Origin of the sequence: Campylobacter sp. IFREMER_LSEM_CL2127, from assembly GCF_025771745.1 — a bacterium.
Lineage (GTDB): Bacteria > Campylobacterota > Campylobacteria > Campylobacterales > Campylobacteraceae > Campylobacter_D.
Window position 1 is genome coordinate 171,848 of record NZ_JAKMQV010000002.1, and the last position, 57,671, is coordinate 229,518.

Annotated in this window: 53 protein-coding genes (2 of these 53 running past the window's edge); 41 read left to right on the top strand and 12 right to left on the bottom strand. The window is 30.1% G+C overall.

Features of this window, described 5'->3' with window-relative positions:
• From L8V77_RS02570 to L8V77_RS02595, 6 genes are all read left to right on the top strand, one after another.
• On the top strand, positions 1 to 721 hold the 3' portion of the coding sequence (locus tag L8V77_RS02570; RefSeq protein ID WP_263706564.1) for an SLC13 family permease. The gene continues 995 nt to the left of window position 1, outside the view; the window shows 721 of its 1,716 coding nt (coding positions 996-1,716); the start codon falls outside the window, past its left edge; the stop codon is at positions 719 to 721.
• Between the two features lie 7 nt (positions 722 to 728).
• Positions 729 to 1,310 (top strand): adenylyl-sulfate kinase, encoded by a 582-nt coding sequence (gene cysC, locus L8V77_RS02575; protein WP_263706565.1) that lies wholly within the window; start codon positions 729 to 731, stop codon positions 1,308 to 1,310.
• On the top strand, positions 1,311 to 2,768 hold the full coding sequence (locus L8V77_RS02580) for a hypothetical protein (protein ID WP_263706566.1): 1,458 nt from the start codon (positions 1,311 to 1,313) through the stop codon (positions 2,766 to 2,768).
• A gap of 83 nt (positions 2,769 to 2,851) precedes the next feature.
• Complete coding sequence (locus L8V77_RS02585) at positions 2,852 to 3,853, top strand: glycosyltransferase (RefSeq protein WP_263706657.1); 1,002 nt, start codon at positions 2,852 to 2,854, stop codon at positions 3,851 to 3,853.
• A complete protein-coding gene (locus L8V77_RS02590; protein ID WP_263706567.1) occupies positions 3,847 to 5,832 on the top strand; it encodes a capsular polysaccharide biosynthesis protein in 1,986 nt (661 codons plus the stop codon). The genes L8V77_RS02585 and L8V77_RS02590 overlap by 7 nt, the downstream gene beginning before the upstream one ends.
• Positions 5,829 to 7,007, top strand: coding sequence for a capsule biosynthesis protein (locus tag L8V77_RS02595; RefSeq protein ID WP_263706568.1), 1,179 nt, complete (start codon positions 5,829 to 5,831; stop codon positions 7,005 to 7,007). The genes L8V77_RS02590 and L8V77_RS02595 overlap by 4 nt, the downstream gene beginning before the upstream one ends.
• Here the strand turns inward: L8V77_RS02595 and L8V77_RS02600 are convergent.
• A complete protein-coding gene (locus L8V77_RS02600) occupies positions 7,004 to 8,512 on the bottom strand; it encodes an SGNH/GDSL hydrolase family protein (protein ID WP_263706569.1) in 1,509 nt (502 codons plus the stop codon). The two genes, L8V77_RS02595 and L8V77_RS02600, sit on opposite strands and share 4 nt — an antisense overlap.
• Positions 8,513 to 8,676: 164 nt before the next feature.
• Between L8V77_RS02600 and L8V77_RS02605 the strand changes: the two genes are divergently transcribed.
• Genes L8V77_RS02605 through L8V77_RS02615 form a run of 3 tightly spaced genes read left to right on the top strand, consistent with a single transcriptional unit; the run spans position 8,677 to position 11,540 of the window.
• Complete coding sequence (locus L8V77_RS02605) at positions 8,677 to 9,807, top strand: DUF829 domain-containing protein (protein WP_263706570.1); 1,131 nt, start codon at positions 8,677 to 8,679, stop codon at positions 9,805 to 9,807.
• A 9-nt stretch (positions 9,808 to 9,816) separates the two neighbouring features.
• Positions 9,817 to 11,190 carry a cytochrome P450 gene (locus L8V77_RS02610; protein ID WP_263706571.1) on the top strand — a complete coding sequence of 458 codons (1,374 nt, stop codon included), beginning with the start codon at positions 9,817 to 9,819 and terminating at the stop codon, positions 11,188 to 11,190.
• Positions 11,187 to 11,540, top strand: a complete 354-nt coding sequence (locus L8V77_RS02615; protein ID WP_039627957.1) for a membrane protein — start codon at positions 11,187 to 11,189, stop codon at positions 11,538 to 11,540. The genes L8V77_RS02610 and L8V77_RS02615 overlap by 4 nt, the downstream gene beginning before the upstream one ends.
• On the opposite strand, the gene nusA is transcribed toward L8V77_RS02615, so the two are convergent.
• Complete coding sequence (gene nusA, locus L8V77_RS02620; RefSeq protein ID WP_039617565.1) at positions 11,537 to 12,628, bottom strand: transcription termination factor NusA; 1,092 nt, start codon at positions 12,626 to 12,628, stop codon at positions 11,537 to 11,539. The genes L8V77_RS02615 and nusA overlap by 4 nt on opposite strands.
• Positions 12,629 to 12,751: 123 nt before the next feature.
• Here nusA and L8V77_RS02625 point away from each other — a divergent pair, with 123 nt between their 5' ends.
• From L8V77_RS02625 to L8V77_RS02650, 6 genes are read left to right on the top strand one after another with little or no spacing between them, the layout of a single operon-like run.
• Entirely contained in the window at positions 12,752 to 12,994 is a 243-nt protein-coding gene (locus L8V77_RS02625; protein ID WP_039617566.1) for an HP0268 family nuclease, read from the top strand.
• Positions 12,991 to 14,289 (top strand): tRNA (N6-isopentenyl adenosine(37)-C2)-methylthiotransferase MiaB, encoded by a 1,299-nt coding sequence (gene miaB / locus L8V77_RS02630; RefSeq protein WP_263706573.1) that lies wholly within the window; start codon positions 12,991 to 12,993, stop codon positions 14,287 to 14,289. The genes L8V77_RS02625 and miaB overlap by 4 nt, the downstream gene beginning before the upstream one ends.
• Positions 14,273 to 14,896: a lysophospholipid acyltransferase family protein gene (locus L8V77_RS02635; RefSeq protein ID WP_039617569.1), complete on the top strand. Its 624-nt coding sequence runs from the start codon at positions 14,273 to 14,275 to the stop codon at positions 14,894 to 14,896. The genes miaB and L8V77_RS02635 overlap by 17 nt, the downstream gene beginning before the upstream one ends.
• Before the next feature lie 5 nt (positions 14,897 to 14,901).
• Positions 14,902 to 15,867, top strand: coding sequence for a hypothetical protein (locus tag L8V77_RS02640; RefSeq protein WP_263706574.1), 966 nt, complete (start codon positions 14,902 to 14,904; stop codon positions 15,865 to 15,867).
• Positions 15,864 to 16,418, top strand: coding sequence for a hypothetical protein (locus L8V77_RS02645; protein WP_263706575.1), 555 nt, complete (start codon positions 15,864 to 15,866; stop codon positions 16,416 to 16,418). Before L8V77_RS02640 ends, L8V77_RS02645 begins: the two co-directional genes overlap by 4 nt.
• The gene (locus tag L8V77_RS02650) at positions 16,402 to 16,941 is read left to right on the top strand and encodes a hypothetical protein (RefSeq protein WP_263706576.1); all 540 of its coding nucleotides are present in this window, start codon (positions 16,402 to 16,404) and stop codon (positions 16,939 to 16,941) included. The genes L8V77_RS02645 and L8V77_RS02650 overlap by 17 nt, the downstream gene beginning before the upstream one ends.
• On the opposite strand, the gene L8V77_RS02655 is transcribed toward L8V77_RS02650, so the two are convergent.
• Complete coding sequence (locus L8V77_RS02655; protein ID WP_263706577.1) at positions 16,928 to 17,725, bottom strand: membrane lipoprotein lipid attachment site-containing protein; 798 nt, start codon at positions 17,723 to 17,725, stop codon at positions 16,928 to 16,930. The genes L8V77_RS02650 and L8V77_RS02655 overlap by 14 nt on opposite strands.
• A gap of 72 nt (positions 17,726 to 17,797) precedes the next feature.
• Between L8V77_RS02655 and lgt the strand changes: the two genes are divergently transcribed.
• From lgt to L8V77_RS02685, 6 genes are all read left to right on the top strand, one after another.
• Positions 17,798 to 18,613, top strand: coding sequence for a prolipoprotein diacylglyceryl transferase (gene lgt / locus L8V77_RS02660; RefSeq protein ID WP_263706578.1), 816 nt, complete (start codon positions 17,798 to 17,800; stop codon positions 18,611 to 18,613).
• A gap of 77 nt (positions 18,614 to 18,690) precedes the next feature.
• Positions 18,691 to 19,470, top strand: coding sequence for a fumarate reductase cytochrome b subunit (locus L8V77_RS02665; protein ID WP_012661076.1), 780 nt, complete (start codon positions 18,691 to 18,693; stop codon positions 19,468 to 19,470).
• On the top strand, positions 19,454 to 21,445 hold the full coding sequence (locus tag L8V77_RS02670; protein ID WP_066007209.1) for a fumarate reductase flavoprotein subunit: 1,992 nt from the start codon (positions 19,454 to 19,456) through the stop codon (positions 21,443 to 21,445). Before L8V77_RS02665 ends, L8V77_RS02670 begins: the two co-directional genes overlap by 17 nt.
• A complete protein-coding gene (locus L8V77_RS02675) occupies positions 21,438 to 22,163 on the top strand; it encodes a fumarate reductase iron-sulfur subunit (RefSeq protein WP_012661078.1) in 726 nt (241 codons plus the stop codon). The genes L8V77_RS02670 and L8V77_RS02675 overlap by 8 nt, the downstream gene beginning before the upstream one ends.
• Positions 22,141 to 24,366: a dynamin family protein gene (locus L8V77_RS02680; protein WP_263706579.1), complete on the top strand. Its 2,226-nt coding sequence runs from the start codon at positions 22,141 to 22,143 to the stop codon at positions 24,364 to 24,366. Before L8V77_RS02675 ends, L8V77_RS02680 begins: the two co-directional genes overlap by 23 nt.
• The gene (locus tag L8V77_RS02685; protein WP_263706580.1) at positions 24,356 to 26,173 is read left to right on the top strand and encodes a dynamin family protein; all 1,818 of its coding nucleotides are present in this window, start codon (positions 24,356 to 24,358) and stop codon (positions 26,171 to 26,173) included. Before L8V77_RS02680 ends, L8V77_RS02685 begins: the two co-directional genes overlap by 11 nt.
• On the opposite strand, the gene L8V77_RS02690 is transcribed toward L8V77_RS02685, so the two are convergent.
• From L8V77_RS02690 to L8V77_RS02705, 4 genes are all read right to left on the bottom strand, one after another.
• Positions 26,163 to 26,294, bottom strand: coding sequence for a hypothetical protein (locus L8V77_RS02690; RefSeq protein WP_263706581.1), 132 nt, complete (start codon positions 26,292 to 26,294; stop codon positions 26,163 to 26,165). The two genes, L8V77_RS02685 and L8V77_RS02690, sit on opposite strands and share 11 nt — an antisense overlap.
• Positions 26,287 to 27,009 (bottom strand): alcohol dehydrogenase catalytic domain-containing protein, encoded by a 723-nt coding sequence (locus L8V77_RS02695; protein WP_263706582.1) that lies wholly within the window; start codon positions 27,007 to 27,009, stop codon positions 26,287 to 26,289. Before L8V77_RS02695 ends, L8V77_RS02690 begins: the two co-directional genes overlap by 8 nt.
• A gap of 129 nt (positions 27,010 to 27,138) precedes the next feature.
• Positions 27,139 to 27,375, bottom strand: a complete 237-nt coding sequence (locus L8V77_RS02700) for a putative quinol monooxygenase (protein ID WP_263706583.1) — start codon at positions 27,373 to 27,375, stop codon at positions 27,139 to 27,141.
• On the bottom strand, positions 27,375 to 27,971 hold the full coding sequence (locus tag L8V77_RS02705; RefSeq protein ID WP_263706585.1) for an NAD(P)H-dependent oxidoreductase: 597 nt from the start codon (positions 27,969 to 27,971) through the stop codon (positions 27,375 to 27,377). The genes L8V77_RS02700 and L8V77_RS02705 overlap by 1 nt, the downstream gene beginning before the upstream one ends.
• A 93-nt stretch (positions 27,972 to 28,064) precedes the next feature.
• On the opposite strand from L8V77_RS02705, the gene rrpA reads away from it, so the two are divergent.
• Together rrpA and L8V77_RS02715 are read left to right on the top strand one after the other, a co-directional pair.
• A complete protein-coding gene (gene rrpA, locus L8V77_RS02710) occupies positions 28,065 to 28,394 on the top strand; it encodes a MarR family transcription factor RrpA (protein ID WP_087700365.1) in 330 nt (109 codons plus the stop codon).
• Positions 28,391 to 28,843, top strand: coding sequence for a lipocalin family protein (locus L8V77_RS02715; RefSeq protein WP_263706587.1), 453 nt, complete (start codon positions 28,391 to 28,393; stop codon positions 28,841 to 28,843). Before rrpA ends, L8V77_RS02715 begins: the two co-directional genes overlap by 4 nt.
• Here L8V77_RS02715 and L8V77_RS02720 read toward each other — a convergent pair.
• Complete coding sequence (locus L8V77_RS02720) at positions 28,840 to 29,922, bottom strand: NAD(P)-dependent alcohol dehydrogenase (RefSeq protein ID WP_263706588.1); 1,083 nt, start codon at positions 29,920 to 29,922, stop codon at positions 28,840 to 28,842. The genes L8V77_RS02715 and L8V77_RS02720 overlap by 4 nt on opposite strands.
• A gap of 153 nt (positions 29,923 to 30,075) precedes the next feature.
• Here L8V77_RS02720 and hsdR point away from each other — a divergent pair, with 153 nt between their 5' ends.
• From hsdR to L8V77_RS02755, 7 genes are all read left to right on the top strand, one after another.
• Positions 30,076 to 32,388: an EcoAI/FtnUII family type I restriction enzme subunit R gene (gene hsdR / locus L8V77_RS02725; protein WP_263706589.1), complete on the top strand. Its 2,313-nt coding sequence runs from the start codon at positions 30,076 to 30,078 to the stop codon at positions 32,386 to 32,388.
• 3 nt (positions 32,389 to 32,391) lie between these two features.
• Complete coding sequence (locus tag L8V77_RS02730) at positions 32,392 to 34,722, top strand: AAA family ATPase (RefSeq protein ID WP_070255942.1); 2,331 nt, start codon at positions 32,392 to 32,394, stop codon at positions 34,720 to 34,722.
• Complete coding sequence (locus L8V77_RS02735; RefSeq protein ID WP_250325465.1) at positions 34,712 to 35,983, top strand: restriction endonuclease subunit S; 1,272 nt, start codon at positions 34,712 to 34,714, stop codon at positions 35,981 to 35,983. Before L8V77_RS02730 ends, L8V77_RS02735 begins: the two co-directional genes overlap by 11 nt.
• Before the next feature lie 120 nt (positions 35,984 to 36,103).
• Positions 36,104 to 37,174 (top strand): Fic family protein, encoded by a 1,071-nt coding sequence (locus L8V77_RS02740; RefSeq protein WP_263706590.1) that lies wholly within the window; start codon positions 36,104 to 36,106, stop codon positions 37,172 to 37,174.
• Entirely contained in the window at positions 37,175 to 38,677 is a 1,503-nt protein-coding gene (locus tag L8V77_RS02745) for a type I restriction-modification system subunit M (RefSeq protein WP_263706591.1), read from the top strand.
• Positions 38,674 to 39,222: a hypothetical protein gene (locus L8V77_RS02750; RefSeq protein WP_263706594.1), complete on the top strand. Its 549-nt coding sequence runs from the start codon at positions 38,674 to 38,676 to the stop codon at positions 39,220 to 39,222. The genes L8V77_RS02745 and L8V77_RS02750 overlap by 4 nt, the downstream gene beginning before the upstream one ends.
• A gap of 398 nt (positions 39,223 to 39,620) precedes the next feature.
• Entirely contained in the window at positions 39,621 to 39,821 is a 201-nt protein-coding gene (locus L8V77_RS02755) for a hypothetical protein (protein WP_263706597.1), read from the top strand.
• 1 nt (position 39,822) lies between these two features.
• Here the strand turns inward: L8V77_RS02755 and L8V77_RS02760 are convergent, their stop codons facing one another.
• The 4 genes from L8V77_RS02760 to L8V77_RS02775 are packed head-to-tail and all read right to left on the bottom strand — an operon-like array spanning position 39,823 to position 43,231.
• Complete coding sequence (locus tag L8V77_RS02760; protein WP_263706599.1) at positions 39,823 to 41,004, bottom strand: molybdopterin molybdotransferase MoeA; 1,182 nt, start codon at positions 41,002 to 41,004, stop codon at positions 39,823 to 39,825.
• A gap of 1 nt (position 41,005) precedes the next feature.
• A complete protein-coding gene (locus tag L8V77_RS02765) occupies positions 41,006 to 41,452 on the bottom strand; it encodes a molybdopterin synthase catalytic subunit (RefSeq protein WP_263706601.1) in 447 nt (148 codons plus the stop codon).
• Between the two features lie 3 nt (positions 41,453 to 41,455).
• A complete protein-coding gene (locus L8V77_RS02770) occupies positions 41,456 to 41,677 on the bottom strand; it encodes a MoaD/ThiS family protein (RefSeq protein ID WP_263706603.1) in 222 nt (73 codons plus the stop codon).
• A 9-nt stretch (positions 41,678 to 41,686) separates the two neighbouring features.
• The gene (locus L8V77_RS02775; RefSeq protein WP_263706605.1) at positions 41,687 to 43,231 is read right to left on the bottom strand and encodes a multicopper oxidase family protein; all 1,545 of its coding nucleotides are present in this window, start codon (positions 43,229 to 43,231) and stop codon (positions 41,687 to 41,689) included.
• A 144-nt stretch (positions 43,232 to 43,375) separates the two neighbouring features.
• On the opposite strand from L8V77_RS02775, the gene nspC reads away from it, so the two are divergent.
• The 11 genes from nspC to putP all read left to right on the top strand — a co-directional run.
• Entirely contained in the window at positions 43,376 to 44,539 is a 1,164-nt protein-coding gene (gene nspC, locus L8V77_RS02780; RefSeq protein WP_263706607.1) for a carboxynorspermidine decarboxylase, read from the top strand.
• A 136-nt stretch (positions 44,540 to 44,675) separates the two neighbouring features.
• A complete protein-coding gene (locus L8V77_RS02785; protein ID WP_263663798.1) occupies positions 44,676 to 45,605 on the top strand; it encodes a formate dehydrogenase subunit gamma in 930 nt (309 codons plus the stop codon).
• A gap of 63 nt (positions 45,606 to 45,668) precedes the next feature.
• Complete coding sequence (locus L8V77_RS02790) at positions 45,669 to 46,349, top strand: molecular chaperone (protein WP_263702524.1); 681 nt, start codon at positions 45,669 to 45,671, stop codon at positions 46,347 to 46,349.
• A gap of 176 nt (positions 46,350 to 46,525) precedes the next feature.
• Complete coding sequence (locus L8V77_RS02795; protein ID WP_012661099.1) at positions 46,526 to 46,729, top strand: twin-arginine translocation signal domain-containing protein; 204 nt, start codon at positions 46,526 to 46,528, stop codon at positions 46,727 to 46,729.
• Between the two features lie 16 nt (positions 46,730 to 46,745).
• Complete coding sequence (locus L8V77_RS02800; RefSeq protein ID WP_263678542.1) at positions 46,746 to 49,568, top strand: formate dehydrogenase subunit alpha; 2,823 nt, start codon at positions 46,746 to 46,748, stop codon at positions 49,566 to 49,568.
• 10 nt (positions 49,569 to 49,578) lie between these two features.
• Positions 49,579 to 50,148 (top strand): formate dehydrogenase FDH3 subunit beta, encoded by a 570-nt coding sequence (gene fdh3B / locus L8V77_RS02805; protein ID WP_039662920.1) that lies wholly within the window; start codon positions 49,579 to 49,581, stop codon positions 50,146 to 50,148.
• A gap of 53 nt (positions 50,149 to 50,201) precedes the next feature.
• The gene (locus L8V77_RS02810) at positions 50,202 to 50,930 is read left to right on the top strand and encodes a winged helix-turn-helix domain-containing protein (protein ID WP_263663801.1); all 729 of its coding nucleotides are present in this window, start codon (positions 50,202 to 50,204) and stop codon (positions 50,928 to 50,930) included.
• 48 nt (positions 50,931 to 50,978) lie between these two features.
• Positions 50,979 to 51,557, top strand: coding sequence for a sulfurtransferase-like selenium metabolism protein YedF (yedF, locus tag L8V77_RS02815; protein WP_263682718.1), 579 nt, complete (start codon positions 50,979 to 50,981; stop codon positions 51,555 to 51,557).
• Positions 51,554 to 52,585 (top strand): selenide, water dikinase SelD, encoded by a 1,032-nt coding sequence (gene selD, locus L8V77_RS02820; RefSeq protein WP_263682720.1) that lies wholly within the window; start codon positions 51,554 to 51,556, stop codon positions 52,583 to 52,585. The genes yedF and selD overlap by 4 nt, the downstream gene beginning before the upstream one ends.
• Positions 52,586 to 52,725: 140 nt before the next feature.
• Positions 52,726 to 56,223 (top strand): bifunctional proline dehydrogenase/L-glutamate gamma-semialdehyde dehydrogenase, encoded by a 3,498-nt coding sequence (locus L8V77_RS02825; protein ID WP_263706610.1) that lies wholly within the window; start codon positions 52,726 to 52,728, stop codon positions 56,221 to 56,223.
• A 17-nt stretch (positions 56,224 to 56,240) separates the two neighbouring features.
• Positions 56,241 to 57,671 carry the 5' portion of a sodium/proline symporter PutP gene (gene putP / locus L8V77_RS02830; RefSeq protein ID WP_263678549.1) on the top strand. It continues 51 nt past the right edge of the window, so the window shows 1,431 of its 1,482 coding nt (coding positions 1-1,431); the start codon lies at positions 56,241 to 56,243; its stop codon lies off the right edge, out of view.

Consider the following 57,671-nt stretch of genomic DNA (forward strand, 5'->3'; position numbering starts at 1 on the left):
AATTGGCCAAAGTTTATTACAAGCTGGAGATAGGCTTATTTTAAGTGTAGGTAAGGACTTTCACTCAAGAGATAATATCAATAAAAACTTTTACATTATCTCAAATATTATGCAAAATCAAAAGTTAAGCAATATTCAAAGTTTTATAGTGATTTTTGCGTTTTTAGCCATCATTGCTTTATCTGCTTTGGAGTTAGTATCTTTGCTTAAAGCTCTGCTAGTGTTTTTAGCTTGCTTATTTATATTTAAAATCATAAGTTTTGATGAGATAAAAAGACGCTTTCCTTTGGAAATTTTTATCATAGTGGGATCTTCTTTAGCTATAACTAAAGTTTTAGTTGATAGTGGTTTAACTAAAGATTTGGCTGAGTTTATTATAGGAACTTTTGGGGTATATGGATTATATGGTAGTTTTGTGGGAATTTATCTTCTAACTTTGCTTTTAACTGAAATCATTACCAATAACGCTACCGCAGCTTTGGCTTTTCCTATCGCTTATAGTACTGCTTTAGCGCTTGAAGTTAATCCAACTCCGTTTATATTAGCGGTTGCTTATGGGGCAAGTTGTGCTTTTTTAATGCCACATGGTTATCAAACTCATTTGATGATAGGTTCAATTTGTGGGTATAAAACTACTGATTTTATAAAAATAGGATGGATAGTTTCTTTGATTTATTCAGCTATTGTTTTAACTATAACTCCGGTATTTTTTAGTTTTTAAGGAAAAAATGAGCAAAAATTTAACTTGGCATACAAGTAGCATTATAAAAACTCAAAGAGCTAAACTTAAAAATCAAAAACCATATGTTTTATGGTTTAGTGGGCTTAGTGGTAGTGGCAAATCTACTTTGGCTAATGCGGTTGAAAAAAAACTTTTTGAGCAAGGTTTTCATACTTATCTTTTAGATGGGGATAATGTACGTCATGGACTTAATAAAGATTTGGGTTTTGATGAGGTTTCAAGAGTAGAAAACATAAGGCGTATAGGAGAAGTATGTAAGCTTTTTGTAGATGCTGGTATGATAGTACTTTGCGCTTTTATATCGCCTTTTGAAAAAGATAGAAAGCTTATAAAAGATCTTTTAGATGATGATGAATATATAGAAATATTTGTCGATACACCTTTGGAAATTTGTGAAAAAAGAGATCCAAAAGGACTTTATAAAAAAGCAAGAATTGGAGAGATTAAAAATTTCACAGGTATAGATAGTCCTTATGAAAAACCTAAAAATCCACATGTACACATAACAAAAGAAGATCTTAATGAGAATGTGGATATGATTTTAAGATTTTTAGATAAGAGGGTGTAAATGACTGCTTATGTACATATAGGAACTCCAAAAACAGGAACAACTTCTATACAAGATTTTTTATATTTGAATCGAGAAAAACTAGAAATACAAAACACAATTTATGCAAATTCAATAGAATCTCATACTAGACATAATGTTCTTGTTAATTTTTGTTTTGAATTTAGAAATAATCCTAATTGGGAGAAAATTAGTTTTGAGAGAATTTTAAAATATCGTTCTAGATTAAAATTATTTTACGCCTTAAAAGAAGAAGTTCTTCAAGCTAAAAGAGACTTTATATTTTCTACTGAAGGAATTACTTGGCATTTTTATGATGTTAAATATATAAAAATTTTAAAGAAATTTTTTAAAGAATTGGGTTTTAATAGAATCATTTTAATCTTATATTTAAGAAGCACCAGTGATCTTTTAATATCTTTATCTACGCAATTAATAAAAACAAATTATAGTTCCATACCTTGTTTTATTAATCCTTGGGAGTATGATAGGCAATATATTTTTAATAATAAATGGTTATGCCAAAAGTATTCTGAAATTTTTGGTAAAGAAAATTTAATAGTAAAACTCTTTGATAAAAATGAATTTTTTCAAAGGGATTTGCTGAAAGATTTTATATACTCTATAGGCTTAAAATGGGATGATAATTTTGCAATACCTTTAAAACAGAATGAAAGTTTAGATTTAATAGGGGTTGAGCTTTGTAAAGCTTTAAATAATCAAAATAGTAATTATAATGAATTTATGGAATTATATAATAAATATTTTATTTCCAAATCTTCGTTTATAAAGTTCTGTCCGCCGAAAAAAATCATACAATCTTATCTTGATTATTTTGAAGAATCAAACGAATGGGTAAGAAAGGAATTCTTTCCTCACAAAGAAAGATTATTTCCAAAAAAAGACTTGAGTAATTATAAAGAAAATTATGAACTTAAAGAAATGAAACCAGAATACTGGGATAGAATAGCAGAATTTATAGCCGATGTTGTCAAGAATAAAAATAAAATTATTGAAGATAATACTAATGTTATTCAAAAGAAAGATAAAATCATAAAAGAAAAAGAACAAATTATTAATTCTAAATCAACTCAGCTTAATCAAATCCAATCAAAACTATCTTTTCAATTTAAACACGGCACAGCTAAAGCAAGAATTCAAAACCAACTCTCTTATAAACTAGGTCAAGCCATGATAGTAAATTCTAAATCTATATTAGGTTATATAAGAATGCCTTTTGTTTTATCTTATATAAAAGATAAACATAAACAAGAACAAAAAATTTACCAAGAAAAAATAAAAAAAGATCCTTCTTTAAAATTACCTCCTTTAGAATCTTATCTTGATTATCAAGAAGCCTTAAAACTTAAAAATCATCTTTCTTATAAACTAGGACAAGCTCTTATACAAGCTAATAAAACTTGGTATGGGGGGGGGGTATATCAAGTTGCTATTTGAAATTAGGAAGTTGAAAAGGAAGATTAAGAATTATAGTATATAATTTATATTAAAAAATATTTTAATGCTTATGTGTGAATAGTATGTTAAAAATTGCCTTAATTGCTGATGAATTAACCTATGCTTCTTTAAAAGTAGAGGATGGAGTAATTATAAAAAATATAACTCCGTTGAATTATAAGTTTATATTTTATTTTTGGAAGCCTGATTTTTTATTTGTTGAGTCGGCTTGGCATGGTTTTAAAAATAAATGGAAATATAAAATTGCTTCATATCCTGATTATCCAAAGAGAAATAACAAAAAATTACAAAAGCTTGTTAATTTTGCAAAAATGTTAAATATCCCTACGGTATTTTGGAATAAAGAAGATTATGTGCATTTTGATAGATTTATCAATAGTGCAAAATTGTTTGATTTTATATTTACTGTTGATGAAAATTGTATATCAAAATATAAATCTTATGTAGGAGAAAAATCTTATGTAGACGTTTTACCTTTTGCTGTTCAATCCAAATTCCATAATTTTACTGGATTTAATTTTATATCCACTAAGGCTAATTTTGTTGGAAGTTATTCAAAGCATATACATGAAAAAAGAAGATTTTATCAAGATATGATGTTTAAATTATCATCCAAGATAAATAACCTTGATGTTTATGATAGAAATTCAAATAGAAAATCTATAAATTATAGATATCCAAATTTTAAAGGTATGCAAATTTATCCTTCAGTTGAGTATGAAAAAACTGCAGAAATATATAAAAAATATCTAATTTCTTTAAATGTTAATACTATAGAAAATTCCCCTACCATGTTTTCAAGAAGACTTATAGAGATTATAGCTTGTGGAGGTGTAGCTATTACTAATCATACGCCAGCTGTTGAAAAATATTTCAAAGACTATTGCTATTCATTTCAAACCGAGGAAGAATTAAAAGATTTGCTATATAGGTTTAAAAAAGATGGTTTAAATGAAGATGATAAGATAAGGTTGAAAAAAGGAGCGGAATTTATCGCAAAAAATCATACGTGGAAGCAAAGATTAGAACAAATTATAGATACTATAGGTATAAAAAAATGCTAAATGGTTATTGTTTTTATATAAACAATTTTATTCAAATATTTTACAAAAAAAACTTCACAGGATGGGGAAGAAAACGTACTGGTAGATGGGCTTCTTTTTTATATAAAAAATTTAATGGTTCTTTGATTTTGCTAGAAGATGGTTTTTTGCGCTCTTTAAATTTAGGTGTAGAGAAAAGTCCGAGTTTTTCTATCGTCAAAGATGATGCGGGAATTTATTACGATGCGACTGCACCATCTAAACTTGAAAATATTTTAAATACTTATGAGTTTAGCTCTAAAGAGCTAAAGCAAGCAAAAAAAGCTATAGAGCTTATAAAAACAGAAAAACTTAGCAAGTATAATAATAATCTTTGCGTGCCAAAAGAGCTTTTTGACGTCAACGAAGAACGCGTATTAATCATCACTCAAGTAGCAAATGATGCTTCATTAAAATTTGGCTTAGCTGATAATTTCTCAACTCAAGATATCATAAATGATGCTATTAAAGAAAATCCAAATGCTAAAATATACATTAAAATTCATCCTGATGTATTAAGTGGTAAAAAGCAAAGTGATTTTAATGTACAAGATTTGCCAAGCAAATGTGTAGTTATAAAAGAAAATTATAATCCCATAGAATTGCTAAGTTATTTTAAAAAAGTTTATACCAAGACTTCTGGTATGGGCTTTGAAGCTTTGATGTTAGGGCGAGAATGTGTGTGTTATGGTATGCCATTTTATGCAAGCTGGGGTTTAACTCAAGATAAGTTAGAGTGTAAAAGAAGGCTTAAAAAAAGAACTTTGGAAGAGGTTTTTTATGCTACTTATATTTTATATAGTGAGTATTTTAATCCTTACTTAAATCAAAAAAGTGATATTTTTGATACTGTCCATACTCTAGCAAAATATAAAAAGATGGAACAAGCTAATTCAAATACTTTGTATTTTTTAGGTTTTTCTAAATGGAAAAGAGAATTTGTAAGACCTTTTTTTAAAGCTAAGAATAATAAAATCATTTTTTTAAACTCGCTTAATGAACTTTACAAAGCAAATTTAAATCCTGAGGATAAAATTTTCATTTGGGGTAAAAAATATGATAAAGCTTTACTAGCTAGAGATTTTAAAAATGCAATTTTCTTAGTAGAAGATGGCTTTTTGCGCTCTGTTTTTTTAGGTTCAGATCTTACACGTCCTTTTTCTTTGATAGTAGATAGTAAAGGCTTGTATGTTGATCCAAGCAAGCCAAGTGATTTAGAAGATATTTTGCAAAATCACATTTTTGATGAAAGTTTAAAACAAAGAGCTAAAAAACTCATCATCACCATCACGCAAAATAAATTTTCAAAGTATAATGGCTTAAAGCATGAAAAGCTAAAATTTAATACCAATAAAAAAATCATCTTAATCCCAGCTCAAGTAGAAGACGATGCTTCTATGATCTTAGGTGGTGCAGGCTTTGATACCTTAAAACTTTTACAAAGTGTAAGAGAGGCAAATGAAAACGCTTTTATAGTTTTTAAACCTCACCCTGATGTATTAAGTGGTAACCGTAAGGGTTTAAAAGATAAAAGCATTGTTTTAAAATATTGTGATGAGATCATAGAAAATGTTAGCATAGATAGCGCTATAAATGCTTGCGATGAAGTGCATACTATAACCTCTACAAGTGGTTTTGACGCTCTTTTGCGTGGTAAAAAAGTAGTAGTATATGGCAAGCCTTTTTATGCAGGCTGGGGTTTGACTGTAGATTTGCATGAAATTCCAAGACGTACAAGAGTGCTTAGTTTAGAAGAGCTTGTTGCGGGGGTTTTGATCCTTTATCCAAGATACATTCATCCAAAAAGTAAAAATTTATGTGAAGTTGAGCTTGCTTTAGATATAATGTTAAAAATGCAAAAAGATTATTTTTCTAAATTTTATTTGCGTTGGTTTATGGATATAAGAATTTATATATTAAGAAAAATAAGAAGATTGATAGAATTTATTTTGATTAGATGAATTTAAGTAAGAAGTTAAAAAATTTTTCTGGTAAAAATGTTTTATTACTCCAAGGACCTGTGGGTAGATTTTTTCGTAAAATTGCTACAAAAATTCCAAAAGCTAAGGTTTATAAAGTAAATTTTAATGGCGGAGATTTTTTCTTTTATCCTTTTAAAAGCATTAATTACACTAAAAGTTTAGCCGAGCTTGAAGACTTTTATAAAAAGCTTTTTGAAGAAAAACAAATTCAAGTTATCTTGATGTATAATGATTGTAGAAAAGTACATGAAATCGCCATTAGTGTTGCTAAACAAATGGGTATTGAAATATGGATTTTTGAAGAAGGTTATATAAGACCAAATTTCATTACTTTTGAAAAAGATGGAGTGAATGCAAACTCCACTTTGCCAAGAGAAAAAGAATTTTATCTAAGTCAGAAAAAATTTGACAAAGATTTTAAATTTAAAACTTTCTCAAATACTTTTAGAAATATGGCCTTTGCTTCGTTTTTATACTGGCTTTTTGCTTTTTTATTTTCTTGGTATTTTAATAATTCTTTACATCATAGAAGTTTAAAATTATTTGACTTTTTACCTTGGCTTTGCTCGGTATATAGAAAGAACAAATATAAAATCACAGAAAAAAGTTTAAATGAAAAAATTCTTTCCCTAAAACAAAAGTATTTTTTAGCTATTTTGCAAGTACATAATGATACTCAACTATCTCATCATTATAAAAAAACTACAGAAAAATTTATAGAAGAAGTGATCATCTCTTTTGCTAATCATGCTAAAGCAAAATCCTATCTAGTTTTTAAACATCATCCTATGGATCGTGGTTATAGAGACTACACTAGGCTTATAGAAGATTTGAGCTTAAAATACAATGTCGAGGGTAGAATTTTATATGTACATGACTTGCACTTACCTACGCTCTTAATCAATGCAAGAGGCACTATAGTCATAAATAGCACGGTAGGACTTTCTGCTTTATATCACAATAGCCCTTTAAAAGTTATGGGTAAAGCTTTTTATGATATAGAAGGTTTGACTTATCAAAAAAATTTGCATACTTTTTGGAAAGAATGTAGAGCATATAAGCCTGATGCTGTTTTGCACGCTAAATTTAGAAATTATGTGATATATAAAACCCAAGTCAATGGGAATTTTTTCAAAAATACTAGTTTAGATTAAAATTTCTTTTTATAGTTTTTTGCAATCTTTTTTAGTTTAAAAGGTAAGCTTAAATAGCCTATTTTAAAAGGGGTTCTTGAAGCTTGCAAAAGTGCATTACCTAAAAGATAAGGCAAGTGTGTTTTGGCTATTTGAGCATGTTTATAATCTGCATAAGCTTTTAGTGGCGGTAGATTTTTTTGATCTTTTTGATTTTTAAAATGCTCTTTTTTGACTTTTCTTAATTCAAAAGGTATTTTAAAGCAATCCAAATAACTTTTGCTATTTTTCATGATAGCTTCCCCAAGCTTATAGCTTAGTCTTTCTTTTATCCTTAAGTTAGCTCCATAAAGTTTATTGTTTTGATGGATGAATATCTCATATTCATTTTTTAAGCCTTTGTGATTTAAAAAACGCAAAAGATTATGATTTTGACTTTGTAGAAAAATTTGTGTGTTAAGTCTTTTTAGTTCATGGTATTCTAGCACTAATTCTTTATAAAATGCTATAGGTGGTATTAAAGAATCATGGGTATTTGTAAGATAATTTTTATATTCAATTTTTTTATCATTATCATTTTTCAAAAGTAAAATTCCTATTAAGTCTACATAATCAAGCCTCGGTGTTTTTTCATTTGCTATGCTTAAGCCCGAACTTTCCTCGCTTTGCTTGATAATTTGTGTATTAACATACAAAAAGGTTTGCTCATCACAAATTGCCTTTTCATTTTGTATATCTTGAAAAGTATTGATAAGTCCAAAATTTTTTACTAATTTAAAAGATGAGTTTTCAATGCTTATAGATGATATAGCATGGGTTGATAAATTGGCGTGATTCCAAGTGTGTATGCCTAAGATTTGATAATTTTTGAACTCTTTTGGAAAAATGATTTTTTCATTAGCTTTAATCTTTGCAGTTTTTTCACAAAAAAATGAGTTTTTATGCTCTATCTTGGTTAAATTTGAAGGTGTAAAGATATGATATTTTCTTTTTGAGCAAATGATATTTTCTTTAGATTTTTTAAAGCTGTGTAAATTTTTAATGATGTTTTTACCAAGCTCTTGCATAGCTAGTGGCATAGGGTGGAATTTATAGTTTTGATCAAAATCATAAAGATTATTTTTTTGGTAGTAAAGATCTACATCGATTAGATTAAAACCATAATGAGCACAATTTTTCCTATGAGCTTCATTGATAGCTTTTGATTTATCATTACAAGCTGGTATGGGGAGTATAAGCACTATAGTAATTTTGTTTGCTTTGTAAAGTTCTTCATAAAAATAATCAATATTTCTAAGTATAATATTTAAACTCATAGGGCTTAAATAATCATTGATATTTGATTCACTGATGAGAAAATCACTTTTATTTATAGTATTTTCATGGCGTATTAACTCATAAAGATTTTGTAAAGAAGTGCTAAGTCCTAAAGCGTAATTATGTAGTGTAATGTCTTTATTTTCAAGACTTATTCTAAGACCATTTTTAACTATACTATTGCTACCACCTAGTAAAATTACATTCATAAGTTCTTTCTTGATTTTATAATTTTTTATTTATTTTATAAAATATTTTTTAATGAATAATTTCAGAGTAAAAACACCTCATTTTACCTTTAAATAAGCATTTGACAAAGATAACAACTTTAGCTATATTTTTAAATTCATTTTTGAGTTTATTTGGGATTTTAATGGATAAATTGTGTCAAAAAAGAGATGTTTTTTATATAGCTGGTTATGATCCTAGAGGATATAGGCATTATTATGCTATGTTTAAAAAAAATTTAGCCGAGCAAAATATACTTTTAAATTATGATTATACTTTATCAAAAGCTCAAGTTAATGCATATGCTTTTTGGCAAATTCAAACCCCGCATACAAGTACTTCTTACACCTTTTTAAGCTGGAATGATATAGTCAAAAAAAATTGGTCAGAAGGTATAAAAGATGCTTTGAGTGATTGCTATAGTTTTTTTAGAATTTATACCATCACAGGGCTTTTTTTAAAATTTGGTAAAGAATCCCCGCACCAACTTATCACAGGTTATTATCCATTTTTTTATGTACTTTTGAGTTTGATTTTTACTTTATTTTGTGCCTTTGGAAGTTTGTTTTATTTGCAAAATTTTCATATTGTTTTGGGAATTTTGGTTTTTGTTTTATTGCTAGTATTTTTACCAAAAATGCTTTATAAATTAGGCAAGAAATTAGCTGTTTTTTGGATAGCTAGAATTTGTTCTTTTTGTGCAAACTGGGAGAAAAATTCTCAAGGTGAGCTTGAGTTAAGAATGGATGATTTTGCTAGGGTTATTTTTGAAAAACTAAAAGAAAATGCAAATGATAAAAACTACGAGCTCATCTTAAGTGCGCATAGTGTAGGAACGGTGCTTTGCATAAATGTTTTAGCAAAAGTACTTAGACAATGCGAAAAAGAAAATATATCTTTTGAAAATTTAAAGGTTTTAACTTTAGGTGAGTGTATACCTTTGGTAAGCTATCAAAAAAAATCTTTTGAGTTTAGAAAAGATTTAGAGTATTTAGGAAGTAAAAATTTAATTTGGTATGATTTTACTTCTATTATTGATGGGGCTTGTTTTGCACAAGTTGATTTCATACGCACAAGCGGGGTAAAGGCGCAATTTAGTCCAAAATACCTTTCGGCTAAATTTCATACCTTATATAAAAATAAAGATTATAAAAAAATCAAAAAAGACAAGTATAAAGCACATTTTTTATATTTATTTGCCACACAAATTCAAGGAGTATATAACTTTTTTGAATTTATCATAGGTAAAAATAAACTAGAAGAAAAAATCAAATAGGAGAAAAATATGGGTCAGTGTCCTTTTCATCCAAAGCCTTATAAAAATAAAGCTTCTACATTAACTACTTTTTTACTAAAAAGAAGATCATGGCTTGATGGACTTTATGAGCGAAGCTATAAGATGATGATGGGTAGAGTAAAAATGCCTGGATTTGATCTATATGTGGTAAATGATCCAAAAGAAGTTAGACGCATTATGGTAGATGAGGTTAGAGAATACCCAAAAAGCCAACTTTTACATGAGCTTTTAGAGCCACTTTTGGGCATAAGCATTTTTACAACTAACGACAGAGTATGGGAAAAGCAAAGAGAGCTTTTAAGACCTTCTTTTGAAATGACAAGGATTTCTAAGGTTTTTAATTTAATGAGTGAAGCAGCTTCAGATATGATGGCAAGATTTGCAAAGTATGAAGATAAAGCGATTATAGAAGTAGATGAAGCTATGACTTTTGTGACTGCAGATGTGATTTTTAGAACTATCATGTCATCAAAACTTGATGAGCAAAAAGGTAAACTTGTTTTGGATGCTTTTGTAACTGTGCAAGAAGAAACAGTTAAAACAGCTATGCGAAGAATGTTTCGCTTCCCAACTTGGCTTTCAAATCTTTTGGGCGAGAGAAAAAGACTTAAAGCAGGCGCTACTATACGCAAAGTTTTATCAGATATTATAAAGCCAAGATATGATAATGCTCTAAATGATCAAGGAAAATATGAAGATATTTTATCATCATTGCTTATGGTGGTCGATGCAGATACTAATGAGAGATTTTCTTTTAATGAAATTTTAGACCAAGTTGCCATGCTTTTCTTAGCAGGCCACGAAACCACTGCAAGCTCGCTAACTTGGACGCTATATATTTTAAGTATTTCTCCAAATGAGCAACAAAAAGCCTATGAAGAAATCATGCAAGTTGCAGGTGATGAGGAGTTTAAAATAGAGCATATTAGAGCGATGAAGTATGTTACAAATGTGTTTAAAGAAAGTTTAAGACTTTATCCGCCAGTTGGTTTTTTCGCTAGAGAAGCAAGAAATGATAACAAAATGAGAGATAAGCTTATCAAAAAAGGTTCAGGCGTAGTGGTAGCTCCATGGCTTATCCACAGACATGATAGTTTTTGGGAAAATCCACATGAGTTTGATCCAAGTCGCCATGAAGATAAAAGCAAGATTAAAAAAGACACTTATATGCCTTTTGGTATGGGAGAGCGTGTGTGTATAGGGCAGGGCTTTGCTATGCAAGAGGCTGTTTTGATTTTAGCTAATATTTTAAGGACTTATAAGTTAGAATTAGAAGAAAATTTCGTGCCTGATATAGTAGGAAGACTAACTATAAGATCAGCTAATGGTATGAATATAAGATTTATAAAAAGGCAAAAATGAAAGAAAAATTAGCAGGAACTATACTACTTTGTGCTATCGTTCCTTTGGCGGTGATTAGTTATCTTTTTATTGTTATAGTGGGTACTTTTGGTAATCCTGCTAGGGTTAGACAAGGTGTGAGAGCACTTGATCATTTTGTCAATGCTACTTTGTTTAATGGTTATGCTTGGGAGTCTTTATCATCTCATGCTTGGAGAGAACGCGATAAAAGATGGGCTAAAATAGTTATTAAAATCACAGATTTTTTTGATAAAAATCATTGCCAAAAGGCAAATAAAAGAGAACAACCTATAGTAGATTTAGTTTTAGAAAGAAAGCTTACCGAACAAACTGTCGGTAAGCAACTTTAATTTTCTCCAAATAAAGCTTTAAGATTTTTAAATGCTTCTTCTTGGTTATTAGTTTTATCTTCATTATTTACTTCATTAAGCTCTATCTCATATCCAAGAAGCATGCTAGCTAAGCGTATATTAATACCACTTTTTCCTATGGCTTTACTTTTTTGCTCACTATTTAGCGTTACAATAGCCTTTTTATCTTCAATACTAACTGAGTTTATAATGGCTGGAGCTAAGCTTCTAGTGATTAAAATTGCCATTTCATTAGAATACTCAATGCAGTCGATATTTTCATTTTTTAATTCTTTGCTTACAGCATTGATTCTAACTCCTTTTATGCCTACAGTTGCTCCTACTGCATCAACACTTGGGCTATTAGCTTGCAAGATGATTTTTGCTCTCTCGCCAGGAATTCTTGCACTTGCATAAATATTTATAAGACCATCTTTGATTTCAGGAACTTCAGCTTTTAATAAAGCTTCTAAAAATTTAGGGCTAGTTCTACTAAGCTCCATTCTCATACCTGATTTATCAATATACACATGTCTAATAACAGCTTTAATCACATCGCCTACTTTAAATTTTTCACCTTTGATACGATTTTTTCTAGGTAAATATGCACGAAACTCATCAATTTCTACATAAGTATTTTCTTCGCTATCCACTCTTACTACACTACCAAAAACCATGTGCCCTACCATTTTTTGGTATTTTTCATAGATTTTTTCTTCTAAGAGTTTTTGAATGTTATATTCTAATTCTTTATGTAAGATATTTACAGCAGTACGACCTAAATTTTCTAAAGAACATTCATAAGTTAGCTCATCGCCAATTTCTACGTCTTTAGCTTCAGCCCTTGCTTTACTTAAAGCGATAAAATGCTCATTTTCATTTTCTAATCTTTCATCATTATCAGCTACTACGATGATTTTTTGATAAAGTTGTAAATTTTTACCTGAATCAACAAAAAATTCATACTTATCACCATAAATTTTCTTAGCAGTATTAATAAGTGCTTTTTTAACTCTTTCTCTTACATCTTCTATTTGTAAATTTTTCTCATTAGCAATGGATTCAATTATATCTGTGATTTTTTCCATAATGACAATACAACCTTAATTTTGGATTTTAAAAGTTTGAAGAATAAAATTATATCTTTAATAAGTTTAATTAAAAGTAAAATTTGCTATAATTTCAGATTAAAAAAACTTGAGGATGATGATATGGATTTAAAAATAGCAAGAACCTCTGTTGATGAAAAGCCAAAAAGTATAAGTTTAGAAAGTATTGAAAAGGCTGTAGATAAAGAAGGTCAAAAATTTTTCTATTTTGATAAAGACAATGCACATAAGCAATTAATCGCTTTAGTAGAGCATTTTGAAAAAAAAGGAAAATGTGTTTATCATAGAACAATCAAATATGGTTTAGATGATACAGATTTTATGTATGAGGTACACATTCTTTGAGTAAAAAACTTTTTATACAAACTTTAGGTTGTGCTATGAATGTGCGTGATTCAGAGCATATGATAGCTGAACTTAAAGAAAAAGAAAATTATGAATTAACTCAAGATGCAAAAGAAGCAGATTTGATTTTAATCAATACTTGCTCAGTACGTGAAAAACCTGTGCATAAGCTTTTTTCAGAAGTTGGAAGTTTTGAAAAAATCAAAAAAAATGGTGCTAAAATAGGAGTTTGTGGTTGCACTGCTTCGCATTTGGGAGATGAGATTTTTAAGCGTGCTCCAAATGTGGATTTTGTTTTGGGTGCTAGAAATGTTTCTAAAATTACAAAGGCTGTAAATACACCAAAATTTTTAGGTAATGATATAGATTTTGATGAGAGTAATTATGCTTTTGCAGATTTTAGAAATAGCCTTTATAAGACTTATGTTAATATCTCCATAGGTTGCGATAAGCATTGTACTTATTGTATAGTACCTCACACAAGAGGAGATGAAATTTCTATACCTTTTGAGATTATTAAAAATGAAGCATTAAAAGCTGTTTCTAAAGGTGCTAAAGAAATTTTTTTACTAGGACAAAATGTTAATAATTATGGTAAAAGATTTTCTAATGCACATGAAAAGATTAATTTTTCAGATCTTTTGGAAAAGTTAAGTGAAATTGAAGGTTTAGAGCGTATCCGTTTTACAAGCCCACATCCATTGCATATGGATGATAGATTTTTAGAGGTTTTTTCTAAAAACCCTAAAGTTTGCAAGTCTATGCATATGCCTTTACAAAGTGGTTCGAGTGAAATTTTAAAGGCTATGAAACGCGGTTATACTAAAGAGTGGTATTTAGATAGAGCCTTGAAGCTTCGTTTTATGTGTAAAGATGTGAGTATTTCTACTGATGTGATTGTAGCTTTTCCAGGTGAGAGTGATAAAGACTTTGAAGATACTATGGATGTGCTTGAAAAAGTGCGTTTTGAGCAAATGTTTTCTTTTAAATACTCTAAAAGACCACTAACTAAAGCTGCAACTATGCCAAATCAAATTCCTGATGATATAGCTTCAAAACGCTTGAGTATTTTACAAGCAAGACACACAGAAATTTTAGATGAAATTGTTGCAAAGCAAAAAGATAAAGAATTTGAAGTTTTATTTGAAGAATTAAGAAGTGAAGGCTTTGTGGCAGGTAGAAGTGATAATAACTTTTTGATTCAAGTTAAAGGTAGTGAAGAGTTATTAGGACAAATGAAAAAAGTAAAAATCACCAATCCTAGGCGTATGGTGTTAAATGGCGAAATCCTTTAAGATTAATCTTTTAGCTTTTGGAATTTTTTTATTGCAATGGCTGATTTTTTTAACTTGTAGAAAGGTTTATTTAGGGCAAAAGCTTCCAAAAAGATCATGTGTGATACTTTTTTGGCATGGGCGTCTTGCTCTAATGCCTTTTGCTTATCGTAAAATGGGTATTAAAGGAAAAAAGGCTTATGTGATGATTTCACACCATAAAGATGGAGAAATCATTGCTAGAAATATTGCCTTTTTTGGTTTGGATACTTTAAGAGGTAGCACAAGCAAAGGTGCTTTGGCTTTATTAAAACAATCTTTTAAAATTTTAGATCAAGGCGATGATGTGATTATCACTCCAGATGGACCAAGAGGGCCTTATCATAGTGTTTCAGATGGTTCTGTGATGATAGCTTTGAAAAAAAATGCTCCACTTTTTTTGCTAAATTACGAAGCAAGCTCTTTTTGGGAATTTAAAAGCTGGGATAAAATGATCTTACCTAAACCTTTTTCTAAGATTACCTATAGACTAAGTGAAGAAATCAAAATACAAAATTTAAATTTAGAAGAAGCTAAAGTATTGATAAAAGAAAAATTTGATATGATAAGTCAAATAGACAAAGGATAAACACTATGTTATCTTTTTTTAGAAAGTACATTTTACAACTTTTAGTTTGTATTTGCTATGATGAAAAACAATACATTATAAGATGTCATACTTGGAAAAAATCCCAAGCTGTGGATACTTTTGAAAAAAGCTTTGAAGATAAAGAAAAAGCCATAGAATATGTAAAAAATTTAACTAAAGATTTTCAAATTTATTATATATGTACTTTTTTTACTCCTATTGCCCAAGGCGTTGTGCCAAGCTCAAATTTTAAAGATCTTTCCAATTTTGGTGTCGATGCAAGTAGTGTTAAGTGCATTTCTTTTAACAATGGCTTATTGTATGCATCTAATCATTCTTTAAGCTCATATGAGCAAGATTATGAGGCTTTTGGTGGTTTAGATTTACTTTATTCGCCTTTTTCTTTGCTTTATCATTGTATGGCAAATAGAGGTTTTGAAGAAAAAATAGGCTTTTATGTGTATAGATACCATGATTTTGTTGCGATGTTAATTTGTAAAAATGAAGCTATATTGTTTGGAAGTTATTTTAATATAGCTAGTCAAAATTATAATGAAGATGATTTTTTTGATGATATTAAAGAAGAATTTGATTTACAAATTGATGATGAAAATCAAGAAGAAGAAAATGAGCAAAATTATGACTTAAAAAGTTTAGAAGAAATGAGTCAAGAGCTTGATAAACTTGAGGAGTTAGATGAAGAAAAAGAAGAGCTTCCTATAGAATCTTTAGAAAATTTTAGCTCAGATATGAAAATGATAGAATACATCATTTCAAGTGTAAAAGAATTTTATCAAAATCCTTTGTATGATAATAGCTTTTTGGAAGAAATTGTGATTTTTGATGAGGAAGGTTTTAGCCCAACCTCGCTTGATTATTTAGAAAATGAGCTTTTTATAAAGCCTAAAGTAGAACTTGTAGATACTTTAAATTTGATGAATGAACTTATGGTGAAGGACTTAAAATTATGAGATATAGTCTAATCAAACCTAAGATAAAACCTGTTTTTAATCTTTTTACTAGAATTTGGATTTATTTTACTAGTATTAGTGTTGCTTTAATTTTTGTAGTATTTATTGTGGTAGTTTTTAAAAGCTATTATGCGTCTGTGCAACTTGATAATAAAAAAGAAGAGTTAGCTCAAATTATCGCACAAATTAATGCTAATAAGTTTAAATATCAAGAATTAGTAAGACAAAATGATAAAGCAGAGTTGATTTTGGGAGATTTAGAGCAAGAACAAGAAAATGGTAAAAATAAAGTTTTATTAAAAAGCATTCAAAACCTTTTTACCTTGGTGCCTAAAAACATATCTTTAGATGAAGTTTTAATGGAAGATAGATCACTTATTTTAAGAGGCATTACACCTACTAAAGAAATGTTTGCATTGTTATTAGAGGCTCCATTAAGAAGTATTTTTTCCAATTCCCAAACAAGTTATTATCAATTAGAAAATGGGTGGTATCGCTTTGTAAGTGTAAATATCACTATACCAGAGGAAATGTATGAGCAAAAACGATAAGAGCTTAGAAGAAGCTGATGTATTAAAAATCTTGATTTACTCTTTTTCATTTGTTGCACTTTGTGCGATTTTGATTTTATTTTTAATCGTACCTTTTTTGAAAGATTATAAAATCGAACATTCAAGATTAGCAACCCAGCAAATTCAAAACACTAAAGCAATAAATGAGTTACAAGCTTTAGAAAAAGTTATTGATGAGTTTCAAAAGGTGAATGCACAAAATTTAGCTCAAATCAATACAGAATTTTCACAAAAAGAATTATTGGAATTTATGAAAAATTACTTTGATGATGTTAAAATCAATCTCATTCCTATTAAAAAAGAACAAGAGTATCTAAAATATCAGTTTGGAGCTAATGTAAAGATGAAAAATCCTCAAGCTTTTTATTCTTTTTTAAATGATTTGCAAAGATATAAAAATTTAATAGAAATTAGCACTCCTGTAGAGTTTAAATCCGAAGAAAAACACATCAATCTTAAATTTAAGATCAAAGTGTTTTACGCACAAGCTATTCAAAAATGATTACTTCATTATTTTGATAAGGAGTAGCTTTTTCTTCTTTTTTATCATCTTGTTTTACATCTTGAACTTCTGATCTTTCTTGTGTTTTTGGTTCTTCTTTGATTTCTTTTATACTCGTTTTTAAACTAGATGCGATTTCTTTATAAAAAGCAACAAAAACTTTATCAATTTCTAAAGCACTTGCTGCAAGACTTTCATTAACTTGGGTTGGAACAGCACTGTATACCTCTCTAAAGCTTTCTATGCTTGCTTGTCCTTTTATAGGATAATTTAAAATAATAGGATCGTTTAATTTTGCTGAGCTTGTTGTACTTTGGAAAGTATCTTCTTGGTGCAAATTGTTTAAATGACTTTGAGCTTCTAAAATAATCATAAAAGAAGACTCCACACTATCGCCTCCAAGACTTGAATTTCTTGTAACCTTATCTTCATATAAACTAGCATTGATAACTATATTAAAAGCATAATCAGGATTTTCATTATCTATAATATATCCTTTACTTTGAAGCAATGCTTTGCTATCTTCTAAAAGTTGTTTTTTGAGTAATTCTAAGCTTTTATTAATTCTTTGATTTAGGGTAGATTGCTCAAAATATGAACTATAAAAAGTATTTTTTATAATTTCCACATCATTGATTTTGACTTTAGGACTATTAGCATTTGTGTTGTTGTGTTCTTCAAAAGTACTTTTAAAATTTGGCATAGAAATATAATAAGTTTTTTGATTACCAATGCAAGCACTTAAAAATAAAATTATGCTAAAAAATAATAATATTTTTTTCATTTTCTCTCCTTTTGATTTTTATAATTATAACAATTTTTTGCTATATTATATGTTTTATAATAAGGGCTTTTTATGGAATTTTGGCAAAATATTTATGCAAATTTTGATGTGGTAGCTTTTGAAATTTTTGGTTTAAAAGTGCATTGGTATGGCATTATGTATGTGTTAGCTTTGCTTGTTGCTTTAATGGTCGCAAAATATTATGCGATTAAAGACAATATGGGAATTTCTAAAGCTATGCTTGATAGCTATTTTATATGGGTAGAAATAGGGGTGATTTTAGGTGCAAGATTGGGTTATATTTTAATTTATGATGCGCATACTTTATGGTATCTTACTCACCCTTGGCAAATTTTTAATCCCTTTTATAATGGAGAATTTGTGGGGATTAGAGGTATGAGTTACCATGGAGCTGTTGCGGGATTTTTAATAGCAACTTATGCTTTTTGTAAAAAAAATAAGCAAAATTTATGGAAATATTTAGATTTAGTTGCTATTAGTGTACCATGTGGATATATTTTTGGTCGTATTGGAAATTTTTTAAACCAAGAGCTATTTGGTAGAGCTACAGAAGTGCCTTGGGGTATTTATGTAGATGGGATATTGCGTCATCCTTCACAACTTTATGAAGCATTTTTAGAAGGTTTTGTAGTTTTTGCTATTTTATTACTAATAAAAAAATATAAAAAATACAATGGAGAATTGATTGCTTATTATACGATTTTGTATGCTCTAGCACGCTTTGTATGCGAGTTTTTTAGAGAGCCTGATTTTGGCATAGGCTTTGTGGCTTTTGGTATGAGTATGGGTCAGATATTAAGCTTATTAATGTTTTTATTAGGACTATTTTTATCTTTTTATTTAAGAAATATTAAAAAAAATTTATAAATTTTTATTTATTTTAAGAATAAAAGTTCTATAATTGCTCCGATATTAAAACTTATCAACTTTTAAAAGGAGTAAATATGAGCCAACTCATTGAAGGTTTTTTAGGCAAGAGTATTGATGGCAAAAAAAGCAAAATGCCAGCAAAACTTGACTATATTCAAAGTGCGACAGGCTTAATTTTAGGCTTGTTTATGTGGGCACATATGTTGTTCGTTTCTACCATTTTGGTTAGTGATGATTTTTTTGATTCAGTGGTTCACTTTTTAGAACTAAAATTTATCATTAATAGCCCTATGATGAGCTACATCACTTCTTTCTTGGCTGCCTGTGTTTTGGTTATTTTCTTTGTGCATGCGGGTCTTGCAATGAGAAAATTTCCTATTAATTTCAGACAATACCAACTTTGTAGAACACACTTAAAATATATGAATCATGGTGATTCTTCTTTATGGTGGGTTCAAGCCGCAACTGGTTTTGTAATGTTTTTCTTGGGTTCTGCGCACTTAATTTTTATCATTACTAATGCAGATAAAATCAGTGCTGATATGTCAGGTGATAGAGTAGTGAGCCATTTTATGTGGTTATTTTACATTGCCTTATTAATCTGTGTTGAGTTGCATGGTAGTATTGGTCTTTATAGATTATGTGTAAAATGGGGTTGGTTTGAAGGTAAAGATGCAAAAGAAAGTCGTAAAAAACTTAAAAAAGCAAAATGGTTTATTAGTATTTTCTTCTTAGTTTTGGGTGTATTAAGCTTAGCTGCTTTTGCAAAAATAGGTTTTAATAATTACCAAAACAACTCTGTAGCGCAAATAGTAAAAACTTATGATGGAGCTAAATATGAACATACAATATAGTGATGCTTTAGTTATCGGTGGTGGTCTTGCAGGTTTAAGAGCTGCTATTGAAGTTGCAAAAAGTGGTCAAAGTGTAACTTTATTAAGTATTTGTCCAGTTAAAAGATCTCACTCAGCTGCTGTACAAGGTGGTATGCAAGCGAGTTTAGGAAATAGCGTTAAAGGTGAGGGAGATAATGAAGATGTGCATTTTGCTGATACAGTAAAAGGATCTGACTGGGGCTGTGATCAAGAAGTTGCAAGAATGTTTGCACAAACTGCTCCAAAAGCTGTGCGTGAGCTTGCTGCTTGGGGTGTGCCTTGGACTAGGGTTACAAAAGGACCTAGAACTGTAGTTATCAATGCTCAAAAAACTACCATTGAAGAAAAAGAAGAAGCACATGGTCTTATAAATGCAAGAGACTTTGGTGGTACTAAAAAATGGAGAACATGTTATATTGCTGATGCAACAGGACACTGTATGCTATATGGTGTGGCAAATGAAGCGATTAAACATCAAGTTAAAATCATCGATAGAATGGAAGCAGTAAGAATTATCCATGATGGTAAAAAATGTCTAGGGGCTATTGCTAGAGATTTAACTAATGGGGAATTAATCGCTTATGTTGCTAGAGGAACTATGATTGCAACAGGTGGTTATGGTAGAATTTATAAACAAACTACAAATGCTGTTATTTGTGAAGGTACAGGAGCTGCTATTGCTTTAGAAACTGGACTTTGCAGACTTTCAAATATGGAAGCAGTGCAATTTCACCCAACTCCAATCGTACCAAGCGGTATCTTACTAACTGAAGGTTGTAGAGGTGATGGTGGTATTTTAAGAGATGTTGATGGTTACCGCTTTATGCCTGATTATGAGCCTGAGAAAAAAGAACTTGCAAGTAGGGATGTTGTAAGTCGTAGAATGATGGAGCACATTAGAAAAGGAAAAGGTGTAAAAAGCCCTTATGGAGATCATTTATGGCTTGATATTTCTATCCTCGGTCGTGCTCATGTTGAAAAAAATCTTCGTGATGTTCAAGATATTTGTAAAACATTTAATGGTATTGATCCTGCTGATGAGGGTCCAAAAGGCTGGGCGCCAGTTTTACCTATGCAACATTACTCAATGGGTGGTATTAGAACCAAACCAACCGGCGAAAGCCAATGGTTAAATGGTCTTTTTGCATGTGGTGAAGCAGCTTGCTGGGATATGCACGGATTTAACCGCTTGGGTGGAAATTCATGTTCAGAAACTGTTGTTGCAGGTATGATCGTGGGAGATTATTTTGCACAATATTGTAAAGAAAATGGTAATGATATTGATACAAATATCGTTAAGTCTTTCCTTTCTAAAGAGTATGATTACTTAAAATCTCTTGTAAGTAAAGAAGGAAAACATGATGTATTTGAAATCAAAAATAGAATGAAAGACATTATGTGGGAAAAAGTAGCTATCTTTAGAACAGGCCAAGGTCTTGAAGAAGCGGTTAAAGAGCTTGAAGAGTTATACCAAAAATCACTTGATTTAAAAGTACATGATAAAGAATTAAAATGTGCAAATCCAGAGCTTGAAGAAGCTTACAGGGTTCCAAGAATGCTAAAAATTGCTTTATGTGTTGCTTATGGTGCGCTTTTAAGAACAGAAAGTCGTGGGGCTCATTATAGAGAAGATTATCCAAAAAGAGATGACTTAAATTGGATGAAAAGAACAAATACTTACTGGGTAGAAGGTGAAAGTATGCCTAGAGTTGAGTATGAAGATCTTGACATTATGAAAATGGAAATTCCACCTGCATTTAGAGGTTATGGTGCTAAAGGAAATATCATTGAAAATCCATTAAGCGAAAAACGCCAAGCTGAAGTTGATGCGATCCGTGAAAAAATGGAAGCAGAAGGCAAAGGTAGATATGAAATTCAACATGCTCTAATGCCTTATGAATTACAAGCTAAATTTAAAGCACCAAATCAAAGAATAGGAGTTGATTATGAGTAGAAAATTAACAATAAGAGCATTTAAATATAATCCATTAAGTAAAATTTCTAAGCCTCATTTTGTTACTTATGAGCTTGAAGAAACTCCATTTATGACGATTTTTGTGTGCTTAACTCAAATCAGAGAAAAAATGGATGCGGATTTGAGTTTTGACTTTGTATGTAGAGCAGGGATTTGTGGAAGCTGTGCTATGATGATCAATGGTAAGCCAAAACTTGCTTGTAAAACATTGACAAAAGACTATCCAGATGGCGTTATAGAGCTTATGCCTTTACCTGCATTTAGACACATTAAGGACTTAAGTGTTAATACAGGTGAGTGGTTTGATGGTATGTGTAAACGCGTTGAAAGCTGGGTACATAATGAAAAAGAAACAGATATTTCTAAACTTGAAGAACGTATTGAGCCAGAAGTTGCTGATGAGACTTTTGAACTTGATCGTTGTATAGAGTGTGGAATTTGTGTTGCTTCTTGTGCAACTAAGTTAATGAGACCTGACTTTATCGCAGCTACCGGGCTTTTAAGAACAGCTAGATATTTACAAGATCCACATGATCACAGAACCATAGAAGATTTTTATGAATTAGTGGGTGATGATGATGGTGTGTTTGGATGTATGTCTTTACTTGCATGTGAAGATAATTGTCCAAAAGAACTACCTTTACAAAGCAAAATCGCTTATATGAGAAGACAGCTTGTCGCTCAAAGAAACAAATAATCCTAGCCCCCAAGAAAAGGGGGCTCTTAAAACCTTACTAAAACAAATTTGGCAAAATCATAGCGTTTATCTTGACACAAATACACTTTTTGATGAAAGTTTGATTGATGTTCAAAAAGCAGCAATTCTTTTAAGTACTAATCTTGATAATTATGAAAGATTTAGCGCTTTAAATGAATTTAAAAGTTTGATGAAAAGTTTAAATTTACGCTTAGATCTTTATGGTATTCAGTATGCGCAAGTTTGTTTTATTAACGCTTTAAATTTAGGAATTTTAGACAAAAATGAGCTTTTAAAAGTCTTGGAAAAACTTCAAAAAATCACTGATAATACTTTAATATATGCTTTTGTATCTAAACAAAAAGTTATTCAAAAAGATTATAAGCAAGAAGTTAAAAACTCACATCAAACACTAGATCTCATTAACCAAAACTTACAAGAGCTTTGCGAAGATGAAAAAGCTCAAAAACTCTTGCAAGAAGCTTTGGTTAAATTTAGTAATATTGATTTTTCTATCGCAGTAACGGGTGTGGTAAATGCAGGCAAATCAAGCATGCTAAATGCACTTTTAAAAAAAGATTTTTTAGGTGTATCTAATGTGCCTGAAACTGCAAATTTGAGTGTTTTAAAATACGGTAAAGACCAAAAAGCTAAGATATATTTTTGGAATGATGAAGAATGGCAGGATATTTTAAAAAGCTCTAAAGATAATCAAGACATGCAAGAACTTATAAAACAATTAGAGCAAAATTTTAATCTAAATGAATATATTGAAAAAGAAAATAAAAATATAGAAATAAAAATTGAAGAATTAAAAAATTACACTAGCGCAAAAAATAAAATCTCAGCACTTATTAAAAAAATAGAGCTTTTTTCATCGCTTGATTTTTTAAAAGATAATGTTTGTATAGTTGATACTCCAGGACTTGATGATGTGATTATACAAAGAGAGCTTTTAACAAAAGCGTATATAAGTAAGGCTGACTTTTTAATTCATCTTATGAATGCTTCTCAAAGTTTAAGTCAAAAAGATTGTGATTTTATTATAGAATGTTTGCTAACTTCAAGGGTAAGTAAGCTTTTGATTGTGCTTACTAAAGCTGATTTGCTTAGTCAAAAAGACTTGCAAGAAGTAATTAACTATACTAAAAATAAGCTCAAAGAAAATTTAGCACAAAAGCAGCTTAGCCAAGAATTATTAGATAATGTAGATTTTGTGTGTATTTCTTCAAAACTAGCTAATGATTTTTATCAAAAAAAAGATGGAAATTTAGAACAAAGCAATATTTTGACACTAGAAGAACTTATAGCTAAAAGCTTATATGATAAAAACAAAATCGCTCTAAGTGCTTATAAAAAAGAATTATTATTGCATTTAGAAAAAATAGAAGAAAAAATTAAATTTTCTAATAAAATACTAAATTATGAAAGCTTTGAGCTTGATAAGCAAAATCAAACTATTATCAATGATTTTAAATCAAAAAAAGAAAAATTAATGCAAGTAAAAGCAGAGCTAAGTGCTATTTTTAGCACAAAAGATGAAAATACTCAAGAAATTTTAACACTTTTGCATTTACTAGCTAAGAAATTAAAAGAAAAACTTATAGATGAGCTAAAATATAATCAAAATAATAAAATCAAAAACAACACTCAAAGACTAAATACTATCATTGATACGACTTTAAAAGATGGAATTTTTGATCTTTTAAGAGAGTTAAAACAGCAAAGTGAGTATAAGATCAATGAGCTTAAAAACACTCTAAGTGTGAAATATGATTTTTTAAAAGCTATTTTAGAGCAAAATTGTGATGATTTTAAAAGTAAGGTTGAAGCAAAAATAGAAAGCATTTTCACTAATGAACTTTTTATGACATTAAAAGCGGAACTTTTAAAAAATTTAGAGTTTGCTCAAGATATTTATAAACTAGAAAGCTCTTTAGAAAATCAAATTTTAGAAAAATTACAAACATTTAATATAGAAAAAATCGCCCTAGATTTAAAAAATAATCAAGAATTTTTTACTAATTTAGAGCTTAGTTTAAATTTATACGAAAAAGAGCAAGAAGAACAAATCAAAGACTTAAAAGACTTGATTTTACAAATAGAACAAAATGAACAAAATTCCAAAGAGCTTTTAGAAAAAAACAATACAAAATTACAAAGTTTAAAGACTTTAAAAACGGAGCTTTTAAATGCAAAATGATTTGATTAATGATTTTTTAAAAGCTTATGAAAATGCTTATTGTAAAAGCTTTGATGATAGTTTTGAAGGAAAAATTTTAGCAATTAAAAATGCATTTTTAGAGCCAAGTTTGCATTTAAATGATGTGTTTTTAAAAGATCTTGAGATGATCATAGCTAGCTATAAAAGAGCCATTAATGTGGCCATTATAGGGCAATTTTCCAGCGGTAAATCTACGCTTTTAAATTTGATTTTACAAAAAGAATGTCTGCCAACAGGCGTGGTGCCGGTGACTTTTAAGCCTACTTTTTTACGCTATGCTAAGGAGTATTTTTTAAGAGTTGAATATGAAGATGGTAGTGATGAGATTGTTGATATAGATGAGCTTTCTAAATTTAGCGATCAAAGAAATGAGCTAAAAGAAACTAAAAGTTTGCACCTTTTTGCGCCTATTGAACTTTTAAAAGATATCACGCTTATAGATACCCCAGGTTTAAATGCAAACACCACCGACACGCTAACTACTTTTAAAGAGCTTTCTTTTATGCATAGTGCTATTTGGCTTAGTTTGATTGATAATGCAGGTAAAAAAAGTGAAGAAGATGCTATAAAAGCAAATGCCAAGCTTTTAGAGCGTGGTGGGATTTGCGTGCTTAATCAAAAAGATAAGCTAAGTCAAGATGAGCTAGAAAATGTTTTAAATTACGCTCATTTAGTTTTTGATAAGTATTTTGAAAAAATCATCGCAATTTCATGCAAAGAAGCAAAATTTGATTTGCAAAAGTCAAATTTACCTTTACTTTATGAGTATTTAAAAGAACTTGATTATGAGCATATTAAAAAAGATTTTATCAAAGATAAACTTGGTAATCTATGCGAACTTTTGTCAAATCAATATGATTTGTTTCAAAATGCGCTAGGGCAATTAGAGCTTAAATTTAATACTATTTTACAAACTTTCAAAGCAAGCAAGCTAGAACAAAAAATCAAAATTTTAAATCATAATTGTTTAGATAAATTAAAACTTGTTGGAGAAAAAATTGCTCAAGAAATCTTAAAATTTATCAAAGAAAAAGATAGTAGTTATTATAAAGAAGCTAAGGGCTTATTTAAGAAAAATCTTTATGAAAAAGTTGCTTATAAAGCACCATATCTTTCAAGCGATGATGCGTTTTTGGCTATGTTTTATAACTCTGAAGCAATGAATAAGGAATTTAAAAGATTAAAAAATGAAATCGCTTTAGAATTTAGTCAAATCAAAGATGATTTTTCCTTATTTTTTACTAATTTAGAAGAGCAAATTTTGCTTTTTAAGGCTCAATTTTCAAATTTACAAAAAGAAAATGCCTTAGAAAGTGAAAAAGAATTTGCTAGTTTTAGAAGCTTTGCTAGTGCTAGTGAAGAACTTTTTTTAAAAGATTTTAAGCAATTATTGTTTAAAAGCCAACTTGAACTTGATCTATTTTTAGAAAAGCTTAATCTAAAAGCTTTGGCAAATTATGAAAGTGCTACTAAACTTACTTTGGGATTTTTTAGCACTAAAATGAATGCGAGTAAAGAATTTTACGAGCTTGATAGTACCGAGTTTAGCTTATATCATCCAAAAGCAAGTGAAGTACATCAAAGAGTATTAACTGAGCTTAATGTATATGAATTTGAAGATTTACTTTTAAATAAGCCTGTAGTTTTAAAAATTTATAAAAATTATATGCAAAGTTTTGCTGATTTTATTGAAGCTAAAAGACAGATTATTTTGAATTTAAAAAGTGAATTTGAGGCTAAAAAATCAATGATTTCTAGCATCAAATCCCAAATTTCTAAGCTTTAGCTACAAATTTAACACCTTTTATGCCATTTTGAAGTTCTTTGAGTTTAGTCGGTATTTGATCGAAATTTATCAGTTCTATTTTTGGAAGTAAAATTTCATTATTGATTACTTTTTTATACAATTTTACCCCTTTTTTTTATCAAATTTGCAAAATCTCTATCATTTCCATAACTATGTATAGCACCAAGGGCAACTTCATGAAATGATATGCAGGTACTAAATTTTTCTAAAGGATTTTTATCAATTCTATTTAATATACTGATCATGTGTCCATAATATGATATTTTTTCTATTAGATGTTGTGCTTTTGCTGTGGTGTCAAAGATAGCATATAAATTTTTAATATCAATATTTTCTGCATATTCATAACACTTAATTACACCTATATTATAAAGCTCTTGATGATGAATATTGCTAGCGCTTACATATACTTTAGCCCCTTTATTAATTAATAACGAAGCTAATATTTTACCCACCATGGAACCGCAACCATAAATTAAAATATTTTTGTTTTTTATTAATGGGAGCTTATCTATACTTTGTATCGCGGTTAATCCAGTACAAGGCAAACTAGCTGCTAAAATATCATTAACATGGTTATCTATAGGTATTAACGCTTTTGCTTTAACTATTGTGTAGTTTGCAAAACTTCCATCAGTTTTTAAGTCACAGTGATAAGCATATCTTGAGCCAATATTGATATTTGGGTTATTTGTTGCTATTGCTATACCAGCCCCATCAACACCTGCAATTATATTGTTTTGTTTTATTACTTTCCAATCCACAGGGTTTAAACCTATGGTCGCATTTTGAATTAATACCTCATCATCTTGCAATAATCGTAATTTTTTTTTGAGTTTTAATCCAATTTTCACCATCAAAACAAAAACCTTCTATATGAGTTGGTAGATTCATTATCAATCCTTATATATCTTTTATAAAAATAACTTCACTATTTTTTTCACTTAAATCACATAATGCTTGGATATATTTTTTTGTTTTTCCATGTGTTTTTGAAGCAATTCTTCATTTTCCCATTCTTCTATAAAGATAAATTTATTTCCATTGATTTCTTCATTTAAGACATATGAGATACACCCTTCGTCAAGTTGACTGCGATTCGTTAGTTCTAAAGCAATTTGTTTAAATTTATCTTTGTATAATTCTTTTGGAAAATTAATAGTTATAAGTTTTATTTTCATTATAATCCCTTTGTATTTTTAAAAATTTTTTCTAAGTGTGCTTTATAGTTTGTGAAATATTCTTGCACTTGAGGATTTTTGATTACATCATTTGCTATGAAAGTAGGCAAAGCGCTCATCCCTAAAAATTCATGTGCTTTGTGAAAGTGTAAATACACTCCATCAACTCCGGCTCCATTAAAGAATTCATTCTCATCATCAAAAGCTTGCATTGGAGCATTCCAAGTTAGTGAAAGCATGTATTTTTTATTTTTTAAAAGCCCACCTGTGCCATAATTCTTAGTAGGTTCATTATGACTTCTACCATCGTTTTTATAAAACACTCCATGTCCTGCTGTGAAAACATCGTCAATGTATTTTTTCACTATCCAAGGCTCTCCCATCCACCAACCAGGCATTTGCCAAATCAAAACATCAGCATTTAGAATTTTTTCTACCTCATTGTTTGTATCATAGCCTTGATCTATATGTGTTTGCTGGGTTTGTAAACCAAGATCTTGCAGAGTTTTAAGTGCAAGCTCATGTAAGCTTGTGTTTAGTCTTCCTTTAGAGTGTCCAAAGTCTTTTGCACCATTTAATAATAATACTTTTTGCATATTTTATCCTTTTATGTTTTTAAAATTATAATTTAACTATAATTTTATTTCAATACTGAAATTTATGTAAGATACTATATAAAAGGAAAGTATATGGAAGAAAAGTGCGATTTTACAGAATGTGGGTTTAACTATACCTTGTCTTTGATTTCAGGCAAATACAAGATGAGTGTTTTGTACTGCTTGTTTCGCTATGAAGTTGTAAGATATAATGAACTTAAAAGATATCTTGGTAATATTTCTTTTAAGACCTTAACGCATACTTTAAGAGAGCTTGAAAATGATGATTTAATCACGCGTAAAGAATACCCACAAATCCCTCCAAAAGTAGAATACCGCCTTGCTAAAAAAGGACAAAGTTTAATTCCTATTTTACAAGCAATGTGTGATTGGGGTGAGGCAAATCAAAAGGAAGAAAAATGATAGAATTATTAGATGGTATAAATTTAGAAAAATACATGGGTACATGGCTAGAAATGGCTAGAAAACCTGCCTTTTTTCAAAAAACTTGCAAAAGTGCTAAGGCAGAATATGAGCTAGAGTATGAAGGCTCTACGCCTATAATTAAAGTCAAAAATATATGCACAAAAGAAAATGGAGAAATCTCTCAAGCAAATGGCAAAGCTAGGGTAAAATCTCCAAGGGCTTTGGCGGTTAAATTTAGTATTTTTATGAATATTTTTAACAAACCAAATTATGAGATTATTTACATTGATACAAATTATCAAGTTTCTATCGTAGGTAGTCCTGATAAAAAATATCTTTGGATTTTATCAAGAGAGATTTTAGTAAAAGAGCAAATAAACTCTTTGCTTGAAATAGCCAAGCAAAGAGGTTTTGATACTAGCGATGTGATTTTTGATGAGTATTAATTTTCTGCACTCATATCGATTACATAGCGGAATTTGGCTTTTCCTGAAGTGAGATTTTCATAAGCTTTGTCAATCTCGCTTGGTTTGATGAGTTCAATTTCAGGATAAATTCCATGTTCTAAAGAAAAATCAAGCATTTCTTGAGTTTCTTTAATGCCTCCAATAAGCGAGCCATATACTTTTTTACCTGCTTTAAATACAAAATGAATGATGTTAATGCTAGGACTTACTTCATGCGGAGGCAATCCTACTATAGCCATCTCACCACCAAATTTTAACAAATCCATATAAGCTAGCGGATCATAAGGGGTTGGTATAGTAGAGATGATGAGGTCAAATCTTTCTTTTACCACGCTTTTGTCTGTACTAGTATAAAAATTACTCACACCCATAGCTAGAGCTTCTGCTTTTTTGTTTTCATTTCTTGCAAAAACACTTACTTTTGCACCCATTTTCACAGCATATTTAACTGCCATCATACCAAGTCCACCAAAACCTGCTATGGCTACACTTGAGCCTTCTTTGATATTTGAAAATTTAAGCGGTGAGTAGGTAGTGATACCCGCACAAAGTAAAGGCGCTACTTTGTCAAGTGGTGCATTTTGTGGCACATTGATAGCAAATTTTTCACTTACTACGATGTTGTTTGAGTAGCCTCCATAGGTGTTTTCATTATCATGAAATACATCTTTGCAGTTATAAGTGTAGATGGTTTTACCATTTTCGCAAAATTGCTCTTGAGATTTTTTGCATGCTTCGCATTCTCCGCATGAGTTTACCATGCACCCAACCCCAGCATAATCACCTACTTTAAATTTACTCACATTTTCCCCCACTGCGATAACTTCTCCTGCTATCTCATGGCCAGGTACGCAAGGGTAGGTTGCCTCGCCCCATTCGCTTCTTGCGGTGTGTATGTCGCTATGACAAATTCCTGCGTACTTGATAGCGATTAAGATATCGTTTTTACCTACTTTATGGCGTGTAAATTCAAAAGGTGTGAATTTAGAATCCTTGCTAAGCATAGCATAACCTTTGCTTTTAACACGACCATTTTCTAAAAAGATTTTTGAGTCCATTTTATCTCCTTTGTGATTTTTGAAATTATATTAAAGCTAGGTTTTTATTGCAATAGGGAAAATAAAGTAAGATACTATACTCAAGGTGCGTTTGTGGGTTTTGGTTTGATTTTTATGGTATAATTATTTAAATTTTTTACCCATAAGGAAGCCATGGAACTTAAGCATTTTTCAGAAGATGATACTAGAGTTAAACTCATAGATGTAAAACTTCACGCTAGCTCTTGGAGTGAAGAAAATATCATAAGAAATTATTATTTTACTGATGGGCGTAAGCTTATAGGAAATAAAAGAGGCGAAAGAAAATTTGCAGATTATTTGCTGAAATTTCAAAACAATAATCTTGCTATCATAGAAGCTAAAAAACAAAGCAAAGATCCTTTAGATGGCTTGTCTCAAGGCATAGAATATGCCAGAATTTTAAACGTAGCATTTGTATATAGCACTAATGGCGATAAAATTTATGAATACAACTTAAAAACTTCAAGCGGTGAGTACATAGAAAAATTTCCAACCCCGAGTGAGCTTTTTGCTAGGATTTATGGAAATTTAAAAGAATGGCAACACAAGCTTTTATCGCAGCGAGAATTATACATACCCCAAAAAGAATTAAGATATTATCAAAAGATCGCAGTTGATAAAGTCATAGAAGCTTTGATCAACGGTAAAAATAGAATTTTACTCACTCTTGCTACAGGTACAGGTAAAACCACTATAGCTTTTGCTTTGTGTTATCGTTTGCTTGAAGCTAGGTGGAATAAAACAAATCAAGACAAAAAACCTAAGATATTATTTTTATGTGATAGGGTGAGTTTAAGAGATCAAGCTTTAGGAGAGTTTAATCCTATAGAGGGCGATTGCGTGGCAGTGAGTGCGCAAGAGTTGAGAAAAAATAATGGCAGAGTGCCTACAAGTGCAAATGTGTTTTTTGGAATTTATCAAAGTCTAGCTTCAAATTCAAAAGAACAAGAAAATGTTAATGAAGAACAAGAAAGCAAATTCTACTTACAATACCCCAAAGACTTTTTTGATCTTATCATCATCGATGAATGCCACAGAGGTGGAGCGAATGAAGAAGGTAGCTGGGCAGGGGTGCTAGAGTACTTTTCATCGGCTACGCATTTAGGACTTACTGCTACTCCTAAAAAAAGCGATAATGTAGATACTTATAGGTATTTTGGTGAGAGTATATATGAGTATAGTCTTAAAGACGGCATAGAAGATGGCTTTTTAACCCCTTATAAAGTTAAGCGTGTTACGACTACGCTTAGTGAAGGCTATGTGTATAACCCTGATGATATCATAGAAGGTGAGTTAGAAAAAGGCTTTTATAAGATCAATGAATTTGAAAGAAATATTCACTTGCCTCAATACAACGATTTTCTAGCTAAAGAAATTTTAAAGCTCATCAACCCTATGGACAAAACCATCATCTTTTGTGCTAACCAAGCCCATGCAAGTGAAGTAAAAAGAGCCATTGATAAATTTAAAAGTGTAAAAAGAGATGACTACTGCGTGAGGGTTACAAGTGATGAGGGTAAAATAGGGCTTGAGTACTTAAAGCAGTTTCAAGATAATGACAAAAGCTACCCTGTGATACTCACTAGTTCTAAAATGCTAACCACAGGAGTAGATGCTAGAAATGTCCGCAACATAGTGCTTTTGGCAAATATAGGTTCTATCATAGAATTTAAGCAAATCATCGGAAGAGGCACTAGGGTGTATGAGGGAAAAGACTTTTTTACTATACTAGATTTTACCGGAGTAACAAGACTTTTTTATGATCCTAAATGGGATGGCGAGCAGATCAAAGATGAAGAAAAAACCAAAGTAAAAACCATACAAAACAAAAGAGAGCAAAGCAAGCCTAAAGAAACAACCAAGCAAAAAGAAGTCACCGTGCATTTAAAAGGCACCAAACTAAAAGTGCTTGATATAACGACAAGCTACATAGGAGATAGCGACAAGCCACTTAGCACAAAAGAATTTTTGGAATTTTTAGTAGGAAAGCTAGCAGAATTTTATAACGATGAGGCAAGGTTACGCGAGATTTGGAGTAACCAAGCAAGTAGAAAAGAATTTTTACAAAAACTTGAAAAAGACCGCATAAGCGAGCAGGTTTTGGAAGAATTGACAGTGATTTTTGAGCAAAAAGACTGCGATGTGTATGATGTGCTAGCACACTTAAGCTTTAACAGCGAGATAAAAACACGCCATGAACGCGTGCTAAATGTAAAAAATAGTGCATTTTTAAAACGCTTCCAAAAAGAAAAAGCCTTAAAGCTTGTGGAATTTTTACTAGATAGGTATCAAGAGTATGGCATAAAAGACTTTGATAGTGGGTTAAAAACACTTATAGATCTTAGCTCTTTAGGTAGCGTAAAAGAGCTAGTGAGTGAATTTGAAGGTATGGAAAATTTAAAACAATGCATTGATGATTTACAAAGGGAGATTTATGCGGGGTGAAAAATGAAAATTTTAAAATTTAATGAAATAAATTTTGGTTCTTATGAAAATTTCAAATGGGATGTTAATCTTGAAGAATTTAAAATAATTAATATTTTTTATGGTAGAAATTATTCAGGTAAAACTACACTTTCAAGGATAGCTAGAAGTTTTGAACTTAAAAAAAAGAATGAAGATTTTTTAGAAGGAAAATTTACAATAGAGTTAGAAAATGGTAGCTCCCTCAACCAAGATGATGTAATAAATTCTAATTTAGACATTAGGGTTTATAATAGCGATTTTGCAAAGGAAAACTTAAATTATTTATATGATAAAAAAGGTAATATAAAAGGTTTTAAAAGTATAGGGGTGGAGCAAAAAAATATAAAAGAAGAGATTGAAAAAAGAGAAGAAATTTTAGCAAAAATAAATGAGAAGTTAAAAAACATACAAATAAATCAAGATGATATTTCTAAAAAACAACAAGATAAAATGAAAACTTTAAGTGAAAACCTTACAAATAAAGCTAAAGTTATAAAAAGTAGTTCAAATTTGACAAAACAAGGTAATGACTATAACAAGAGAAATTTAGAAAAAGATTTAGTTGTAATTAAAAATGATGTAAATATCTATATTCTTAACGATGAAACACAAAATAAACTTGTAAAAATCTTAGAAGACAAAGAAAAGCAAAATATAAATTTTACAATTAATTTTAATAAAAATAATTTTCAAAATATTTTAAAACATTCATCAGAAATTCTTGAAAAAGAAATTATCATTAAAGAAAATTTAACAAGCGAATTAAGACAATGGCTGGAAGAAGGTTTAAAATTTCATAAAGAACATTTATCTACACAGCAATGTAAATTTTGTAATAATCCTTTAACATTAGAAAGAATAGCTTGGATTGAAAACAACACAAAAGATGATAGTGGAGAAAAAGAACAGATTGAAAAAGAATTAAAATATTTATTAGATAATTTTGAAAATTATAAACTAGAATTAAAAAAAATATTGCAAGATATTGAATATGAAAATTTTTATTCTAATTATAAAGATAGTTTTATTGTCTTAAAAGAACAACTAGGAGTAATTATTGCGAATTATAACAAAGAGCTATTGGTAATAGAGGAAAAATTAAAAGAAAAGCAAAAAGATGTTTTTACTCCCATAAAGTTAGAAAATATTAATGATTTTTCAGATGAGATATTTTTAATATTAAATAAAATTGAAAATTTATGCAAAGAAAATGATGAATACACAGAAAAATTATTAACAAATCAAAATGAAGCAAGAGAAAGATTAAGATTGAATGAAGTAGCAAAGTTTGCTAAAGATAGCGATTATTTTGCTATACAAGATGAAATTGAAACCTTACAACAAAATATAAATACTTTGGGAGAAAGTATTAAAACGCAAGACAACAAAATAAACCTTTTAAATAAAAGAATAGAAAATTACAAGGCAAAGCTTAGTAATCTAGAAACTTCTACAAGCAATATAAATAAATATTTAAAATCATATTTTGGGCACAATCTATTAGAATTAAAAGCAAAAAAAGATGATAAAGGACAATTAAATGGAGAATTTGAGATTTTAAGAAATGGCAAGCAAGCTAAGAATTTAAGCGAGGGTGAGTGTAGCTTGGTAGCTTTTTGTTATTTTGTAGCAAGTTTAGAAGATGCAAGCGCCAAAGATAAAAATCCTATAATATGGATAGACGACCCTATCTCTAGTCTTGATAGCAATCATATATTTTTCATCTTCTCTTTAATAGAAACTAAAATCGCAAAAAAGATTAAAGATAACAAATATTCTCAACTTTTTATATCAACGCATAATTTAGATTTTCTAAGATACCTAAAAAGTTTAACAGGATACGATAAAAATGATAAAAAAAGTTTTATGTATTTGATAGAAAAAACAAACAATAGTGATATTAAAATTTTACCTGATTATATTCGTAAGTATGTAACTGAATTTAATTATCTATTTGAGCAAATTTTTAAAAACCATAACAACACAAATATTACTATAGATTCATATTATAGTTTGGCAAATAATATTAGAAAATTTTTAGATACTTATATGTATTTTAAATATCCAAATAATGATAATCTAATGACAAAATATTATATTTTTTTTGGAGAAGAGAATGCTATTTTAATTAATAGAGTAATTAACGAATTTTCTCATTTAGAAAATATTGAAAGAGCTAAAATGCCTTTAGATTTATTAGAAATACATAAAGTTATTAATATTATTATTGAAAATATTAAAAATAAAGACAAAGAACAATTTGAGGCATTATTAAAAAGCCTTGATATAGAAGAAAATGATAATGCAAAATAAAATGACAAAATTACCACAGGGTTGGGAATGGAGAAGCTTGGGCGGAATATTGTCAAACGATAAGTATTCCATAAAAAGAGGACCATTTGGAAGTGCTTTAAAAAAAAGTTTTTTTGTTGAAAATGGTATTAGAGTATTTGAACAATATAATGCTATAAATAATGACCCTCATTGGAAAAGATATTTTATCTCTTATGACAAATTTAAAGAATTAGAAGCATTTAAGGCGATTGAAGGTGATTTGTTAATTAGCTGTTCTGGAACTTTAGGAAAAATAGTTGAATTGCCTAAAAATACTGAAATAGGAATTATAAATCAAGCTCTTTTAAAAATAAGACTAGATAATACAAAAATTTTAAATAGTTATTTTATTTATAATTTTAATTCTCCGATAATGCAGGGAAAAATTTTAGAATCTACTTTGGGTTCGGCAATTAAAAATATAGCTAGTGTCAAAATTTTAAAGCAAATTAAAATTCCCCTACCACCTTTACAAGAGCAAGAAAGGATAGTGGGGATTTTAGATGAGAGTTTTGCAAAGATAGATGAGAGTATAAAAATTTTAGAGCAAGATTTGCTAAATTTAGATGAGTTAATGCAAAGTGCTTTGCAAAAAGCTTTTAACCCTTTAAAGGATAATACTAAGGAAAACTACAAACTCCCACAAGGTTGGGAATGGAAAAGCTTAGGGGAAATATGTTTTATTACAGATGGAACACACAAAACACCTAGCTATATAAAAACAGGGATTCCTTTTTTATCTGTTAAAAATATTTCTAAAGGTTTTTTTGATTTAAGTGATATCAAATACATTTCACTAGAAGAGCATAACAAACTTATAAAAAGAGCTAAGCCTGAATTTGGAGATATTTTAATTTGTCGTATTGGAACTTTGGGAAAAGCTATAAAAATTTCTTTAGAATTTGAATTTAGTATTTTCGTTAGCTTAGGGCTTTTAAAACCAAAAGTTAAAATTATAAGTGATTATTTGGTTTATTTTTTGAATTCTTATTTTATTGAAGGGTGGATTGATAATAATAAAGTTGGTGGTGGAACACATGCTGCAAAATTAAATTTAAATATTTTAGAAAAATGTCCTATTGCGCTACCCCCACTCAAAGAACAAGAGCAAATCGCTTCTTATTTAAATGAGCTTTCTTCTCATGTAAAAAATTTAAAGCAAAACTATCAAATGCAGATAAAAAATCTACAAGAGCTTAAAAAGTCCTTGCTAGATAAAGCTTTTCAAGGAAGATTATAAATGTTAAAAATTTTTAGAAATTTTAACACATTAGCTAGATATGTTAAAAATTTTTGATTTTTTTAACATATTTTTTTATAATGTTAAAAATTTTAAAAAATTTTAACATATGGAAAAATTATGAAAGAATTCATACCACCAAAACTTCCTTTAGATATAGAATTAAATGCAAATACTTATGGTCTCATCATTAGGGCTTCGAGAAAATTAGCGGAGTTAAATGGATTTAGCAAAAGCATGCCTAATCCAAATATATTAATCAATGCTTTGATCTTGCAAGAAGCTAAAGATTCTAGCGAGATAGAAAATATTATTACCACTCACGATGAACTTTTTTTATCTCAAATTGATGAAAGTAAACTTACAAGAGCGGCAAAAGAAGTAAAAGACTATGAAAATGCTTTAAAAAAAGGATATGAGCTTTTAAAAAAAGAGCAATTATTAAGAAATGCACATATTTTAGAAATTCAAAAAAGACTAGAAAGAAATAATGCAGGTTTTAGAAAACAAAGCGGAACTACACTGATAAATCATACCACAGGAGAAATCAAACACACGCCCCCGCAAAATCCTAGTGATATACAAGAACTTATGGGAAATTTGGAGCGATACATCAACGATGATACTTTAGATGAACTTGATTTTTTGGTAAAAATGGCAATCATTCATTATCAGTTTGAAAGCATACATCCATTTTACAATGGTAATGGTAGAACAGGCAGGATTATCAATATACTTTATTTGGTTTATAAAGGCTTGCTTGATTTGCCTATCTTGTATTTAAGCGCTTATATAGTAAATAACAAAGAAGAGTATTACAATCTTTTACAAAAAGTACGTGATGAAGGTGCAATTTTAGAATGGATAGAATACATACTCAAAGGTGTAGAGCAAACTGCTATAAAAACGATAAAAACCATTACTATAATAGAAAAAATGATGTCTGATGTAGGTGAAATTTTGCAAAATAAAACGAATTTTTACAGCAAAGACTTTGTGGAGCTTTTGTTTTCTCATCCTTATACAAAGATAGACTTTTTGATAAATAAATTAGATATTTCTAGGCAAAGTGCCTCAAAATACCTTAAAATTTGTGAAAATTTAGGGGTTCTAGAGTGCATTAAAATGGGTAGAAATAATTATTATATTAATATAGAACTTTTAAGACTTTTTAGAAAGGGAATTTTTTAAATGCAAGGTAAAATCGATAAAATCACAGATATTTTAAGACGCGATGATGGCATAAGCGGTGCTATGCATTATAGTGAGCAGATTAGCTGGGTGCTTTTTTTGAAATTTTTAGATGATTATGAAGAAGAGTTAAAGCTAGAAGCTGAGTTAGATGAAAAGCCTTATAAGGCTATTTTGCAAGAAAAATTTAGTTGGAGGGCTTGGGCAGCACCTAAAACAAGCGAAGGAAAGCTTGATGTAAAAAATGCTTTAAGTGGAAGTGATTTGCTAAGCTTTGTAAATGATGAGCTTTTTCCATACCTAAAAAGTTTTAAAGATAATGAAAATTTCAAAAGCATAGAGTATAAGATAGGCGGAATTTTTGAATTTATAGACAACCGCATAGCTAATGGCCATACTTTAAGAGAAGTTATAAATTTAGTCGATGAGCTAAGTTTTAGCAAAGAAAGTGATGTATTTGCTTTAGGTGAGGTTTATGAAAAGCTTTTAAAAGACATGGGAAGCGATGGGGGAAATAGCGGGGAGTTTTATACCCCAAGACCTTTGGTTAGAGCTATGGTGGAGGTGCTAGACCCTAAAGCAAAAGAGAGAATTTATGATCCTGCGTGTGGGAGTTGTGGGTTTTTAGTAGAGAGTTTTTTGCATATTCTTTATGAAGATAGGGCAAAAAAGAAAAAAGCAAATTTGAGTGTGGAAGAACTTGAATTTTTACAAAATGATGCCTTGTTTGGTAAAGAAAAAACTCCGCTAAGTTATGCAATGGGTGTGATGAATATGATCTTACATGAGGTTAAGTCCGCAAATATCATCAAAACCAATACTCTAAATAAAAAAATCACAGACATAACTGAAAATGAAAAATACGAAGTGATTTTAGCAAATCCTCCTTTTGGTGGTAAAGAAAAAGATCAAATTCAAAATAACTTTCCTGTAAAATCAAACGCTACCGAGCTTTTGTTCTTGCAGCATATTTTAAAGTCTTTGAAAAACAATGGAAGATGTGCTATAGTGGTGCCTGAAGGAGTGCTTTTTCAAAATTCAAATGCCTTTGTGAGTGTAAAAAAAGACTTGCTAGAAAATTTTAACCTTGAATGTGTTTTAAGCTTGCCAAGTGGGGTGTTTTTGCCTTATAGTGCGGTAAAAACTAATGTGCTTTTTTTCTCTAAAGGACAAAGAAGCATTTGTGGTGAAAATGATGAAAGTGTATATTACTATGAGCTTGTGCCTCCTTTTAAATTGACCAAAAACAAACCTTTAGAATACACGCATTTGCAAGAATTTTTAAAATGTTATAAAGAAAGAAAAATCACGGCTAATTCTTATTTGGTAAGCAAAAAAGAACTTGAAGAAAGAAATTATGATTTAAGTGCTAAAAATCCAAACGTAAAAGAAGAAAAAACCTTGCGTGAAGTAGAGGAAATTTTAAGCGAGTTAGAGCAAAATCAAAAACAAGCAAAAGTGCTTTTTGAAAAAATTCAAGCTAGTTTAAGAGGTAATAAATGATAGATATAAAAAAGAAATCTAAAAATGTGAGGGTTATAGCCCTTTTTTCTTTAACTTTTTATTTATGTTCTTTTATGCCTTATATGGGTTTTTTAAGTGTAATTAGCGCGACATTATATATGATAGTTTTATATCAATTAAAAACTTATACTAGTGCTAAGAATTTGTTCAAGAATTATTTTATAACACTTTTTATTTTATTTTTTTATTTTATTTTACTTTATTTTATGATTTTATTTTTTTATTATGTTTTTTTAAATGAAGAATATTTTTTATTAATGTTTTTTACTCCGTTTTTGTTGGCTATACATATTTTATTTTGTTTGCTATATTTTAAATTCTTAAAAAGAATTTTTTATGAGATAGCTAGAGTAGCTAATCAGTCTTATTTTATAAAAGTTTGTAAAATGTATTTTTATGGTTTTTTAACATTGCCTATTTTAATAGGATTTGTATTTTTTGTTATAGGATTTGTTTATAATGTCTTAGCTTGGTATAATTTTAAAGAATTTAATAAAAGCGAATTTATTAAAAATCAAGATTAAAAAATCTTTTTTAAAATTTAATAAAAGTTAAAAATTTATACTTTGTCATTAGAAATCTTTTTTATATCTTTATTATAGCTAATATCAAAAGCTCTATAAATACCAAGCGAGCATTTTCTTATAGCATAGTCGAATTTATAAAATGATTATAAACTTCCTTTGCACCCCATGGTTTTTGCTTTAGAAAAATCAAAAATATCAACTTTTTCCATTTTTGGTATATGTTCATCAAAGAAAGTATAAAATTCTTTTCTTAATTTAAAAAAATCATTTAAATTTTTTATCTATTTTATATCCTTGTTAAATTTTGCTTTAAATCATCAATTTTTAAAATAACTAATTGGCTCTTGCGTTTTTTTTGATATTATCGTCCTTCGATTTTAATTAAAGGAGAAAAAATGGCTATTACTTTGGCTAAAGTTAGTGGTTCATGGGTAGAAGTTTATGATGGAAATAGGAGGCTTTATAGTAAGCCAGTAAATACAAACAAAGGTGATGCTTTGATAGGATTTACAGGTTTTAGTGTTAGTATAAAAGAAGGTAGTTGGATTGTAACTTTTGATAAAAAAGGACAACGCATAAGCTCTCATCTAGCATAAATCAAGGCATAAAAATTATATCCACCAAATCATTTTCTTTTATATTATCATGTGCTATCATTAATGCGGCTTTGTGGTTAAGGTTGTTGATGATGGCACTTGAGCCTTGTTTTTTGCCTTTTAAATTTGCATAAATTTTTCCATCTTTAAATTCTACATTACAAGCTACAAATTCTAAATGCGAACTTTTTTTCTTATAGTCAGTATTTGCAAATGCCTTAAATACATAGTCTTTTTCTTGTAAAAGCCAAGCATTTAAAAGTTCTCTTACATATAAATTAAACATCACCATAGCCGAGTATGGAAAACCCGGTAGCGCAAAGATGAATTTATCTTCAAATTTGGCTATTTTGATGTGTTTGCCAGGCTTTACATCGACTTTATCTATGATGATTTCATACTCTTTAACAGCTTGCTTTAAAAAGTCAAAATCCCCCATGGAAACTCCACCAGTGGTAACTAAAATATCACACGCATTAAGTGCTTGTTTTAAAACACTTGGAGTTTTTTGCATATCATCCTTTAAAAGTGGGAAAATTCTAGCTTCAGTACCAAGTTTTTTTGCCATATTAGCTATGGCTATATGGTTTGATGAGCGAATTTGTGCAGGGTGCTCTAAGCTTTCGCCCAAGTCTTTGATCTCACTTCCACTACTTAGCACGCCTATGATAGGTTTAGCAAAAACACTAATGTGAAAGTATCCAAGCTCAGCTAAAAGCGCTATCTCGCTATAGCCTAGTTTTGTACCTTTAGTGAGTAAAATTTCACCTTCGGTGTAGCTCTCGCCCACCTTTCTTACAGCAAAGCCTTGTGGAACTTTTTCTTTTATATAAATCACATCGTTTTTAACTTCTACTTTTTCCACAGGTACTAAGGTATCACAACCATCACTCATTAAAGAGCCTGTAAAGGTTTTAACACATTCTTTATTTTGTATTTTAAAGCTAGGAAAAACTCCCGCAGGTACTTCACCTATGATAGACAAAGGCTCATCTTGCTCACTAAATTTAATTGCATAGCCATCCATAGAAGCAGTGGGAAATTGAGGGTTGTTAGTAGAAGCTTTGATGTCAATGGCTAAAATTCTATCTAAGCACTGTGTTAAAGCGATGTTTTCTATCTTTTCATATGCTTTTATATGTGAATGAAGTATGTCTAAACTTTGACTATAAGAAGTTAGCATTTTAGTCCTTAGTGCTTAAAATTCCTGCTCCTTGAAGTTTCAAAGAGCGTTCTTTGGCATAAATTTTTTCATCATTGATGATATCATATTTCCATATAGGCGCACTTGCTTTAAAATCTTCTACAAAGTCATTAATCAGCTTAAGTCCTAGTTTTCTTTGCTTGCTTAAAACCCCAGCAAAATAAGAACTCTCATGCACCTTAACCTCACCGATAGAGTGAGCAAACATCAAACTTACATTTTCATTTGCAAGTTTTTGGCACCATTTTTCAAACCAAGTTTTTAATAAAGGCTCATATATATCAAAACTTAAAGCTTCAATCTCATCTTCAGCCCTCACTATACCGCAAAATGTGATCAAAGCTCCGCAGTTTTTATCTTTAGCATATTCATACCATCTAGCATAAATGCTAGGAATTTCTAAGGCTCCTTGATGTAATTCAAACATAACTCATCCTCCACAAACCGGCGGAAGTAGGCATATTTTATCCCCATCTTTTAAGGTAGCTTCATCATCAAAAACCATTTCATCATTTAAAGCAACCGCACAAAGCTCAAGCCATTCTTTTAAGCTTTCATCTTGCCCTAAAATTGCTTTTAATTCTTTAAGATTATTTACATTTAGCTCTAAGCTTTCTTTGTTAATTGGCCCTAGAAATTCAACTTTTACCATTTTTTACCTTTATTCTTTGATTTCTAAAATTCCCATCATTCCAAGATCTTCATGCTCTAAAATATGGCAGTGAAACATTCTAATACCGGTAAATTTTTGACTCATTCTAAGTCTTAATTCTTCCCCAGGTCTTACATTAATCGTATCTTGTAATGCTCTGAATTTTGCTTTTGTTATTTTACCCTTAAATTTAGAAGATATGAGTTCAAATTGTGTTCCGTGTATATGGAAAGGATGATCCATATGTGAAGAATTTTTTACTACCCATTCTTCTACTTCATTTAATTTTGAGGTTAAATCCGTTCTATTCATATCAAATGTTTTACCATTGATTAAAAACATAGAGGCAAGGCTTTTTTTGATTTCTTCTTCACTTTTTTTATCAATACCATGCATTTGCATATGATCTTCACTCATAATCACTTCTTTAAAGTTTGTAGCTTCTTTTAAAGGTGGAAATTCGCGTAATTTTTCAGGTATGTTTTCTATAGTTTTTTCTACTTTAAGATCAGCTAACATAAGAGTGTAAGGTTCTTCTTTAACAAGCATTTTATCGCGGTCATAATAAGTACTTTCAAGTTTAAAATCACCCTTACTTGCTTTGATTAGTACTTCTACTCTTGAAGCAGGACTTAAAAATAACTCATCTAATTCAATACCTTTTTCTATAAGCCCTCCATCAGTTCCTACTAAAATAAATTTAGCACCTTTAATGCGTAAATTTAAATATCTTGCCGCACAAAAATTATAAATACGAATTCTTTGAGCTTTGTCAAGTGTTATTTTTGGCTTTAATTGTCCATTGATAAGAACTAAATTTCCTTCCCTACCATTTAGCCAATCAAATAAATTATTATCAGGAATTTGTGCATTTTCATCTAAACGCAAATCACTAATCACCCAATCTTGTTCTTGTAAATGCGACAAAGCATCTTTTTTAGCTTTAACTACAAATACCCCTGCTAAACCTTTATAAACTTGCTTTGCTGTGGTGTAGTGTGGATGTGGATGATACCAGTAGGTTCCTGCTGAATTTTCTCCAAGTTTAAAGCGATAAATTCTTTCTCTACCAGGCATGATAGGATCATGTGGATTACCATCTTGTTCAGGTGGTATGTCAAGTCCATGCCAGTGGATAGTAGTTGGTTCTTTTAAGCTATTTTTTACCAAAATTTCTACAGTGTCACCTTCATAAACTTCTATTTTAGGTCCAGGTATAGAGCCATTGTAAGTAAAGCATTTTGTTTTTTTACCTTTAACAAGTTCTATTTGACTTTCTTTGATTTCTATACTTGATCTAAAGAAATTTTTCTTTGTGCTTGTGTTTTTTAGAAGTTTTAAATTTGCTAATGTTTGTCCGTTAGGAAAGTCTTTTTCATCGAGTAATTTAATGTTTGGATTTTCTAGTTTGATAAAAGAAGTATCGATTTCTTTTGTATCTTTTTGTGTATGTTTTGAGTGCATATTATGATGAGAATGATCCCCCATTGCATAAGCACTACTAATACTTGCTAAACCTAAAGCATTAAATTTTAAAAATAACCTTCTATCCATTAAATTTTTACTCCTAAATTAATTTTGATTTGGATTTTGATTATAGCTATTATTTGATTAATGATTGTAAATTATAAAAACAAGATATAATTTTAATATGATTTGTTATACAAGTGGTTTTAAATCAAAAATTAAGGATAAATAATGCTAATTAAAAATCATTTAGATAAAGACTTTCAAACCCCTGCTTATATTTTAGAAGAAGATAAACTTAGAAAAAATTGTGAGCTTTTGGCTAGAGTGAGCGAGCAAAGTGGAGCAAAAGTTTTACTTGCTCTAAAGGGTTTTGCTTTTTCAGGTGCTATGGATATAGTGGGTGAGTATTTATCAGGTTGTACTTGCAGTGGGCTTTGGGAAGCTAAATTTGCAAAAGAATATATGGATAAAGAAATTCATACTTTTTCACCTGCTTTTAAAGAGGATGAAATAGATGAAATCATCGATCTTTCACATCATATAGTATTTAATTCTTTTAATCAGTTTAAAAAATTTAAAGACAAAGCAAGTAAAAAGTCTCTTGGTTTGCGCTGTAATCCAGAGCTTTCAGTGGCTCCAAAAGAACTTTATAATCCTTGTGGTAGATTTTCAAGACTAGGAATTCGTGCGATTGATTTTGAAAATGAAGATTTAAGTGCTTTAAGTGGGCTTCATTTTCATGCTTTGTGTGAAGAAAGTGCGCATTCTTTAGAGCTTGTGTTAAATGCTTTTGAGGCTAAATTTTCAAAATTTATTAAAAATATGAAATGGATTAATTTTGGCGGGGGTCATCACATTACAAAAGAAGGTTATGACACGCAAAAACTAATTGATCTTTGTAAAAAATTTAGCGATAAATATGGAGTGCAAGTATATCTTGAGCCAGGTGAGGCTGTGGGTTGGCAGTGTGGGACTTTAGTTGCAAGTGTGATAGATATAGTAGAAAATGAGAAAAAAATAGCTATTTTAGATACTTCAAGTGAAGCTCATATGCCAGATACTATCATCATGCCTTATACAAGTGAGGTTTTAAATGCTAGAATTTTATCAAGCCGTGATGGGGAAAAATATAGCGAGTTAAAAGAAAATGAATTTGCTTATTTACTTGGTGGTAATACTTGCTTAGCAGGGGATATCATGGGTGAGTATGCTTTTAATCAAGAGTTAAAAATAGGGCAAAAAATAGTATTTTTAGATCAAATTCATTATTCTATAGTTAAAAACACCACTTTTAATGGAGTAAGACTTCCAAATTTAATGTTCTTAGATAAGAATGAAAATTTATCTATGGTAAGAGAATTTGGTTATGAAAATTATTCAAAAAGAAACTAAAAATTGAGTTTTTTTGTAGTTTTTTGCAAATTTATGTTTTTTAAATAAAACTTTTTTTAAAATAAAAATGGAAACTGAAAATTAACAAAACTACAACGCTAAGCTTTGGCTAGTGTGTAATGTTTAGGAGTAATTTATGCATAGGGTTATACTAGCTCTTTTAGCCTGTTTTAACTTTCTATTTGCTCAAGAAAATTTTGAAGTTAAAAATACTCAAATTTGGGATGTGCAAAGAGTGATGAATATAGAAAGTTATCAAAATTTTGGTGCTTTGTGGACTAAACTACAAGGTGAATATATTGCAAGTGCTGTTTTGATTATACTTATAGTGGTAATTTCAGCTTTTGCATTGCATTATATGGTCATAGGTCCAAAGAAATTTTCTCATGATGGTAAGAAAATTTATGCCTTTTCGGTATTTGAAAGATTGTTTCATTTTGTAGCGGCAATTTCTTGGATTATCCTTGTGCCAACCGGTCTTATTATGATTTTTGGATCATATTTTGGTGGTGGATTTTTTGTAAGAATGTGTAAAAACTTACATGGCATTGCTACTATTTTATTTATCATTTCTATCATTCCTATGCTTTTATGTTGGATTAAAAGAATGCTTCCTGCAAGTTATGATTTAAGATGGATGATGATGGTTGGTGGATATTTAAGTAAAGAGAAAAAACCTGTGCCTGCTGGCAAGTTTAATTTTGGTCAAAAATCTTGGTATTATATAGCTGTTTTTGGTGGATTTTTGATGATAATCACCGGTGCGTTTATGTTTTTCCTTGATTTTAATTCTACTTCTTTACAATCTATTTTTGGAATTTCTCATATAGATATTTTAAGAGCTTCAGCTATCATCCATAATATTTTGGGTATTTTATGTGCGGTATTTTTTGCTATTCATATTTATATGGCTGTATTTGCTATTAAAGGAAGTATCCACTCTATGATTAGTGGTTATAAAGAAGAAGAGGAAGTTTATATTTTACATTCTTATTGGTATAAAGAATTAAGCGATAAAAAACAAATCAATCCATCATTTACTTACGATTCTAAAACAAAATTTTAAAATCTCACTTGATTTTTTTAAATTTTCCTTGTTATAATCAAATAAAAATAACAAGGAAAATTAATGATACAAGATATTGATCTTTCGCGTAAATATTTTTATGAATTTTTTTCAAAAGCTTTTAATTTTATCGATGAAAATGAATTTAAAATTTGGCACGAGCAAGTTTTGGTTTTAGCTCAAAGTCCTTTAGATGATAGTTTAAAATCTGATTTTGAAAAACTTAGCGCATGCGATTTTGCAAGTTTTAAAGAAGAACAAAATGGAGTATTTTTTGATTTTTCTTACGTGAATGTGCCTATTAGCGCTTCTTTTTATGATGAGGGTAGAGATGATGGCAAAATGAAGCTTCAAGCCTGTGAAATCATTAGAAAAACCAAATTTAGAAAAAAAGAAGATTGCAGACAAAGTGAAGATGAATTTGGCTTTTTGTTTGCTTTTATGGCAAGTATTATTGAGCATGATTTAAAAGTTGCACAGCAATTATTTCGCTTTGTGATAAACCCTGTAATAGATGAGTTTATAGAAAAATTACAAATCCATAAAAACTCAAATTTTTACATTGCTATTGCCAATATTATGAAAGTCTTTTTTACAAACGAAAGAGCTTATTTAGAAGTACAAGCACCTATAAAAAAAGAAGGTAAAAGTATAGCAGATGAAGCTTTACAAAGACTTCCTTACGAACCAAGACTTCCTACTAAATTTAGTAAAACAAATATAGAAGAACTTAGCAAATTATAAAAATAAATATGTATTTTGTTACCAAAATACATATTATCAAAATCATCTTTTTATGAAAATAGAAATTAAATAAAATCTTAAGTGAAAATATGCAAAAGTTATAATGTTTAAGTGTGTAAATACTTTAAAATTAAGTATTTATAGTTATTCTTTACTTTTATTTCAAAGGAGAGAACATGGAGGCCAATCAAAGAAGGGATTTTTTAAAAAAATCTTTGAAAATTGGTGCTTTAGGGGTAGTAGCTGGAGCGAGCGTTAATGCTTTAGCCAAAGATGATTACCAAGAGCAAAATACCGTAGTTTTAGGAAAAAGTACTAAAAAAGAAGTGCTTTATAAAAAAACTATGCATTGGGAAAAATACTACAAAATAGCTTACTAATTAAGAAAGGAAGAAGATGGCATTAGCAAGAAGAAATTTTCTTAAGCTTGCTGGTATTGCTGGTCTTGGAAGTGCGGCTTTTGGTAGTGAAAACAAAGCTATTAGAGCTGCAAGTGAACAAGAAGTAGCAAATCCTTATCCAGATTCTAAGATTGTTAGAACAATCTGTAGTATCTGTAGTGCAGGCTGTGGAATTAAAGCAGAAGTACAAGATGGAGTTTGGGTGCGTCAAGAAAACGCTATAGAACATCCTATTTCTCAAGGATCACACTGCTGTAAAGGGATAGATCAAATCGATCTTACTAAATCAAAACAGCGTATTAAATATCCTATGAAAAAAGAAAACGGTAAATGGGTGCGTTTAACTTGGGAGCAAGCTATCAATGAAATTGGTGATAAAATGCTTGAAATCCGTAAGGAAAATGGACCTGATAGCGTTATGTTTTTAGGTTCGGCTAAATTTAATAACCAACAAGCTTATTATTTTAGAAAATTTGCAGCATTTTGGGGTACTAATAATATAGACCACGTTGCTAGAATTTGACACAGCGCAACAGTCGCCGGTGTGGCGAATACATGGGGTTATGGCGCTATGACAAATCATTTTGGTGATGTGACTAAACACTCAAAAATGATGATTATTTTTGGTGCAAATACTGCTGTGGCTAATCCTATTGGATTTAAACACTTATTGCAAGCAAAAGATCGTAATAATGCTAAATTGGTAGTTGTAGATCCTGTATTTACAAAAACTGCAGTACATGCTGATGAATACGTAAGAATTCGTCCGGGTACAGATATAGCTTTAGTTTATGGTATGCTTCATTTGATCTTCAAAAACGGTTGGGAAGATAAAGAATTAATCAAAACCAGAACTTATGGGGTTGAAGAAATAAAAGCAGAAGCTGCTAAATGGACTCCTGAAGTTGTAGAAGATGTAACAGGCGTTCCAGCTGCTCAACTTGAAAAAATCACAAGAATGCTAGCTACAATCAAACCTGCTACGCTATTTTGGGCTTTAGGTATTACACAACACTCAGTAGGTAGCTCTAACACAAGAATTCTAGCTATCTTGCAACTTGTTCTTGGTAATATAGGTAAACCAGGCGCAGGAACAAATATCATCAGAGGGCATGATAATGTTCAAGGTGCTACTGATATGGGTTGTTTGGCAGATACTTTACCAGCTTATTATGGACTTGATGATAATGCTTGGAATCACTTCTCTAATGTATGGAATGTTGAAAGAGAGTATTTAAATTCAAGATTTTATTCTAAAGAATGGATGCATGAAAAAGGCTTTTCGCTAGCAAAATGGTGGCAAGGCGTTTTACATGAAGAAAAAACTTATTCTAACTCACCTATCCGCGTACTTTGGGTGCAAGGAACGGGTATTACTTCTATGGCACATACGGTAAAAATTCAAGAAGCACTTAAAAAACTTGATATGATCGTAATTGCTGAGCCTTTTGTAAATGAAGTAGCGGTTTTAGCAGATCGTCCAGATGGTATTTATATCATCCCAGCTTGTACTCAATTTGAAACAGAAGGTTATGTAACAGCGACTAACCGTGCTATGCAATGGCGTTCTCAAGTAGTAAAACCAATTTATGAAAGTAAAGAAGATCAAGAGATTATGTTTGCTTTTGCTAAAAAATTTGGTTTTTATAAAGAATACACTCGTGGTATGAAAATGGAATTAAAAGATCATAAACTTGTACAAACAAGAGATGATAGTGATGATAATTTCATATGGCCTGATGATGCCACAAGAGAAATGAGTAATGGTCTTTTAAGTATAGGCTTAAGAGGTATTTCAGCTGAACGTCTAAGAAAACACCAACAAAATTGGGAACATTTTGATCCTGATACTCAAAGAGGTATTGGTGGTGAAGTTAAAGGTGAATATTATGGCTTACCTTGGCCTTGTTGGGATAAACAACACCCAGGTACTTCTATCATGTGGAACACGGATATTCCTTATGAAGAAGGTGGTATGGGCTTTAGAAATCGCTTTGGTTTAGAGCATGATGGGCATTCTCAATTAGCAGATGAAGCCTTTACTCCAAAAGGATGTAAAGTTAAAGGTGGCTACCCGCAAATCACTAAAGAAAATATCGAAAAAGTGTTTAATATTAAACTAAGCGATAAAGAAAAAGAATTAATGGGCGCTAGCTGGAGCACAGATATTTCAGGTATAATCTTAGAAAAATGTAGGGAAAAAAGTGCTTGTTGTTTAGGTAATGCAAGAGCGAGAATGAAAGTTTGGGAATTTGCTGATCCTATTCCACTACATAGAGAGCCTATTCACTCGCCTCGCTGGGATTTGGTTAAAAAATATCCTACTTGGGGTGATCAAGAGAAAAACTTTAGGGTTGAAAGTAAATTTATTAGCGAGCAACAAAAAACAGATTGGAGTAAAGAGTTTCCAACTATTATTTCAAGTATGCGCTTAGTAAATTTAAGTGGCGCGGGTATGCTTGAGAGAACTAGTAAATATCTTGCTGCAATCACACCTGAGATGTTTGCTAATGTACACCCTGAACTTGCTTTAAAATATGGTATAAATGATGGTGATATGATGTGGATTCACTCGCCACAAGGTACTAAGATTAAAGTAAAATGTGTGCATAATCATTCAGTTACACCAGATAGAATTTGCTTGCCTTATAATTTTGCAGGTATTATGCAAGGAGTGGATTTAAGTTACAATTATCCTGAAGGTACTAAGCCTTATACTATAGGGGAGAGTTCTAACACGGTTACTAACTATGGTTTTGATATAAATACGCAAATTTCTGAGTTTAACGCAGGGCTTTGCAGACTTGAAAAGGCTTAAGGGGTAAGTTATGGCTAGAATGAAATTTTATGTAGATAATAATCGCTGTATTTCTTGCTTTGCTTGTCAAGTAGCTTGTTCAAGTGCGCATGAAGTACCAGTAGGAATTAATAGAAGAAAAGTAATCACTCTAAATGAAGGTATAGAAGGCAAAGAGTTTTCAACAACTCTTGCTTGCCAACACTGCACAGACGCTCCGTGTGAGCAAGTTTGTCCTGTAAAATGCTTTTATATTAGAGCTGATGGTATTGTTTTGCATGATAAAAAAACTTGTATAGGTTGTGGGTATTGTCTTTATGCATGTCCTTTTGGCGCTCCACAATTTCCAAGAGATGGTGCTTTTGGCATTAAGGGTGAAATGGATAAATGTACTATGTGTGCAGGTGGTCCTGAGCCTACTAACTCTCATGAAGAAAGAGAACTTTATGGGCAAAATCGTATCGCAGAAGGCAAAGTACCTATGTGTGCTGCGGTTTGTTCTACAAATGCACTTTTGGTCGGTGATGCAGCTGAAGTTAGTGCAATGTATAGAAAAAGAGTTTTGCTTAAGGGTCAAAATTTAGGACTTGATGCAAAATAACTCAAAGGGTGTACAAGCACCCTTTTTTACTACTTATAATCCAAGGCTAATTCATGGAAGAGCTAATTTTACAAATTCAAAAAAATCTTGATGAAAATAATAAACTTACTTGTAAAAAAGCACTAGAACTTTTAAAACAATACTCTAAAGAAGATTTTCAAGCCATTATAAAAGAATTAGGCGTAAAAATTTCAGATTGTGAGCTAGGTCAATTTGGCAAGTTAAATAAAAATATAGCAAAAAGTGAAATTTTGGAAAAATTAGAAACAAAATTAGATTCTAAGCGTCGCATATCATGCAAAGATGCTTTAGAATGTGCTAAAGACTTTAATATGGCTGATATGAGAGCTACACTTAAAACTTATAAAATTGATGTTAAATACTGTGAACTTGGTTGTTTTGAAGAAAAAAAGGGTAAAAAATTTCATGTAAAAAGTAAAATTTGGGTAGAAAATCCTGATGGAGAATTGCTTTTTGGTAAAGGTAAAACAGATATTTTAGAATTAGTAGGAGAATGTGGAAGTATTTCCCAAGCAGCTAAACAACTAGGGATTAATTATAAAAAAGCATGGCTTTATATACAAGATTTAGAAAAAAATATGAAAGAAGAATTACTTATTGCTAAAAAAGGAAGAGGAAGTGAATCGGGTAGCAAACTTACTCCAAGAGCTTATGAGTTAATTCAAAATTTTAAAATTTTACAACAAGATGTAGAAGAATACACCAATAAACGCTTTAAAGAATTATTTTTCAAGAAAAATCAAGAAAAAGATAAAACTTAATTTGAATACAAGTTATAACAATATATCATTAAATAAAAAAGGTAAAAGATGAAAATTGATTGTAGAGATTTAGCTTGTCCACGTCCTGTGATAGAAACAAAAAAAGCTTTAGAAGAGTTAAAAGAAAATGAAAATTTAGAAATTCTTTTAAACTCTCAAGCTTCTAAAGAAAATGTAATGAGATTTTTAAAATCTTTAAATTTGGAATTTAATGTTAAAGATTTAGATGATGAGAGTATTATTAGCATTGTAAAAGATGGCAATATAGCTCATAATCAAGAACAAAATTTACAAGAATACAATGTGTTATTTTTAAAAAGCGATAGGGTAGGTGAGGGAGAACTTGGAAAAAATCTAATGCTAGGTTTTTTAAAAACCCTAAAAGATTTACCAAATAAACCTGCAAAAATCCTTTGTGTTAATGATAGTGTTTTGATGAATACTGATTGCTCTCATATGGCATTTGAAGCCATGAAAGAACTTGAAAATTTAGGAGTTGAAATTTATAGTTGTGGGGCATGTTTGGAATTTTTTGGCAAAAGCAAAGAGCTTAAAATAGGTAAAATAGGTAATGCTTATGAAATTTTAAATGAACTTTTTGGAAAGGCAAAGATTATCTCTTTATGATATATAAAGATCAAAAACTAACCCAATATGTAAAAGCTGCGGGTTGAGCTGCCAAATTAGACTCGGTGGGTCTTGACAAAATTCTTGGCATTTTAAAACCGCATGAAAACCTTTTAAGTGGTATTGATAATAATGAAGATGCAAGTGTTTATAAGCTAAATGAAGATTTAGCTTTAGTGCAAACTCTTGATTTTATCACACCTGTGGTTGATAGCGCGTATCATTTTGGCGCTATAGCTGCTGCAAATGCCTTAAGTGATGTATTTGCTATGGGTGCTGAGGTGATTAATGCTTTAAATATTGTAGGCTTTGATACTTGTCATTTTAATAATGAAATTTTACTTGAAGTGTTAGAAGGTGCTAGAGTTAAGGTTGAAGAAGCTGGTGCTGTGCTAGTAGGTGGGCATACTATAGAAAATGATGAATTTATTTTTGGGCTTAGTGTAACAGGCGTAGTTCATCCTAAGAAATTTATAGCTAATAATAGCGCAAAAGATGGTGATGTGATTTTACTTACTAAACCTATAGGTAGTGGTATTATTAGTACTGCTATCAAGGCTGGTTTGCTAGAAAAAGCAAAGATTTTAAAAGCAGTAGAACAAATGAGTTTTTTAAATCTTTATGCAAGTCGTATTTTGAGGGAATTTAACAGTCTTAGTGCTTTAAGTGATGTTACCGGTTTTGGTCTTTTGGGGCATTTAAAAGAAATGCTAAATAAAGAAATTATGATAGAAGTATATAAAAATGAAATTCCTTTAATGGATGGAGTTTTGTCAATGGCTAATATAGGGATTATCCCAGTGGGAGCTTATAAAAATAAAGATAGTCTAAAAATTTGGGTTGAAAATTTAAATGAAAAAGATGAGAATATAGTGTATTTTGATCCTCAAACTTCAGGTGGACTTTTAGCTAGTATGAGTGAAAATGAAGCAAATGAAGCTTTAAAAATTTTGAAAGATCACAATATAGAGGCAAAGATTATTGCTAGATGTGTAAGAAATACTCATAATTATTTATTATTGCGCTAATATTTTATTTACAATCAAAAATATATGTTTATATTTGTTACTTTTTTACATAAAAAAATAAATTACAAATAAATATATGTTGATTTTCGTTGCAATTTTTGTATCATAAATACATATTAACTATTAAAGTGGAGGAAAAAATGATACAAAAAGCTTTGCAATTAGCTGAAGAATTACAAAGAAAGATAGAAAGTAATATCTCTCAAAGCGAAAAAGAATTTCATGCCAAAATGCAAAAACTTTTAAACAATCCTAAAAATAAAGTAATGTTAATTGAGCTTTTAGATCGCTCTTTTAGATGTAAAGATAAAAGTGCGAGTTTTGAGCTTATAGAACATACTTTAAACAAATATGGTATAGCTGATTTTTTTAGTGCTTTTGAAAAATTTTTACTTTTTTCATTTTTAAATTTTGGAAAATTTGCACCGACTCTTAGTGTGCCATTTTTTATTAAGCATTTAAGAGAAGATACTAAAGCTATGGTTTTAGATGCAAATCCTAGTGTTTTAGAGCCTCATATGCGTAAAAGAAAAGATAAAGATAAAATCACTTTAAATGTAAATTTAATTGGTGAAGAGGTTTTGGGTGAAGCTGAGAGTGCTTATAGGATGAAAAAATACGAAGAAGCATTAAAAACAAGCTATATTACTTATATTTCTATTAAAATTACTACCATTTTTTCCCAAATCAATATCATTGATTTTGAATACTCTAAAGATGAGGTGGTAAAAAGATTGGATAAATTATATGCTCTTGCTTTAGAGGAAGAAAAAAAGCAAGGTGTGTCTAAATTTATCAATCTTGACATGGAAGAATTTAGAGATTTAGAATTAACCGTTGAAGCTTTTATGGAAAGTGTTGCAAAATACGATATTAAAGCAGGTATTGTTTTGCAAGCTTATTTGCCTGATTCTTATGAGTATTTGAAAAAACTTTTTGCCTTTTCTAAAGAAAGAGTTTTAAAAGGTATGAAGCCTATAAAAATTCGCTTTGTTAAAGGAGCGAATATGGAAAGTGAAGAAACTATAGCTTCACAAAGAGGTTGGGCTCTACCTACTTTTTATAAAAAAATTGACACTGATAGTAATTATAAAAAAATGCTTGATTTTGTCTTAGAGGGAGATAATCATAAATATATTAATATAGGTATTGCAAGTCATAATTTATTTGAAATTGCTTATGCTTATACTAGAATTTCACAAGCTGGAGCTTTATCATCTTTTACTTTTGAAATGCTTGAGGGTATGAGTTTACAATGCTCTTATGAGCTTTCTAAAATGCATGATCTTATACTTTATGCACCAGTTTGTGATGAAGCACATTTTAACAATGCTATTGCATACTTAGTAAGAAGACTTGATGAAAATACTAGTGAAGATAATTTCATGAGATATTTTTTCAATCTTAAAATTAATGATAAAAATTGGCAAATACAAAAAGAATTATTTCTAAAATCTTTAGAAGGTGTTGCTAGTTTGGATAATTCTACCCATAGAACTCAAGATAGAAATAATGAAACAAAGGCTATTAGTTCTTATGAGAGTAAAGAATTTAAAAACGAACCTGACACAGATTTTATCTTAAAAGCAAATAGAGAATGGGCTAAGGGTATAAGAGCTAAGTATGAAAATTTAGAAAATTATGATGTCTATCCAGTTGCAAAAGAAGAAATTAAAAACGAAAATTTACAAGTAGTAGAAGTTAAAGATAAAATCAAAAATCGCACTATAGGTAAAGCACACTTAGCAGGCCAAGCAGAGATCAAATACGCTTTAGATGTAGCTAAGAGCTCAAATTTTAGTGATTTAAGTCATGATGAAATTTATAAAATTTTAGCAAAAACTGCTCAACTTGTTAGAGAGCGTAGAGGAGATTTAATAGGTATAGCAGCTTTAGAAGTAGGAAAAACTTTCTTAGAAATTGATCCTGAAGTTAGTGAGGCTATAGACTTTTTAGAATTTTACCCACATTCTTTAGAAAAATTAAAAGAGCAAAATCCAAATACGACTTTTAAAGCAAAAGGCATAGGCGTGGTGATTGCGCCATGGAATTTCCCAGTAGGTATTTCAGTAGGAACCATAGCAGCGCCTTTGGCCGCAGGAAATAAAGTGATATATAAACCATCATCTTTATCGATGTTAACAGGTTATATGCTTTGTAAATGCTTTTGGGATGCAGGAATTCCTAAGGATGCTTTGATTTTCTTACCTGCTAAAGGTAGTGATATATCAAAATACTTACTTGTTGATCAAAGTGTGAAATTTTCAGTATTAACTGGTGGAGAAGAAACTGCTTATGCAATGCTCAAAGCTAATCCAACATTGCTTTTAAGTGCCGAAACAGGCGGTAAAAATGCAACCATTGTTTCTAAATTTGCTGATCGTGATAGTGCGATTAAAAATATCATTCATTCAGCTTTTTCAAATTCAGGTCAAAAATGCTCTGCTACTTCTTTGCTAGTTTTAGAAGAAGAAGTTTATAATGATGAAGAGTTCAAAAAGACTTTGGTAGATGCTGCTAGTTCTATGGCGGTTGGAAATCCATTTGTGTTTAAAAATAAACTTGGAGCTTTAGCAGATAAACCAGATGTGAAATTACAAAAAGCTTTAGATGAATTAGCTCCGTATGAAAGTTGGGCTTTAAAACCTAAATTTATAGATGATAATCCTTATCTTCTAACTCCAGGGATTAAGTATGGTACTAAAAAAGGTGATTTTACGCACATGAATGAGCTTTTTGCACCAATTTTAACTGTAATGAAAGCAAAAGATTTAAAAGAAGCTATTGATATAGTAAATTCTACAGGTTATGGACTTACAGCAGGATTTGAAAGTTTAGATGAGAGAGAATGGGAGTATTTTCATACTCACATAGAGGCAGGAAATATTTATATTAATAAACCAACAACAGGAGCTATAGTTCTAAGACAACCTTTTGGTGGTATTAAAAAATCAGCCATTGGTTTTGGTAGAAAAGTTGGAATTTATAATTACATTACCCAATTTTTAGATATAGAGCAAAGTCAAGCTGATCAAAATGTTTTAGACAATGAATTAGTATCAAATTTAAATGCTTTAAGCTTGGATTTAAATGAGAAAGATAAAGCCGATTTTGAAGTCATTAAAGCTATGGCAAGAAGCTATGCTTACCACGCAAAACATGAATTTGCAAGTGCGAAAGATTATGTCAATATAAGAGGCGAGGATAATCTTTTCTCTTATACAAAGGTTAAAAATATCGCCTATAGAGTGCATAAAGATGATAGCTTAAAAGATATTTTAGGAGTTATTTTAGCAGCTAGTGTGCTAAATATTGATCTTATTTTAAGTTATGATGAACATGAAAAAATAGATCTTGTGCAAAAGATTAATCAAAAAATTAGTTCAAAAACTTTATTCCTTAAAGAAAGTAAAGAAAATTTCATTAGCAAAATAGCTGATTATGAAAGAATTCGTTATTTTGCTCCATTAGATGTTAATGATGAAATTTTCATAAAGGCAGCAAGTTGCGCAAAAATCATCGCTAATGCTAAGCCTTTAATGAATGGACGTTTTGAGTTGCTTTTATATCACAATGAAAAAGCTTTAAGTATATCTTTCCATCGTTATGGAAATCTAGGCATTCGTGCTTTAAAATAATATAAAAAGGAGATAAAATGGAGGTTGTTCAAATTAATACTCAAATTGCGATAATGTTTGTCGCTTATTCAGCATTAATGCTTTTTATCGGATTTTATTTTTATAAACAAAATAAAAATTCAGAGGACTATTTTTTAGGTGGTCGTTCTATGGGGCCGGTAGTTTCAGCACTTAGTGCTGGAGCTTCTGATATGAGTGGATGGCTTTTAATGGGTTTGCCAGGAGCTTTATATGTAAGTGGCTTAGCTGAAAGTTATATTGCAATAGGTCTTAGTATAGGAGCGTTTTTAAACTGGGCTTTTATAGCAAAAAGACTTAGAATTTATACTAGCGTGATTGCAAATTCTATTACCATTCCAGATTATTTTGAAACAAGATTTGATGATGATAAGCATATATTAAGAGTGGTTTGTGCTATTGTTATTTTAATTTTCTTTACTTTTTATGTTTCTTCAGGACTTGTAGGTGGAGCAAAACTTTTTGAAGCAACTTTTGGAATTCAATATGATTATGCTTTAACTACAGGAACTGTTATTATAGTTGCTTATACATTTTTGGGTGGATATAAGGCAGTTTGTTGGACGGATTTGATTCAGGGTTTATTGATGATGAGTGCCTTGATTATCGTGCCTATAGTGATGATTTATCATTTGGGCGGCTTTAGTGAAGCTGTTAATATAGTCAAAGAAATTAAGCCAAATACTTTTTCTATGGGAGAAGGATTAAGCTTTTTAGGTATAGTTTCAGCGCTTTCTTGGGGGCTTGGATATTTTGGTCAGCCGCATATTTTGGTGCGTTTTATGTCTATACGCTCAACTAAAGACATCCCAACTGCTACTTTTGTAGGAATTTCTTGGATGGTTATATCTTTAATTGGTGCTTGTTTGATAGGTGTTTTAGGTATAGCTTATGTGAGTAAATTTGAACTTAGTTTGCAAGATCCTGAAAAGATTTTTATCGTAATGTCACAATTACTTTTTAATCCTTGGATAGCAGGTATTTTATTAAGCGCTATTTTGGCAGCTATTATGAGTACAGCAAGTTCACAATTGCTTGTTTCAAGTTCGACTATAGCAGAAGATTTTTATAAAAGAATTTTCAATAAAGAAGCGTCTAATAAAATGGTAATGACTTTAGGTAGATTTGGTGTTTTAGCAGTGGCCGTGATAGCTTTTGTTATTTCTACTGATAAAAACTCAAGCGTATTAAGCATAGTAGCTTATGCTTGGGCAGGGTTTGGAGCAAGTTTTGGTTCTGTAATGCTCTTTTCATTATTTTGGTCAAAAATGACTAGATATGCTGCTATTGCAGGTATGATTACAGGTGCAGTTGTAGTTGTAGCATATAAAAATTTCTTAGCTGAGTGGCTTAATTTTCCTATTTATGAAATCATTCCAGGATTTTTAGCTGCATCTATTGTGATTGTTTTAGTGAGCTTGGTAACTAAA

What these genes read in the sequence shown, in the direction of transcription:
- cysC (WP_263706565.1), top strand. Translation starts at nt 729, where the DNA reads ATGAGCAAAAATTTAACTTGGCATACAAGTAGCATTATAAAAACTCAA.
- L8V77_RS02580 (WP_263706566.1), top strand. Translation starts at nt 1,311, where the DNA reads ATGACTGCTTATGTACATATAGGAACTCCAAAAACAGGAACAACTTCT.
- L8V77_RS02585 (WP_263706657.1), top strand. Translation starts at nt 2,852, where the DNA reads ATGTTAAAAATTGCCTTAATTGCTGATGAATTAACCTATGCTTCTTTA.
- L8V77_RS02590 (WP_263706567.1), top strand. Translation starts at nt 3,847, where the DNA reads ATGCTAAATGGTTATTGTTTTTATATAAACAATTTTATTCAAATATTT.
- L8V77_RS02595 (WP_263706568.1), top strand. Translation starts at nt 5,829, where the DNA reads ATGAATTTAAGTAAGAAGTTAAAAAATTTTTCTGGTAAAAATGTTTTA.
- L8V77_RS02600 (WP_263706569.1), bottom strand. Translation starts at nt 8,512, where the DNA reads ATGAATGTAATTTTACTAGGTGGTAGCAATAGTATAGTTAAAAATGGT.
- L8V77_RS02605 (WP_263706570.1), top strand. Translation starts at nt 8,677, where the DNA reads ATGGATAAATTGTGTCAAAAAAGAGATGTTTTTTATATAGCTGGTTAT.
- L8V77_RS02610 (WP_263706571.1), top strand. Translation starts at nt 9,817, where the DNA reads ATGGGTCAGTGTCCTTTTCATCCAAAGCCTTATAAAAATAAAGCTTCT.
- L8V77_RS02615 (WP_039627957.1), top strand. Translation starts at nt 11,187, where the DNA reads ATGAAAGAAAAATTAGCAGGAACTATACTACTTTGTGCTATCGTTCCT.
- nusA (WP_039617565.1), bottom strand. Translation starts at nt 12,628, where the DNA reads ATGGAAAAAATCACAGATATAATTGAATCCATTGCTAATGAGAAAAAT.
- L8V77_RS02625 (WP_039617566.1), top strand. Translation starts at nt 12,752, where the DNA reads ATGGATTTAAAAATAGCAAGAACCTCTGTTGATGAAAAGCCAAAAAGT.
- L8V77_RS02635 (WP_039617569.1), top strand. Translation starts at nt 14,273, where the DNA reads ATGGCGAAATCCTTTAAGATTAATCTTTTAGCTTTTGGAATTTTTTTA.
- L8V77_RS02640 (WP_263706574.1), top strand. Translation starts at nt 14,902, where the DNA reads ATGTTATCTTTTTTTAGAAAGTACATTTTACAACTTTTAGTTTGTATT.
- L8V77_RS02645 (WP_263706575.1), top strand. Translation starts at nt 15,864, where the DNA reads ATGAGATATAGTCTAATCAAACCTAAGATAAAACCTGTTTTTAATCTT.
- L8V77_RS02650 (WP_263706576.1), top strand. Translation starts at nt 16,402, where the DNA reads ATGAGCAAAAACGATAAGAGCTTAGAAGAAGCTGATGTATTAAAAATC.
- L8V77_RS02655 (WP_263706577.1), bottom strand. Translation starts at nt 17,725, where the DNA reads ATGAAAAAAATATTATTATTTTTTAGCATAATTTTATTTTTAAGTGCT.
- lgt (WP_263706578.1), top strand. Translation starts at nt 17,798, where the DNA reads ATGGAATTTTGGCAAAATATTTATGCAAATTTTGATGTGGTAGCTTTT.
- L8V77_RS02665 (WP_012661076.1), top strand. Translation starts at nt 18,691, where the DNA reads ATGAGCCAACTCATTGAAGGTTTTTTAGGCAAGAGTATTGATGGCAAA.
- L8V77_RS02670 (WP_066007209.1), top strand. Translation starts at nt 19,454, where the DNA reads ATGAACATACAATATAGTGATGCTTTAGTTATCGGTGGTGGTCTTGCA.
- L8V77_RS02675 (WP_012661078.1), top strand. Translation starts at nt 21,438, where the DNA reads ATGAGTAGAAAATTAACAATAAGAGCATTTAAATATAATCCATTAAGT.
- L8V77_RS02685 (WP_263706580.1), top strand. Translation starts at nt 24,356, where the DNA reads ATGCAAAATGATTTGATTAATGATTTTTTAAAAGCTTATGAAAATGCT.
- L8V77_RS02700 (WP_263706583.1), bottom strand. Translation starts at nt 27,375, where the DNA reads ATGAAAATAAAACTTATAACTATTAATTTTCCAAAAGAATTATACAAA.
- L8V77_RS02705 (WP_263706585.1), bottom strand. Translation starts at nt 27,971, where the DNA reads ATGCAAAAAGTATTATTATTAAATGGTGCAAAAGACTTTGGACACTCT.
- rrpA (WP_087700365.1), top strand. Translation starts at nt 28,065, where the DNA reads ATGGAAGAAAAGTGCGATTTTACAGAATGTGGGTTTAACTATACCTTG.
- L8V77_RS02715 (WP_263706587.1), top strand. Translation starts at nt 28,391, where the DNA reads ATGATAGAATTATTAGATGGTATAAATTTAGAAAAATACATGGGTACA.
- L8V77_RS02720 (WP_263706588.1), bottom strand. Translation starts at nt 29,922, where the DNA reads ATGGACTCAAAAATCTTTTTAGAAAATGGTCGTGTTAAAAGCAAAGGT.
- hsdR (WP_263706589.1), top strand. Translation starts at nt 30,076, where the DNA reads ATGGAACTTAAGCATTTTTCAGAAGATGATACTAGAGTTAAACTCATA.
- L8V77_RS02730 (WP_070255942.1), top strand. Translation starts at nt 32,392, where the DNA reads ATGAAAATTTTAAAATTTAATGAAATAAATTTTGGTTCTTATGAAAAT.
- L8V77_RS02735 (WP_250325465.1), top strand. Translation starts at nt 34,712, where the DNA reads ATGCAAAATAAAATGACAAAATTACCACAGGGTTGGGAATGGAGAAGC.
- L8V77_RS02740 (WP_263706590.1), top strand. Translation starts at nt 36,104, where the DNA reads ATGAAAGAATTCATACCACCAAAACTTCCTTTAGATATAGAATTAAAT.
- L8V77_RS02745 (WP_263706591.1), top strand. Translation starts at nt 37,175, where the DNA reads ATGCAAGGTAAAATCGATAAAATCACAGATATTTTAAGACGCGATGAT.
- L8V77_RS02750 (WP_263706594.1), top strand. Translation starts at nt 38,674, where the DNA reads ATGATAGATATAAAAAAGAAATCTAAAAATGTGAGGGTTATAGCCCTT.
- L8V77_RS02755 (WP_263706597.1), top strand. Translation starts at nt 39,621, where the DNA reads ATGGCTATTACTTTGGCTAAAGTTAGTGGTTCATGGGTAGAAGTTTAT.
- L8V77_RS02760 (WP_263706599.1), bottom strand. Translation starts at nt 41,004, where the DNA reads ATGCTAACTTCTTATAGTCAAAGTTTAGACATACTTCATTCACATATA.
- L8V77_RS02765 (WP_263706601.1), bottom strand. Translation starts at nt 41,452, where the DNA reads ATGTTTGAATTACATCAAGGAGCCTTAGAAATTCCTAGCATTTATGCT.
- L8V77_RS02770 (WP_263706603.1), bottom strand. Translation starts at nt 41,677, where the DNA reads ATGGTAAAAGTTGAATTTCTAGGGCCAATTAACAAAGAAAGCTTAGAG.
- L8V77_RS02775 (WP_263706605.1), bottom strand. Translation starts at nt 43,231, where the DNA reads ATGGATAGAAGGTTATTTTTAAAATTTAATGCTTTAGGTTTAGCAAGT.
- nspC (WP_263706607.1), top strand. Translation starts at nt 43,376, where the DNA reads ATGCTAATTAAAAATCATTTAGATAAAGACTTTCAAACCCCTGCTTAT.
- L8V77_RS02785 (WP_263663798.1), top strand. Translation starts at nt 44,676, where the DNA reads ATGCATAGGGTTATACTAGCTCTTTTAGCCTGTTTTAACTTTCTATTT.
- L8V77_RS02790 (WP_263702524.1), top strand. Translation starts at nt 45,669, where the DNA reads ATGATACAAGATATTGATCTTTCGCGTAAATATTTTTATGAATTTTTT.
- L8V77_RS02795 (WP_012661099.1), top strand. Translation starts at nt 46,526, where the DNA reads ATGGAGGCCAATCAAAGAAGGGATTTTTTAAAAAAATCTTTGAAAATT.
- fdh3B (WP_039662920.1), top strand. Translation starts at nt 49,579, where the DNA reads ATGGCTAGAATGAAATTTTATGTAGATAATAATCGCTGTATTTCTTGC.
- L8V77_RS02810 (WP_263663801.1), top strand. Translation starts at nt 50,202, where the DNA reads ATGGAAGAGCTAATTTTACAAATTCAAAAAAATCTTGATGAAAATAAT.
- yedF (WP_263682718.1), top strand. Translation starts at nt 50,979, where the DNA reads ATGAAAATTGATTGTAGAGATTTAGCTTGTCCACGTCCTGTGATAGAA.
- L8V77_RS02825 (WP_263706610.1), top strand. Translation starts at nt 52,726, where the DNA reads ATGATACAAAAAGCTTTGCAATTAGCTGAAGAATTACAAAGAAAGATA.